Origin of the sequence: Streptomyces sp. SM10 (assembly GCF_002910915.1) — a bacterium.
Taxonomy (GTDB): Bacteria; Actinomycetota; Actinomycetes; order Streptomycetales; family Streptomycetaceae; genus Streptomyces.
The window spans coordinates 1-56,015 of record NZ_NEUF01000080.1 but is presented as its reverse complement, the minus strand read 5'-3'; the positions used below and the strand labels follow the sequence as shown (position 1 = coordinate 56,015).

Below are 56,015 nucleotides of genomic sequence, written 5' to 3'. Positions count from 1 at the left end.
CCGTGGGCGTCACTGGCCCGTACGGTCGCGGCCGGGGCGCTGATCTCGATGGCCATCGAGCTGGCACAGACCGGTGTGCCGGGGCAGGTCGTCGACGTCGACTCGCTGCTCCTGAACACCTCCGGCGTCGCGCTGGCCCATCTGCTGCTCGTCCCCCTGTCGCGGTCACGGCTGCGCCGCGGCAACCGGGCGGGGGCCGGCGACCTGTCCCGGATCGGGAACGGGATCCGCTCGTCCCGGGGCGAGGCCGCCCCTCAGGGGTCCACCCCGACGATTACCAGGGTCGGCATCGCCCCGTAGAGCGATGCTTTGTGCCCCTTCGCGGGGCCACTATGGAGGTACCGGGAGCGCAACCGGCTGCTCCCCGGACGGTTCGCGAAGGAGCCCACCATGGCCGCACTTGTCCGCCCCCGCGAGGGACGCATGATCGGTGGGGTGTGCGCGGCGCTGGCCCAGCGCTTCGGCACCTCCGCGGGGACGATGCGGGTCATCTTCCTCGTGTCGTGCCTGCTCCCCGGCCCCCAGTTCCTCGTCTACCTGGCGCTCTGGGTCCTCCTGCCGTCGGAGAAGAGCCCGGCCGCGACGGCCTGGTGACCGGCGGGGCCACGGGGAGAGGAAAGCAGTGGGGCGCACACCCGGACCGGGTGTGCGCCCCACGTGCGTGTACGGGGTGTTCAGCCGCCGATCGGCAGGACGCCGGTCAGCCCGCCGGCGGGCAGGCCGCCGAGCAGGTTGGTGCCGGGCGCCGAGAGGTCGCTGCCGCCGCGCTGCTGCTGGTCGAGGAGGCCGCCGGCCGCCTTCTGCACGGCGGGCAGCGCCTCCGCGACGGAGTCGAGCGCGACGTTGGAGGGGAGGCCTCCGGCCAGGGCGTCGACGGGCACGGCGACGGCGGAGGCGGTGCCCGCTCCGGCCGCGGCGAAAGCGGCACCGAGAGCGGCGACACCGAGGGTCCTGACAGCAGACTGCTTCATGTGAAATTCATCCTTGGGGAGAGGGATGTGAGCGGCTCTGCAAGGTAGTCAGCCGCGCGCCTCTCCCGCAAACATGCCGGGACACGGAAAACGGCCGGGAATCGATATCCCCGGCCGTTCCCTTTTCGGCGGGCTCAGCCTGCCAGTGACGAAGAACTGCTGGTCACGGAAGTCTGACGGAAGAGCCACTCGGATTTCAGTTCGGCGTATCCGGGCTTCACCACGTCGTTGATCATCGCCAGACGTTCATCGAAAGGAATGAACGCTGATTTCATCGCATTGACTGTGAACCACTGCATGTCGTCGAGCGTGTATCCGAAGGTCTCGACCAGCAGCTCGAATTCACGGCTCATGCTCGTGCCGCTCATCAGCCGGTTGTCCGTGTTCACGGTGGCGCGGAAATGGAGCTTGCGCAGCAGCCCGATGGGGTGCTCGGCGTACGAGGCGGCGGCGCCGGTCTGGAGGTTGGAGGTCGGGCACAGCTCCAGCGGGATCCGCTTGTCCCGCACGTAGGAGGCGAGGCGGCCGAGCGTCACGCTCCCGTCGTCGGCGATCTCGATGTCGTCGATGATGCGGACACCGTGGCCGAGCCGGTCCGCACCGCACCACTGCAGGGCCTGCCAGATCGACGGCAGGCCGAAGGCCTCGCCCGCGTGGATGGTGAAGTGGTTGTTCTCGCGCTTGAGGTACTCGAAGGCGTCCAGGTGGCGGGTGGGAGGGAAGCCGGCCTCGGCGCCCGCGATGTCGAAGCCCACCACACCCAGGTCGCGGTAGCGGTTGGCGAGTTCGGCGATCTCCAGCGCGCGGGCCGCGTGCCGCATCGCGGTGAGGAGGGCGCCGACACGGATGCGGTGGCCGTTCGCACGGGCCCGGCGCTCGCCCTCGCGGAAACCCTCGTTGACCGCCTCGACGACCTCTTCGAGTGACAGGCCGGCGGTGAGGTGCTGCTCGGGCGCGTACCGCACCTCGGCGTAGACGACACCGTCCTCGGCGAGGTCCTCGGCGCACTCCGCGGCCACCCGGAACAGCGCCTCGCGGGTCTGCATGACGGCGCAGGTGTGGGCGAAGGTCTCCAGGTAGCGCTCCAGCGAACCGGAGTCGGCGGCTTCGCGGAACCAGATGCCGAGCTTGTCGGGCTCGGTCTCGGGCAGGGCGTCGTAGCCCTGCGCGAGGGCCAGCTCGACGATCGTGCCGGGGCGCAGGCCGCCGTCGAGATGGTCGTGGAGCAGCACCTTGGGCGCGCGGCGGATCTGGTCGGGACCGGGGACATTCAGGGTCTGGCTCGTCATCCGGGCACTCTAGCGCCTACGCGCGTAGAGCGCGCGGGGCACCGGCCTCCGATGCGTAACAGTGACCGCGAAGCCGGGTGGAATACACCTGCCCTTCTGAGACTGTTCTGTCATGGCACAGCGCGCACTTCCCCTGCCTGCCGCCAGGCTGGGACGGGCCGTCATCACGGCCGGAGCAGCACCCGAGGTCAGCGGCGTGGTCCTGCTGCTCCCGGACGGCGAGACCGATTCCCGACGCCGTCCCTCCACCCTTTCGTACGCGGCGCAGCTGCCGTTCGCCCGGACGCTGGCCCGCGCGGGCCAGGACGACGGACTCGCGGTGCACGTCGTGCGCTACCGGACCCGGGGCTGGAACGCCGGCGCGGATCCGGCGGCCGACACCCACTGGGCGGCCGACGAGGTCGTACGCCGCTACGGAGACGTCCCCGTCTGCCTCGTCGGGCACGGGATGGGGGGCCGCGCCGCCCTGCGCGGCGCCGGGCACGACGCCGTCAACTCCGTGCTGGCCATGGCGCCCTGGCTTCCGGAGGCCACGGATCCCGAACCCGAGCCGGTCAAACATCTGGCGGGGCGCCGGGTCATGATCGTGCACGGCACGAACGACGCACGGACCAATCCGGAGCTCTCCTACCGGCTGGCGGAACGTGCCAAGAAGGCCAACCGGGACATCTGCCGCTTCGAGGTCCACTCCGACGGTCACGCGCTGCGCCAGCACCGCTCCGAAGTGCTGGCCCTGGCGTCGGACTTCATCGGGGGTTCGCTGTTCGCCCGTTCGTACGCGCGCCCGGTCGCCGACGCCTTCGCCGCTCCCCCGCCACTGGGGCTGCGGATGCCGCTGGCGGCGGGGTTCGGGCAGTCGCTCAGGCGCTGAGCCACCGGGCCCGCCCGGGTGCCTCGGGGCGTGGAAGCTCAGTCCGGCAGCAGGCTGCCCCGGCGCGACAGCAGGAAGCGCTTGAAGGCGGCCACCGGCGGAGTGTCGGGGTGGCCGTCCAGCCAGGCGACGCCGATCTCGCGGGCGGCGCGCGGCGCCGTCACCGTCAGCTCGACCACCCCGGGCCGGGCGACCGCGGGCGGCGGCAGCAGCGCCACTCCGAGCCCGGCCGCGACCAGCCCGCGCAGGGTCTCCGCCTCCTCGCCCTCGAACGCGACCCGGGGGGTGAAGCCCGCCTCGGCGCAGAGGTCGTCCGTGATCCGCCGCAGGCCGTAACCCGGTTCGAGGGTGACGAAGGTTTCGTCGGCGGCCTCGGCGAGGCGGACACGTCGGCGCCCCGCCAGCCGGTGGTCGTCGGGGACGACCAGGCGCAGCCTCTGCTCGTCCAGGCGCATGGCGACGAGATCCGGGGCGTCGGGGACGGGCGAGGTGAGACAGAGGTCGAGGCCGCCCGCCCGCAGGCGGTCGATCATGGCCTCGCCGTAGTTCTGGACGAGCTGGAAGCGGACCCGCGGGTGGTCGGCGCGGAAGGCCCTGATCAGGGCGGGCACGGTCTCGGAACCCATGGTGTGCAGAAAGCCGAAGGCGACCTTGCCCGCCGTGGCGTCGGCGTCGGCGCGCACCGAGTCGGCCGCCTTCTCCACCTCCGCCAGCGCGCGTTCGGCGGAGCCCAGGAAGGTGCGGCCGGCGGGGGTGAGCGAGACCGTGCGGCCGCGGCGGGCGAACAGGGCGACTCCCAGGTCCTGTTCCAGTCTCACCATGGCCCGCGACAGCGTCGACTGCGGGACGCCGAGCTCGTGCGCGGCACGGGTGACGTGCTCGTGGCGGGCCACCGCCTCGAAGTACGCGAGGCGGGGCGCAAGCACGGCCCGGATGTCTTCTTCGTAACTGCTCGGTGACAGCCGAGACCCTGAGCTGTGTTGATGCGCCATGGGAACGATTATGAGGGTTTCATGCATTGGACGCATGAAACCTCGCGGTCTACGTTCGCCGTATGCCTTCTGCCAGTACCGGGGCGTCCACCATCGTGCTGGGCGCCGCCGTTCCGTCCTCCCCCGCCGTCCCCTCCCCGACCGTCCCGGAGCGCCTCACGCCCGGCGGTCCCGGCTACCGCAGGATGAGCTTCGCGCTCTTCGCGGCGGGGATCGCGGCCTTCGCCCTCCTCTACTCCACCCAGGCCCTGCTGCCCTCCGTCTCCGCGTCCTTCGGCGTGACGGCCGGCCAGGCGAGCTGGACGGTCTCCGCGGCGACCGGCGCGCTGGCCCTGTGCGTGCTGCCGCTGAGCGCGCTCTCGGAGCGCTTCGGGCGGCGGCAGATGATGACGGCCTCCCTGGCGGTCGCCGTGGTGATCGGACTGCTCGTCCCCTTCGCCCCGTCGCTCGGCTGGCTGATCGCACTGCGTGCGGTCCAGGGCGCGGCACTGGCCGGGCTGCCCGCCTCCGCGATGGCGTACCTGGCGGAAGAGGTGCGGCCGAAGGCTCTGGTGGCCGCGATCGGACTCTTCGTGGCGGGCAACAGCATCGGCGGCATGAGCGGCCGTATCCTCGCCGGCTGGATCGCCCAGCTGTGGGGCTGGCGGGCGGCGCTCGGCGCGATCGGGCTGCTCGCCGTGGCCTGCGCCGTGGTCTTCCACCTCCTGATCCCCAAGGCGCGGCACTTCAGCCCCTCCTCGCTCAACCCGAAGGCCCTGGCGAAGACCGTCACCGGTCACCTCTCCGACCCGCTGCTGCGCCGGCTGTACGCGATCGGCGCCCTGTTCATGACGGTGTTCGGCGCGGTCTACACCGTGATCGGCTACCGGCTCGTCGAGGAGCCCTTCAACCTCCCGCAGGGCGTCGTCGGCTCGGTCTTCCTGGTCTACCTCGTCGGCACGGCCTCCTCCGCCGCCGCGGGCCGCCTGGTCGGCCGGCTGGGCCGCCGGGGCGCGCTCTACCTCGCCCTCTCCACGACGGCCGCGGGTCTGCTGCTCTCCCTGGCCGACCAGATCGCCGCCGTCCTGGCAGGGCTCGTCCTGATCACGGCCGGCTTCTTCGCCGGGCACGCGGTCGCCTCGTCCTCGGTGAGCCGTACGGCGACGTCGGGCCGCGCCCAGGCGTCGGCGCTCTACCAGTCCGCGTACTACCTGGGTTCGAGCGCGGGCGGCACGCTCGGCGCCGTCGCCTTCCACGCGGGCGGCTGGGGCGGCACGGTCGCGCTCGGTGTCCTGGCGGTCCTCGGCGTCCTGTCGATCACCGTCTTCGGGACCAGGGCGGCACGGACCGAGCGGCTCCGCGCCGCGACCCCGGCACCGGTGCGCAACTGAGACCTTCCCGGCACAACCGCCGCTCCCCGACGCGCGTCCAACAAGCGGAGACACCGTCCGCGGACGAACGCGAAGGGGAGCAGGCGTACATGACGATCATGGGGAACATACGCGGCGTACGGGTACGGCGTGGGGCCGTCCTGTCCGTCGCCGGACTGGTGGCCGCACCGGCCCTGGTCCTGGGCACGGGGACATCCGCCCAGGCGGCGTCCTGCACGGCGTCGAAGGGCCCGTACCAGAAGCAGGTCGAGAAGTGGCTGGGCCGGACGTCCGACGGGAAGCAGTCCGCGGCGGACTGCTCGGCGATCCGTTCGTTCCAGGTGTCGAAGGGCATCACCCCGTCCATCGGGTACGCGGGACCGGTCACCTGGCGGACGATGAAGACCATCACCGCGCAGAAGGCGGCGGGCAAGAACCCCGACGCCGCGAAGAAGTGCCCCACGAACAAGGGGCGCATCGCGTGCGTGGACCTGACCAGGCAGCTGAGCTGGATCCAGGACGGGTCCAGGCTGAAGTTCGGCCCGGTGCCGGTACGCACCGGCCGCAACGGTGACGAGACACGGACCGGGTCCAGCAAGATCTACTGGCGCAACATCGACCACTGGTCGACGCTCTACGACGTGTCCATGCCGTACGCCCAGTTCTTCGACGGCGGGCAGGCGTTCCACTCGGTCACCAAGTCCATGTACAACAACCCGGGATCGGCGGGCTGCGTCAACATGCGCCCCTCGGACGCGAAGTCGTACTGGAACCTGCTGAAGAACGGCGACGACGTCTACGTCTACGGACGCAAGCCCGGCACCTGAGCTGCGGTTTCCACTCTTCCCGCCCCTGTTGTCAGTGCCCTGCGGTAGCTTCCACACTGAGCGGTGTCACAGCGCAACAGGGGTGGAGCGATGAGTGATCTGACAGCGGCGGCGGACATCGACGGCCGTCTGGAGGGACACCGGGTCGAGCTGACCGGTTACTGCTACCGGATGCTCGGCTCGTCCTTCGAGGCGGAGGACGCGGTCCAGGACACGCTGGTGCGCGCCTGGCGCAGCTTCGACAAGTTCGAGGGCCGTTCCTCACTGCGCTCCTGGCTGTACCGGATCGCGACCAACGTCTGCCTGGACATGCTCAACGCGGGCAACAAGCGGGCCAGGCCGGTGGACCTGAGCGGTCCGACCCCGCTGGCCCAGGCCGCGCTGAACCCCCTTCCGGAGAACACCTGGCTGGAGCCGATGCCGGACGGCCGGATCCTGCCGTCGGTGGCCGACCCGGCGGAGGCGGCGGTGGCGAAGGAGTCGGTGCGTCTGGCGTTCGTCGCCGCGCTCCAGCACCTGCCGCCCAAGCAGCGCGCGGTGCTGATCCTGCGCGAGGTCCTGGCGTGGAAGGCGAGCGAGGTCGCCGAGCTGCTCGACACCTCGGTCGCCTCCGTCAACAGCGCCCTTCAGCGGGCCCGGGCGACCCTCTCCGACACGGAGAGCACCGCGTCGGACACCGCGAACCCGCTGGACGACGAGCAGCGCAAGCTGCTGGACCGCTATGTGGCGGCGTTCGAGGGATACGACATGGCGGCGCTGACGGCGCTGCTCCACGAGGACGCGGTGATGACCATGCCGCCGTTCGACCTCTGGCTCCAGGGGCACGGCGACATCACGGGCTTCATGCTCTCCATCGGCGCGAGCTGCGCCGGCTCCCGGCTGGTGGCGACCGAGGCCAACGGCACTCCGGCCTTCGCGCACTACAAGCCGAACCCGGACGGGCCGGGCTTCGTGCCGTGGGCGCTCCAGGTCATCGACATCTCGGACGGTGCCATCACCGGGATGCACTGCTTCCTGGACACCCCGCGCTGGTTCCCGCTGTTCGGGCTGCCGGACCATCTGGACGACGCCGCGTGAGGGTGGGACGTCCTGTGGTGATCGTCTGGGCACTCCTGACGGTGGGCGGCTGGGCGGCGACGCCCTGGCTGGGCGAACCGTCCGCGACGGACGGCCCGGGCCCGAGCCCCTCACCCGCCTCCAGCACGCCGGGCGGCACCCGCGAACCGGGGCCGCAGCCGGAGGGACCGTGCGCGACACCGGCACCGTCCCGTCCGTCGAGCGCCGATCCGTCGCCGCTCGCGGAGGTGCCGAACGCGTACAGGGACGAATACGCGGTGCAGGTCCTCTGCGACTACGCGGTGTTCGGCTGACCGTCGATCACTCCGGGGCCGACCGGACGTTACCCACCACATCGGTCAGCCCCACCAGATCGAGCAGCGCCCCGAGTTCGGGCGGGACGTTGCGCAGGCGCAGCTCGACGTCTCCGGCCCTGCGGGCGACGAGTCCCAGCCTCGCTATCGCCTCGACGAGCGCCAGGTCGGGGCGTACGACGCCGCCCACGTCGCAGTCCACGGCGGCTCCGGGGGTATGGGCGAGCAGCGCCTCCAGCTCGGCGCAGAGCCCCGGCACATCGGCGCGGGTGACACGGCCGGTGAGGACGAGGGCGTTCGGAGTCATGGCATCCACACCAGGGAGACCGGCGGGATGCCCGAAACTCATCGCCCGGCCCGGGACCGACAGTGAGTGCGCTCATGGCGATCTCCTCCTATCGGTGCGTCACCGGGTCCGGCATGCCGAACGGGACCGGTGGTGGTCCACCGGCCCCGTTCACCCGAAAGGGAAGACCGCAGGTCAGGCGATACGCTCCCGCACCACCGGCGTGGCGGTGAAGGGGGTTCCGGACGGAGCGATGTCGTAGGAGCCGGGGAGCGCCTTGAGCGCGTACTCGAACTTCTCCGGGGTGTCCGTGTGCAGGGTCAGCAGCGGCTGGCCCTCGGTCACCGTGTCGCCGGGCTTGGCGTGCAGCTCGATGCCGGCGCCCGCCTGCACCGGGTCCTCCTTGCGGGCGCGGCCCGCGCCGAGGCGCCAGGCGGCGACGCCGACGTCGTACGCGTCGAGCCGGGTCAGCACGCCCGATGACGGGGCGCTGATCACGTGCTGCTCACGGCTGACGGGGAGTTCGGCGTCCGGGTCGCCGCCCTGGGCGGAGATCATGCGGCGCCAGACGTCCATGGCGGAGCCGTCGGCCAGGGCCTTCTCCGGGTCGGCGTCCTTGAGCCCGGCGGCGTCGAGCATCTCCCGGGCGAGGGCCAGGGTCAGGTCGATGACGTCCTTCGGGCCGCCGCCGGCGAGGACCTCGACGGACTCACGGACCTCCAGGGCGTTGCCCGCGGTCAGGCCGAGCGGGGTCGCCATGTCGGTGAGCAGCGCCACGGTGCGTACGCCACTGTCGGTGCCCAGCGCCACCATGGTGGAGGCCAGTTCGCGGGCGTCCTCGATCGTCTTCATGAAGGCGCCGGAGCCGACCTTGACGTCCAGGACGAGCGCCCCGGTGCCTTCGGCGATCTTCTTCGACATGATCGAGCTGGCGATCAGCGGGATTGCCTCGACGGTGCCGGTGACGTCGCGCAGGGCGTACAGCTTCTTGTCGGCGGGGGCGAGCCCGTCGCCGGCGGCGCAGATCACGGCGCCGGTGGTGTCCAGGACGTCGAGCATCTCGGCGTTGGAGAGGTGGGCCCGCCAGCCGGGGATGGACTCCAGCTTGTCGAGGGTGCCGCCGGTGTGGCCGAGGCCCCGGCCGCTGAGCTGCGGCACGGCGGCGCCGCAGGCGGCGACCAGCGGGGCGAGCGGCAGGGTGATCTTGTCGCCGACACCGCCCGTGGAGTGCTTGTCGGTGGTGGGGCGGGAGAGCGCACCGAAGTCCATCCGCTCGCCGGAGGCGATCATCGCGGCGGTCCAGCGGGCGATCTCGGCACGGTTCATGCCATTCAGCAGGATCGCCATGGCCAGTGCGGACATCTGCTCGTCCGCGACGTCGCCGCGGGTGTACGCGTCGATGACCCAGTCGATCTGCTCGGGGCTGAGCTCGCCCCTGTCCCGCTTGGTACGGATGACGGAGATGGCGTCCATGGGAGGGAAGTCCTTCCGGCCGGATGGGTGGGCGAGAGAGTCCTGTTGACTCTACGCGCATAGAGAGGAAACGTTCCGCCGCGCCGTCCGGGCGGCCCGGTCGGGCCCGCCCGGAGAGCGGCACGGCGGCCGGGGGATCACCCCAGGTGCTGCGGCCCGAACGACTGCGGCAGCATCGCGTCGAGCGTGCGGAGGCCGTCCGGCGTCTCGAGCACCAGCTCGGGCCCGCCGAACTCGTACAGCAGCTGACGGCACCGGCCGCACGGCACGAGCACCGAGCCCGTGCCGTCGACGCAGGTGAAGTGGGTCAGCCGGCCGCCGCCCGTGACGGCGAGCTGCGACACCAGCCCGCACTCGGCGCAGAGACTGATGCCGTACGAGGCGTTCTCGACGTTGCACCCGGTGATCATGCGCCCGTCGTCGACGAGGGCCGCCACCCCTACCGGGTATCCCGAATACGGGGCGTACGCCCGGGACATGGCGTCCCGGGCCGCCTCGCGCAGCACCTCCCAGTCGACCGAGGGCGCCGTCACTTGCCCTCACCCTTGCGGTACGGCACACCGTCCGCCTTCGGCATGCGCAGCCGCTGCGCGGAGAGGGCGAGCACCAGCAGCGTCGTGACGTACGGCGCGGCGTCGACGAACTGGCTGGGGACCTGGTCCGTCAGGAAGTACCAGGTGAACAGCAGACCCGAGATGACCGCCGAGATCAGCGCGGCGACGTACTTCTTCCGGTAGAGCTGCCAGAACACGACGATCACCAGCAGGATCGCCAGGAGCAGCAGCATCGCGTGGACGTTGTCAGCGCCGCCGCGCAGCTTGAGGCTGTCGGTGAAGCCGAAGAGCCCGGCGCCCAGGGCCATGCCGCCCGGCATCCAGTTACCGAAGATCATGGCGGCGAGCCCGATGTAACCGCGCCCTCCGGTCTGACCCTCCTGGTAGATGCTGGTCGCGACGAGCGAGAGGAACGCGCCGCCCAGTCCGGCCAGCCCGCCCGAGATCGTCACGGCGATGTACTTGTACTTGTAGACGTTCACACCGAGCGTCTCGGCCGCCACCGGGCTCTCACCGCAGGAGCGGAGCCGCAGACCGAACGAGGTGCGCCACAGGACCCACCAGGTGACCGGGACGAGCAGCAGGGCGACGACGGTCAGCAGCGACAACCGGGTGACCAGGCCGCCGATGATTCCGGCGAGGTCGGAGACGAAGAACCAGTGGTGTTGTTGCAGGTCGTACATCCAGTCCGACAGCCCGGGAACGGTGATCTTGTCGATCCCCTCGAGCCGGGGCGACTGCTTGGACGAGCCGCCGGGCTCCTCGGCGAAGGTGAAGTTGGACAGGTAGCGGGTGACGCCGACGGCGAGGATGTTGATCGCCACACCGGAGACGATGTGGTTGACGCCGAAGGTGACGGTGATGACCGCGTGCAGCAGACCGCCGAGGCAGCCGCCGATGATGCCGAAGAGGACGCCCATCCAGGGGCCCCACTGGAAGCCGGCCCAGGCGCCGAACCAGGTGCCGAGGATCATCATGCCTTCGAGGCCGATGTTGACGACGCCGGCCCGCTCGGCCCAGAGACCGCCGAGACCGGCCAGGCCGATGGGGACCGCGAGTTCGAGGGCGCCCCTCACCTGTCCGACCGAGGTCACGTCGTTGGCACCGCTGATGATGCGCACGAGGGAGACGAGCGCCAGGGCGCCGGCGATGATCAGGAGGACGACGGGCAGGGAGAGCTTGCGTCGGCCGCCGCCCTTCGGGGCGGCGACGCGTGCGGCGCGGACTTCGGTGCTCACAGGGCCGCCTCCTTCTCGGTGGTGAGGGCGTGGCCGGCGGCGAGTTCCTCGCCGACCTTCTGCTGCTGGCGACGGGTCCCGTAGCGCCGGACGAGCTCGTAGCTGACGACGACGGAGATCACGATCAGGCCCTGCATGATCGTGGCGATCTCCTTCTCGAAGCCGAACTGGTCCAGCGGCGAGGACGCCTTGTCGAGGAAGGCGATCAGCAGCGCGCTGAGCGCGATGCCCACCGGATGGTTGCGGCCGAGCAGGGCGATGGTGATGCCGGTGAAGCCCAGGCCGACGGGGAAGTCGAGGCTGTAGGTGTGGGTGTCACCCAGCAGCGTCGGCATGCCGACGAGTCCGGCGATCGCGCCGGAGATCAGCATCGAGGTCAGGATCATCTTCTTGGCGTCCACACCGGAGGCCTGGGCGGCACTCTCGCTCGCGCCGGTGGCACGGAGGTCGAAGCCGAACCGGGTGCGGTTCAGGACCAGCCAGTAGACGAGACCGCAGCCGGCCGCGACGAAGGTGAAGCCGTAGATCTCTCCGGCCTCGGGACTCAGGGACAGGCCCGGGAACCAGCCGGCCTCGGGGATGTCGCCCGTGGTCAGGTTGTTGGAGCCCGCCGCCTGCTCACCGAAGTTCTTCGGCAGGATCAGCCAGGCGATCAGCGAGGTGGAGATGGAGTTGAGCATGATCGTCGCGACGACCTCGCTCACTCCCCGCGTGGTCTTGAGGATGCCCGCGATGCCCGCCCAGAAGGCACCGACCAGCATGGCGACGACCACGATCAGGGCGATCTGGAGCGGCCCGGGGAGGGTGACGCTGGCACCGACGAGGGCGGCGACCATCGCCGCGAGGCGGTACTGCCCGTCGACGCCGATGTTGAAGAGGTTCATGCGGAAGCCGACCGCGACCGCGAGAGCGGCGAGGTAGTACGCCCCGGCCTGGTTGATGATCAGCACCTGTACGTCGCTGTACGACACCTGCTCGAACAGCAGCCGGTACAGCTCGAACGGGTCGCGGTTCGAGATGAGCAGCACGAGGGTGCTGAGCGCGAACGCGACGACCAGGGCGAGTACCGGGCCGGCGAAGCCCAGGATCAGCCGGTCCTTGTCGAACTTCTTCATCGGGCCTCGTCCTCCGGTGCCGCTTCGAGGTGACCGGCGGCGGCACCGGTCATGGCCGAGCCCAGTTCCTCGGGTGTGATGGTGGCGGGGTCGGCGTCCGCGACCAGCTGTCCTCGGTACATGACGCGCAGGGTGTCGGAGAGCCCGATGAGCTCGTCCAGGTCCGCCGAGATGAGCAGGACGGCGAGCCCTTCATGGCGCGCCTCGCGGATCTGGTCCCAGATCTGCGCCTGTGCGCCGACGTCCACCCCGCGGGTGGGATGGGCCGCGATCAGCAGTTTGGGGTTGTGACTCATCTCGCGACCGACGATCAGCTTCTGCTGGTTGCCGCCGGACAGGGAGGCGGCCGTGACCTCGATGCCCGGGGTGCGGACGTCGTACTCGCGCACGATCCGCTCGGTGTCGGCGCGCGCGGCCTTCGGGTCCAGGAGCCAGCCCTTGCTGTTGGGCTTCTCCGTGACGTGGCCGAGGATGCGGTTCTCCCAGAGCGGGGCGTCCAGCAGGACGCCGTGCCGGTGGCGGTCCTCGGGGATGTAGCCGATGCCGCCCTCGCGCCGCTTGCGCGTGGGGGCGTTCGAGATGTCGTCGGTGTCCAGCGTGATGACGCCGCTGTCGGGGCTCCGCATGCCGACGAGCGTCTCGATCAGCTCGGTCTGGCCGTTGCCCTCGACGCCCGCGATGCCGAGGACCTCGCCCTTGTGGATCGTGAAGTCGAGGTCGGACAGGACCGCGCGCACGACGCCGTCCGGGTCCGTCACCCCGAGGGAGAGACCGTCGACGCGCAGCATCGGCACGTCCGTGACCGTCGATTCGCGGTTCTCGGGCGAAGGGAGCTCGCTGCCGACCATCAGCTCGGCGAGCTGCTTGGTCGTGGTGTTCGCGGGGTCGGCGGTGCCCACCGTCGTACCGCGCCGGATCACCGTGATCTCGTCGGCGACGGAGAGGACCTCGCCGAGCTTGTGGGAGATGAAGATGACGGTGAGGCCCTCGGCCTTGAGCTCGCGGAGGTTCGCGAAGAGCGCGTCGACCTCCTGCGGGACGAGCACGGCGGTCGGCTCGTCGAGGATCAGGATGCGGGCGCCGCGGTAGAGGACCTTGAGGATCTCCACGCGCTGGCGGTCGGCGACCCCGAGGTCCTCGACGAGCGCGTCGGGCCGGACCCCCAGGCCGTAGGCGTCGGAGATCTCCTTGATCTTCTTGCGTGCGGCGGATCCGATGCCGTGCAGCTTCTCGCCGCCGAGGACGACGTTCTCCAGGACGGTGAAGTTGTCGGCGAGCATGAAGTGCTGGTGGACCATGCCGATACCGCGCGCGATGGCCTCACCGGGGTTGCCGAACGAGACCTGCTCGCCGTCCACGGCGATGGTGCCCTCGTCCGGCTTCTGCATGCCGTAGAGGATCTTCATCAGGGTGGACTTTCCGGCGCCGTTCTCACCTACGAGGGCGTGGACCGTTCCCTTGCGTACGGTGATGCCGATGTCGTGGTTGGCCACGACGCCGGGGAAGCGCTTGGTGATGCCGTGCAGTTCTACGGCAGGGGGACTGCTGGACGCGTTGATGACGCACTCTCCTTGGCCGGACAGGAGCGGGGGCACAGAGGGCAGGGGGTGGGGTGAAGTTATCGCGCCAAAGGGCTGTCTACACGCGTAGCGCTGCCGAATCGTGAGGCGCAGGCACTCGGCACGGCCGGACTCCTGGTGCGGAGTCGGCGCGGCGGGGCACTGCGAGGGGCACAACTTCTTCGATGAGCACCCCACGGGCCCGGAGCGGCAAGGGTGCGCACTCCGGGCCCACGGGAAACCAGCGCGTGACGACCGGAGTCGTTACGGGGCGGTCTTGACGGTGATCGCGCCGTCGATGATTTCCTTCTTCGCCTTGTCCACGGCCGCGATGACCTCGGTCATCTTGGTGAAGGCCGGGTTGGACATGGCCAGGCCGACACCGTCCTTGTCGAGGCCGTAGCGGACCTCACCGGACTGCGGCTTGCCGTCCTGGACGGACTTGATCAGGTTGAAGACGGAGTCCTCGACGTCCTTGGTGACCGAGGTCAGGATCGACGCCTTGTAGGCGGCGAGCCCTTCCTGCTTGTACTGGTCGGAGTCGACGCCGATGTTCCACTTGCCGGCCTTGGAGACGGCCTCGATGGCACCGGAACCGGCCAGACCAGCCGCCGAGTAGACCACGTCGGCACCCTTGTCGAGCTGCCCCTGGGCGGCCGCCTTGCCGAGGTCGGGCTTGGAGAAGCCCGAGAAGTCCGGCGGCTGGGTCAGGTACTGCGGGAGGACGTTGACCGAGGCGTCGGTGTCCTTGACGCCCTGGATGAAGCCGGCCTCGAACTTCTTGATCAGCGGGGTCTCGACACCGCCGATGAAGCCGACCTTCTTCGTCTTGGTGACCTTGGCGGCGGCGACACCGGCGAGGTAGGAGCCCTGCTCCTCGTTGAAGACGATGTTGGCGATGTTGTCGCCGGTCACCGAGGAGTCGTCGATGATGCCGAAGGTGATCTTCGGGTACTTCGGAGCGACCTTCTTGATGGCGGGCGCGTAGGCGAAGCCGACACCGATGACCGGGTTGTTGCCGGCACGGGCCAGCGAGGTGAGGCGCTGGACCTTGTCCGCGTCCGCTTCACCCTCGGAGGGCTCGGCCTCGGTGCCCTTGACGCCGAGGTCCTTCTCGGCCTTGGCGAGACCGGCGTAGGCGGCGTCGTTGAACGACTGGTCGCCGCGGCCACCGATGTCGTAGGCGATGGCCGTCGTGTCGGCCTTGGAGTCGGACGACGTGCTGCTGTCCGACGACGAGTCGCCACACGCGCTGACGCTGAGCGCGAGCGCCGCGGACATGACGCCCACGGTGGCAATCCTGGTGATCCGGCGCAAGGGAAGGCTCCTTCAAACCTGACCGAAGCGCCTCTTCCGGCGCTGGTTTCGCGGCGATCGTAACGCGCGTAGATGTCAGATAAGAGCCTGTACGGAAGCCGTTATCGGATCGTCGCGAACAGAAGGTGTCCTGTCCGGTTACGAGCCGTTGCCGTCGAGCAACGCGGCGGCCGTGAACAGCTCCACCCCGACCGTGATCGCCTCTTCGTCCACGTCGAAGTTTCCCCGGTGCAGGTCCAGACCGCGGGTGTCGCCGGGAGCCCGGACTCCGAGCCTGGCCATGGCACCCGGGATCTTCTCCAGATACCAGGAGAAGTCCTCCCCGCCCAGGCTCTGTTCGGTGTCCTCGATCGCATACGATCCGCGGCGGATCGCCATCGCGGCGTCGAGGAGACCGATCGTCTCCGCCTCGTTCACCACGGGCGGCACGCCACGGACGTAGTCGATCACCGTCTTCGCCCGGTACATTCCGGCCACCTCGTCGATCGCCGCGTGCACCAGGTCGGGCGCCTGCCGCCAGCTCTCCAGATCGAGGCAGCGGACCGTCCCGGAGAGCTCGGCGTGCTGCGGGATGACGTTGGGCGCGTGGCCGGTCTGGAGCCGGCCCCAGGTGACGGCCATCCCCGCCCGAGCGTCGACCCGGCGTGCGAGCAGCGCCGGCACGTCGGTGGCGACGCGGGCGGCGGCGGTGACCAGGTCGGTGGTGAGGTGCGGGCGGGCGGTGTGTCCGCCGGGCCCGTCCAGCGAGACCTCCAGCCGGTCGCAGGCCGAGGTGATGGGCCCGATCCGGAGCCCGACCTTCCCCACGTCCACCTTCGGGTCGCAGTGCACCCCGATGATCCGCCCGACGCCGTCCAGCACCCCGGCCGCGACCGCGTCGGCGGCACCGCCCGGCAGCACCTCCTCCGCGGGCTGGAAGATCAGCCGCACGGGGCGGGGCAGCAGCCCCTGCCGGTCCAGCTGGCTCAGGACGAGTCCGGCGCCCAGGACGCAGCTGGTGTGGACGTCGTGCCCGCAGGCGTGCGCCCGATCGGGCACGGTGGACCGGTAGGAGACGCCCACCTTGGTGTCCGGGATCGGCAGCGCGTCGATGTCGCCCCGCAGCGCCAGCATCGGCGTGACCCCGTCCCACTCCCCCACGTCACAGACGAGTCCCGTGCCACCGGGCAGCAACCGCGGCTCCAGCCCGGCCTTCTCGAGCCTGGCCTTGATGGCGGCGGTCGTACGGAACTCCTGGTTGCCGAGCTCGGGGTGCATGTGCAGATCACGGCGGAAGGCGATGAGCTCGGCACGCAGGTCGTCGGGCAGGGTGCCGGGCAGGACGGCCTCTGCGTGGGGCGCACGGGACTTCAACTGGTTCACCCAGTCAAGGGTAGGCCCATGGCACCCGCAACTGGCCACAGATCAACAAAAGTTCAGCCGCTTAGAGGAACAAAAGATGACGCCGGAACGTGTGACGCGCGATTCCGATGGGTAAACTCACCCATTTTCCACCGCGATGCCGCGATGCCGGGATGCCGGGATGCCGGGATGCCGGGATGCCGGGATGCCGGGATGCCGGGATGCCGGGATGCCGGGAACGACCGTCCGCCGCCGTGGAAGCGGGGAAGCCGTCCGACAGGAGCGGCAGAGGCCTTCGGGGGTCGCGTCGGGGCGTCCGGGCGCGCCGGCGGGGGACGACCGGCACGGGCCCCCGGATGCCTGGGGGCGACGGGGACGGGTGCGACGGGTGCGACGAGTGCACCGGGCGCGACCGGCGGAGCTGTGGGGCCGGGCGCGGACTCCGCCATACCCCTGAACGAGTGAACGTGAGGTCCCGGCGCTCGGGGGCCGAGCTTCGGGACCCGCGGGTCGGGACGCGGCACGGACAGGCGCTCGCCGGACCTCACCGCATCAAGCAGGCCGCACCGGACCGGTGTTGCGTTCGCATACCGTACGGGCATGTCATACGCGCGCACGCACGGCGGCTATCGCACCGAAGGCCTGTGGGCCACGGCAGGAGTGTCGATCAGCGTCCTGGCCGCGGGCACGGCCGTCGCCCTCCTCGGCATGATGGAGTACGACGAGGACTGCGTGCACGGGCTGATCCAGGGGCCCGGGCAGCTCCACCGCGTGCGTGACCAGGCGTTTCCCCCGGCCACCGTCTGCGAGTTCCAGGGCGGGGACGTGGTGTCCGTCGGCGGGCACGGAGTCCTGGCGTCGCTGCTCTGGTGCAGCCTGCTGGTGTTGGCCGTCTCCCTGTTCCTGGCCCTGCTCGCGGAGTGCTTCGATCCCCGCCCCGGAGGCCGTCTGGTGACGCCTATGTCCAGGACCGAGAAGCTCCGGCGCACGGGGACGGCTCTCACCGTCGCCGGTTCCGCGTTCCTCGTCCTGTACGCACTGGCCGGGTGGAAACTGCTGGCCGGACCGTCAAGGGCCTGCTCGGCGGGCGCGGACTGGGGAGACCAGGCACCCAGGACGCTGGAGTACAGCTTCTTCCCGCCCCAGGCCACCTGTCGGTTCACCAGCGGCATCACGGATCAGCTGAACCCCGGCTGGCTTGCCTCGCTGACGGCGCAGTCGGCCGCTCCCGCCCTGGTGGCCGGGATCGGCTTCGCCCTCGCCTGGTGGCGCTGGGCCCGCGAACGGCGGGAGCAGCGGCTTCCCGCCGCCCCCGGACGCGTCAGGACACCAGGGTCTGCTCCGCCAGCTCCTCCAGCTTCACCGTGAAGAGGCCTCCCCGGTCCGCCTTGACGTCGGTCACCTTGAGCTGCGTGCCCGGGGAGAGGATGTACTCCTCCTCGCCGGTGAAGGCGGAGAAGCTCCGGATGCCCACGGCCCGCACCGGGGTCACCTCGAAGAGCGTCCGCCTGCCGCGGCCGCCGAGGAACGCCCGCGCCACGCTCCGCTCGGACGTGCAGGAGGACACGCCCCACCAGGTCACCGTCCGGCCGAGCGGGTACTGCGCGCGCAGATCGAGCGCGACCCCGCGCCACAACGGCTGCCGGTGAGCGGGAAGCCGGGACACCGCCGAGAACAGGAGCCGTAGGTAGGGCAGGTAGGGGACGACCCGCTCCCGGTCCGGGGAGCGCAGGACGGCGTTGATCTCCCGGTAGAAGGCGGATTCGCAGGTGTAGAGGTGGAGGGCGGCGATGGCGTCGGCGGACAGCTCGCCGGCCGTCTCGTCCGCCCGGCGCTTCCCGAATGCGTGCGAGCGCACGACATGCCCGTCGATACCGGCGAGCAGGGAGGCGACCGGGCCGACGGCCTCCCGGAAGTCCAGGAGCGGGGTGTCGAACACGCCGGTGATCGCGGGCAGGACCAGCCCCTCGTCCTTGACGCTCGCGAGTCGGTCCAGATAGAGCTGGTGCAGCTCCATGGTGGACGCGATGAAGGCGCCCATCCGGTCCGCCAGCGCCCCGCCCTCCCCGTCGGGCAGCCCCTCCCCGGCCGTGTTCCATCCCCTGCTCGGCAGCCAGTCGATCCCGTCGGCTCCCAGCGCGTCGAGGGCGGCGTTCACCGTCCCGAAGTGCTCGCCCTCGCAGAAGATGTCGCCCTGGGCGGCGGGGTTGGGGTGGTCGATGTGCCGGACCTCGACGTCGGGGTACCTCTCCTGGATCCGGAGGACGACGTTCTTCAGGTTGCGCGCGTGAGCCCCCCACCAGGCGAAGACGACGTAACGGTCCTCCTGAGCGGCTCCCTGCTTGGCCTTGAGGATCTCCTCGACGATCCGCTCGACGGCCGGACGCCAGAACCTGGTGTGCTGATCGGTCGCCATCGCCCCGTCGCTGCTGGCCGTGAGGGCCGCGTTCAGCAGCAGCACGCCCTGCGTGAGCATCGCCTGGAACCACTCGGGCGGCTGGACGGTGTCGTGCTCGTCGAGCAGCTTGCGCAGGTCGGCGACCAGGGTCTTCCTGGGTATGCCGTACTTCCACATCGCCGCTGCCTTGATGATGCAGCGGATGCTGACGACCCGGCCGAACTGGCTGTCCTTCCAGTCGTGGAAGGTGTTGTCGAACATGGCGATCCCGGTGGCGCTCTCCGGCCGCGGATAGGGGTTCTGGCCGAAGACGACGACCTTCCACTTGTGCGGCGGATTCGGCTTGAGCGCCTGGAAGGTCAGCTCGCGCACGGGCACGACGTCCGGCCCCCGGCCCGGGCCGATGAAGCCGGCCGCGTCCGGGCGCGCCTCGATGACCGGCTTCAGCAACGGCAGCCACGCCTCGCCGCCGCCCGCGAAGAGTTCGGCCAGGGCCAGGGGGTCGTTCGGGTCGGGCTGCGCAGGGGTGCTGGCATCGCTCATGGTGAAGGCGCTCCGCGGTGTCGGCGTGTCGAGGGCAGGGTCGTCGGTGAACCCGGCGGTGTACGTCCGGGGCCGCATGGGAGGAGTTATATCCCCGGCCACTGACATCGGACGTCGCCAACTCCCGCAGGCCGGGGCGTTGTCAGTGGGCCCCGGTAGCGTTCCGAGGAGTGGATCAGCCACCTCTCGATCGGAGTGAACGATGACCGCGAGCCACGTGCAGTCGCAGCCTGTCCGGGTGGTCCTGACCGACCTGAACACCGCCGTCGTGGAGGCCTGGCGCGCCGCCTTCGCCGATGTGCCGGAAATCGAGATCCGGAAGGGCTCCATCCTCGACGAGAAGGTGGACGCCTGGGTGAGCCCCACCAACTCCCGCGGCCGCATGGACGGCGGGACCGACGCGGCGATCAAGCGGCCCTTCGGCGCCGGTGTCCAGTTGCGGGTGCAGCGGGCCGTCCGGGACGAGTTCGGGGGGACCCTCCCGGTGGGAAGTGCCGTGTGCGTGCCGTCCGGAGCGGTCGAGCCGAAGTTCCTCATATCCACACCGACCATGGAGGCGTCCTCGCAGAACGTCAGCGCGACGCTGAACGTCGCCCTGGCCGGCGCCGCCGCGTTCCAGGCGATCCACCAGCAGAACAGGAAGGCGCCGAGGAGCATCGCGTCGGTGGCGCTCGTCGGCATGGGGGCACGTACCGGCCGGGTGCCGGCGCGCGTGTGCGCCAACCTGATGTGGACGGGCTACACCCTGTTCAACGACCACGCCTTCGCGGACTACGACGACCTGCGCTCCACGATCGTCGCCCAGCTCGACGACCTCGATGCCGCGCCCGCCACGCAGCGCGTCCGCCTCGACCCGGCCAGGCGCACCACCGGCCGCCGCTGAAGGAACCCGGGGAGGCCACCGACCGTTGCCGCACTGCCATGCCCCGGACGGAAGGCGCACACGTCGACCGAGCCACAGCCCCACGCCCCCGCGTCGCCCCTCGTCCACAGGACCGCACGCGGTTTCCGGGTCCGGCGCGCTACGGGGTCGGGCACTCGCACGGGCGACATCCGCCTCGCCTGCACGGAGGACGCCTGCGCACTGCGGGGCGAAAAGACGGTGTTCATGCAGATATTCGGCCACGGCACCACCCTCGACGGGTGCCGCCTCATGCTCAGGAGCGCCCGCAAGCACAGCTGGACGCTGGCCGCGGCCGCAGCCGGATCCGAGTTCTGCATGAAGGACGACGAGGGCAACATCGGGCTGTACGTGATCGAGACGAAGTCGACCGCCCTGCCTGAGCTCGCCTTCCTCATGGGAGACCTGACCGTCTGGCGGAACGCCGACCGGTAGCGCCCTGCCGCGCACCGTCGCCCGCCCTTCACCCCTCCGTGGCGGCCGTCACCCGCCAGGGCGCCAGCCGCTGGACGTCCTTGGCCGTCTCCGTGACGCCGCTCAGGAAGCCCTGGGCGCGCGGGGAAGCCGTGTCGCGAAGCCATTCCGGCGCTATGTCGCACACCGCGACCTTCACCCCCGTGCCGACCAGGGCGAGCGGCAGGGTGTGGACCACCGTGGACGGGAAGCTCACCACCGTGTGGCCGATGGGGCCCCGGCGTGCGATGAGCTCCAGCGGCAGGTCGGGCCGGACGATCTCCAGGCCGGTGGCGGACTCCAGGGCGTGGAGCTTCTCCGCGGACTCGCGCCGGTGGGCGAAGTAGCGGGTCGCGCCGTGGGTGCGGGCGAGCGAGGTGACCGCCTCCTGGTACGGGACGGGGTCGACCACGCCCGTCTCCACCAGGGAGGTGCCCACCAGGTCGGCGCCCTTGGTGATGAGGGGCGGGCCGAAGCGCTCCCGTGTCCAGGCGAAGGTGTTCGCCGTGACCTCCATGCCGGCGGGAGCCTCCACCGGCATCGCCGTGAACACCTCGACCGTGCGGGTCGCCGACGGGGTGAAGCTGCGGCGGGCAGCGGAGGCGACCGGGGCCAGGAGCAGCTCGCGCGGGCCCCCGTTCCCCCTGCGGTGCCAGCGCACCAGGCGTTCACCGCGCGCCAGTTGCGCGACGAACTCCATGGTGGCGGTGCCGTCGTCGACGACCGTGATCCGGCGGGTGCGGACCAGGCTGAGGAGCAGTTGCACGTACCGGGAGAACGGGTCCCCGATGACGATGCGGTCGGCCTTGCGGATCAGTCCGGTCAGCGCGCGCAGGGCCTTCAGAGGCGCGCCGCTCTCCCCGCGCGCCTCCTGCCAGCGGACGGTGATGCCCTCGTCGCGGGCCAGCTCCGCCATCCTGCGCAGCTGTCCGCGCGACATCGGGTCGACCGGGGGGAGGACGACGACCGTGGTGTCGGGTCCTCCCCGGGTGTGGGTCCACTCCAGGACGTTCAGGAGCTGGACCGGGCTCTCGACGAAGGCGAGGTTCACCGGTCGGCCCGTCAGACCGCGACCGGCTCGGCGGCCGGCGCGTTCTCGGTCTCGGCGATGACGCCCGCGACCCGGCGGAGCTTCTTCATCGGGCCGAGCTCCGACTCGTAGACCTTCTTGACACCGTCGCCGAGGGACGCCTCGATGGTGCGGATGTCGCGGACGAGGCGGGTGAGGCCCTGCGGCTCGACGGAGGCCGCCTGGTCGGAGCCCCACATGGCGCGGTCCAGGGTGATGTGACGCTCGACGAACGTGGCGCCGAGTGCGACGGCGGCGAGAGTCGTCTGCAGGCCGGTCTCGTGGCCGCTGTAGCCGATCGGGACGTTCGGGTACTCCTGCTGGAGGGTGTTGATGACCCGCAGGTTGAGCTCCTCGGCCTTCGCCGGGTACGTCGACGTGGCGTGGCAGAGCAGGATGTTGTCGCTGCCGAGGACCTCGACCGCGTGCCGGATCTGCTTGGGCGTCGACATGCCGGTGGAGAGGATGACGGTGCGGCCGGTGGCGCGCAGGGCGCGGAGCAGCTCGTCGTCGGTGAGGGAGGCGGAGGCGACCTTGTGCGCGGGGACGTCGAACTTCTCGAGGAAGGCGACGGCCTCGGTGTCCCACGGGGAGGCGAACCAGTCGATGCCGCGCTTGGCGCAGTGCTCGGCGATGGCGGTGTACTCGTCCTCGCCGAACTCGACGCGGTGACGGTAGTCGATGTACGTCATCCGGCCCCAGGGGGTGTCGCGCTCGATGTCCCACTGGTCGCGCGGGGTGCAGATCTCCGGGGTGCGCTTCTGGAACTTGACGGCGTCGCAGCCGGCGTCGGCGGCCACGTCGATCAGCGCGAGGGCGTTGTCGAGGGAGCCGTTGTGGTTGATGCCGATCTCGCCGGTGACGTAGACGGAGTGGCCGGGGCCGGCGGTGCGGGTGCCGAAGGTGCGCAGGCGGGAGGTGCTCATGGTGGTGCTTCCTTACGTGGTGGGGGCGTCGGGGGTTTCGGTGGAGACGGTGAGAGTGGGGCCGAGGAGCCAGGCCGCGATCTCGCGGATGGCACCGGAGCCGCCGGGGTTGGTGGTCACGGCGCGCGCGGCGGCGCGTACCGAGTCGTGGGCGCTCGCGACGGCGACGGGCCAGCCCGCCAGGCCGAAGCAGGCCAGGTCGTTGACGTCGTTGCCGACGTAGAGCACGCGGTCGGGAGCGATGGACTGCTCCTCGCACCACTGCTTGAGCGCAAGGTCCTTGCGGTCGATGCCGTGCAGGACGGGGACCTGGAGTTTGCGGGCGCGGGCGGCGACGACCGGGTTCTGTTCCGTGGAGAGGATCAGGACCGGCAGGCCGGACCGGCGCAGCGCGGCGACGCCGAGGCCGTCGCCGCGGTGTACGGCGACGATCTCGCGGCCGTCGGCGTCGATGAGGACGCGGTCGTCGGTCTGCGTGCCGTCGAAGTCGAGGACGACGGCGTCGACGTCCGCCCGGGTGGGGAACGGCGACGGGTCCAGGAGGGGTGCGAGTGCGCGGGCGCGGGCCAGGTCGTGAGGGTCGTCGATCTCCAGGACCCGGGCCGGGTCGGTCGGCACGAGCGCCGTGTGGCCGAAGAAGCGGTGGCGGTGGGTCCGGAAGCCCTCGACGTCCATGGCGTACGCGGCGCCGGTCTCCAGATAGTCCTGGGGCCGGTCCTGGCGGCGGGGGCGTACGGCCTTGTCGTGGTTGACGCCGTAGGTGTCGTCCTCGACCGCGCTTCCGTCGCGCCACACGAAGCCGTGGAAGGGGGCGACGGTGACAGCGGTGTCGGCACCCTCGCGGGCGACCGCGGCGGCGACGCCGTCGATGTCCTCCCGGGTGACGAAGGGGCTCGTGCACTGGACCAGGAGGACCACGTCGGCCTTCCGGCCGTGGGCCGCGGTCTCGTAGCTGTGCAGGGCGTGCAGGACGGCCGCCTCGCTCGTCGCGGTGTCACCGGAGATCGCGGCGGGGCGCTGGACGCAGTGCAGCCGGGCTTCCTCCCCCAGGGCCGCAGCGGCGGCCCTGGCCGCGTCGGAGATCGCCGGGTCGTCGGTCGTCACGACGACGTCCGTGACCTCGGGCGAGGCCAGGCAGGCGCGGACCGCGCGGGCGACGAGCGGCACGCCGCCGACCCGGGCGAGGTTCTTCGCGGGCACGCCCTTGGATCCGCCGCGGGCGGGGATCACGGCGAGCACGGTGGGGGGCGGGGTCATGGTTGCTCCTGAATCGGTGGTCACAGCTCGCCCATCCGCCGGATCACGGGGGCGACCCGCTGGACGCCGTGGCGGTAGGCGCCGCGCGCCGCGTTGCGTACGGTGTCGCGGACCGCGCCCCGGAGCCGCCCGGTCTCCTTCGGCGTGACGGCGCCGGGAAGCGGGTGGCCGTCGAGGCCCAGGTGGTGGCGGGCGAGGATGCCGGGGAGGTATCCGGGCGCGGTGACGGGCGTGTAGTAGGGGGCGAGCCGGGGCAGCGGGCCCCCGGCGAGCAGCTCCGCGACCCGGGCGCGGGCGGTGTCGTAGGCGGCGGCGTAGGTGCCGTCGGCGGCGACGCCCTGGCCCGCCAGCCACTCCTCGTCGGGCTCCGGGCGGAGGCCGCCGTCGAGGTGGTCCCAGGACGTGATCAGCCCCGAGCCGATGAAGTGGTGGTTGCCGAGCGCCTCGCGGACGCCCAGGTCGGAGAGGATCGCGGTCGGGATCCGCCGGTGCAGGGACTCCAGCGCGGCGGTCGAGGAGACCGTGACCAGCAGGTCGGTGCGGTCGAGCACCTCGCCCATGTGTCCGTACACGAGGCGGAAGTTGGGCGGGAGACCGCCCGGGATCCGCTCCGCCAGGCGCTGGTAGGGCAGTTCCTCGATGTGCGTGGTGTGCTCGCCCGGCTTGGAGCGCAGCTTCAGCAGCACCTCCCGACCAGGGTGCAGCCGGGCGTGCTCGACGAGCCGGCGCAGCACGTAGGTGCGGTCGGCGCGGGACTCCGGGACGGAGGGCTGGGCGGCGAACACGACGGTTTCGCGGCCTTCCTCGGCCCGGTGCGGCTCGCCGCCGAGGAACGGCAGAGCCGCCTCGGTGACGGACGAGGCGTCGGCGCCGACCCCTTCGTACACCGCACGGAAGCGCTCCCCGTCGTGGCGGGAGTTGGCCAGTACGATGTCGGCCCCGTGGCGCAGCAGGAGTCCGTCGGCGAGCTTCTCGTAGACGACCCCGACATAGCCCGTGACGACGACGGGCCTGCGGGGAAGGTCCAGTGCGGCCAGGCCGTGCAGCATCGCCTGGACCGCGCCGCCGACGAGGGCGAGGACCACCACGTCGGGCGCCTCGTCCCGCACCGTGTGCAGGAATTCGACGGCCGTCACCTCACGCACCCGGTCGGCGTCGACGCCGACCTCACCGACTTCGGCGAGCTGGCGGGGCGTCGGGGTGGCCCGGCCTCGCAGCAGGAGTCCGCTGATCTCCACGGGGCGCTCAGGCGCGCCGGAGTCCGGGACCCCGGCGAGGCGGCGCGCGGTGAGCGCGCCCCATTTCCACCTGGTGTCGGAGTCGGCGAGCACGACTGTGCGGAGCGCCGCACGGTCGGCTGCTGGGGTGGCGGCCGGAGCGGACGCGTCATCGGTACGAGGGGGCACGTCGTAGAAGTTAGAAAGCCATTTCGATCCGCGGCCCAACGCGATGGCAACAGATGGTTAACAGCCGGTCGACGGTTGGGGATTCGGCCCGTTCTTCTGATGAATCGGCCGCGGAATCGGGCCGGTTCACTTTCCGGTTGCGCGTCGTTCACTTCCCGTACGGGCGGTGGACAAGGCGAATGCCGGGGCCGCGTCTAGCGTGATGCGGGTGGTTAAGCTCTCCGTCATCGTGCCGTTCTACAACGTCCAGGCATACGCGCCCGACACTCTCAGAAGCCTGCGGTCCAATACCCGCGAGGACTTCGAGTTCATCCTCGTCGACGACTGCTCGACCGACGGGACCGCGGATCTCCTGCGCCGGGCCCTGGACGGCATCGAGGGGGCGGTCGTGCACCGACACGAACGCAACGCCGGTCTCGCCACGGCCCGCAACACGGGGCTGGACGCCGCGCGGGGCGAGTACATCGCCTTCCTGGACGGCGACGACTGGCTCGCGCCCGGCCACTACGCCCGTCTCCTCGCCCAGACCGAGACCCTGAGCTGCGCGTTCGTGCGTACGGACCATGTTCAGGTCACCGGCACGGCCCGTACGGTGCGCCGCGTCCCGCACGGTCCGCGCTCGGTGGTGAGCGACCCACGGGCGGCGATCCTGCCGGCCGGCCGGACCACGTCGGTGGACTACGCCTACGCCTGGGCGGGGCTCTACCACCGCAGCCTGCTGGACAGGGGGCTCCTGCACTTCACCGACGGGCTGCGCACCGCCGAGGACCGGCCGTGGATCTGGCGGCTGCACCGGGAGGCCGAATCCTTCGCGGTCCTGGGAACGCTCGGCCATTTCTACCGGCGCGGGGTCTCCTCCTCCCTCACGCAGATCGGTGACGAACGGCAGCTGGATTTCATTCGCGCGTACGACCAGGTGCTGTCCGACACCGCCGCGGACCGCGACGCGGACACACTGATGCCGAAAGCGGTGAGGACCTACTGCGCCGTCATTTCCCACCACGTCGGATCCATCGGCAGATACGAACCGGCGGTGGCCCGCACTCTGAAATCACTCGCCGCGCAGGCACTCGGAAGAATGCCGCGCGATGTGCTCGACGACGTCCTGGACTCCATGGACACCGAACGGGCGACCGTGTTGCGCAAGCTGCGCCGCCGGTCCGCCACCACTGAGGGAGCGGCTGCCGCGTGACCACCCAGATCTTGGCCGCTTCCGGCCTCCGCGGCACGGCCGTGCTGGCCGCGGCGGTCGACTCCGGCTGCTTCGGCGAGGCCGACCGCCGCGTCCTGCTGCTCTGCGACACCGCTGCGGTCCCCGAGGCGGTGGCCCCGCTCGACACGGTGCCCGGCTTCGACCGGCTGCGCGCCCGGTTCGACGAGGTGCTCTCGTGGAACGACGCCGTCTTCCCCCTGCACCCGGCCGCCTGGACGCCCCGCCCCGACGACGTGCCCCTGTGGGAACGCCACCTGCGGCGCGCGTGGGGCCTCGGGGACGAGGAGGTCGAACTGGCCCTGGAGTCCCCTCTCTCCGGCCCCTCCCAGGCGCTCGCCCAGATCTTCATGGGCGGGCCCCTGACCGTGTACGCGGACGGCCTGACCGGCTACGGCCCGACCCCCGGCAAGATTCCGCCGCTCATCGGCACCCGCGTCCGACAACTCCTCCACCCGGACCTCCTCCCCGGACTGCAGCCCCTGCTGCTCGGCGAGTTCGACGCCGCGCCCCGCCCGCTGCCCACCGCCGCCCTGCGCAAGGTCTTCGGGGAACTGGCTTACGCCACACCGGATTTCGGCGCTCCCGAGGGATCCGTGGTCCTGGTCCTCACCGAGAAGGGCGTCCTCCCCGCCGCCGAGGAGACGGAGCTCCGACTGCGGACGGTCCGGGCCACCGCCGCGCTCGGCCACACCCATCTCGTGCTCGTGCCCCACCCCCGCGGCTCCTCCCTCTGTGCCCCGGCCGTACGGTCCGAGGCCGCACGCCTCGGTGTCGGAGTGACGGCGCCGGACCCCGGCCCCGGCGTCCCCGTCCCGGCCGAGGTCCTCTTCGAGCGGCTGCGCCCCGCACTCGTCGTCGGCTGCTCCTCGACGGCCCTGCTCACCGCGGCGGCGCACTACGGCCTGCCGGTGGCCAGGACCGGGACCGGCGCGCTCCTGGAGCGCCTGACCCCGTACGAGAACCCGGCGAGGATCCCGGCCACGATCGTCGACGCCCTGCTGCCCGACCTGGCCGGCCCCGACGCCGTGCGGGACGGGGCACCGCTGACCGGCGACGGGGTGGCGAAGGCGCTCGACGGGCTGCTGCCGGCCGTCGCCTTCGCGATGCAGCCGCGTGTCCGTCCGGACCTCCGGCCGGCCGCCGAGCGCTACCTCTCCACCCGGCTGAACGCCCGGACCTGGCGCTATTTCAAGCGCCGCCGCCTGGGCTCGCTGGCCCTCCCCGGCGTGGTCCCCGCGCGCCTCGCCTTCGTCCGCCGGAATGCCACACTGCGCCGGCTGGCCCGGCGCGCCCGCGCGCTCCGGCGTCGCTGACGCCGGGACTCAGCCCAGCAGCCGGGTCAGCCCCAGGCGGGTCCAGAGCAGCGCCGCGCCGAAGGAGACGGCGGCCGTGGCGACGGTGATGCCGAGCACGAGGGCCGCCGCCGCCGGCAGCCCGAGGCCGTCGTCGACCAGGGCGTCGGTGAGGACGCCCAGGACCAGCACATGGACCATGTACGCGCCGAACGAGACCCCCGCCAGCCGGGTCAGGGCGGGGCGCAGGCGCTCGGGGACGTGCAGGCGGTGGAGAGAGAACAGCACACCGGCGCTGAGCAGGGCGACCAGGACGTTCGCGTACGGGATCGTGTAGTGCACCCCGTGCTGGTAGGCGACGACCGCGGCCAGGCAGACGCCCGCCGGGAGCAGCCACCGGAGGGACCGCCTGCCGAAGGTGCCGGCGGGCAGCGCGAGGACCAGGGCTCCCAGGACCGCGTAGATCAACTGGTACGGGCCGAAGCCCCATCCGAAGCGCGGCAGTTCCAGGTCCGTCATCTTCGACAGGTCGCCGAACAGGGTCGGGGCGGCCCCCAGCACGAGCAGGGCGATCCCGAGGCCCCAGGGGCGCTTGCCCGACCTCACCAGGGCGGCGAAGGCCAGGAGCATGATCACGGGGATGTAGGCGTAGAGGTACCAGAGGTGGTAGGCGGGGCGGACCGAGCCGAACAGCGCGTCGAGCGCCAGGTCCCCCGCCGGTGCGCTGTTGGTGGAGCGCACTCTGCCCCAGGCGATGTAGAGCGCGCTCCACACGGCGAGCGGCACCACGATCCTGACGATCCGGCCGCGGAGCTGCCGGCCGTCCCGGACCGGAGCGCCCACCAGGACGACCCATCCGGCCATCGCGAAGAACAGCGGTACGGCGAAGCGGCCCGCCGAGTCCGCCACCAGACCGGCCCAGTAGGTGCCGGGACCGTTCGCGGCCTCGCGGCCCGCGGTGTTCACGAACGCGGAACCGGTGTGGCAGAGGATCACGCCGACGGAGCAGAGCAGCCGCATCAGGTCGATGTCGTAGCGGTGTTCGCGGTGCGGGCGGGGTTCGGGGGCGGGCTGCGGCATGGGCGCGGGGGCGGCCGAGCCGGCCCGGGAGACGGAGGAAGACATGGTCATCGCAGGCTACGAACGGGTCGGGCCGGGGTGAACTCCGGTCAGGTGAACAGTCACTTCGTCCGGGTGTCGGGCAGGTGAAGACCCCGTGCCGGCTCGGCTGCACGGGGTCGCGGGACCTGCGGGGCCGGGCGCGCGGCGAAGGGGTCCGGCAGCCCGAACAGCTCCTGGAGTGCGGTGAGGTTGTCGCGGGTCACCGACCAGAGGTGCTCCTGCCGGCCGTGCACGTCGGCCACCGCCGCCGCGTGGTCGTCCAGCACGTGCGCCGCCCGTTCGGCGAGCCGGGTGCCCAGCGACCGCTCGTGGACGGACACACCCCAGTCGGGGCGGTCGATGTCCGCGAGGAAGTAGGCGAGTTTGGGGTGCGAGACGAGGCTGATGATCGGTGTGCCGCAGCCGAAGGGGATCATTCCCGCGTGCCCGCGCGCGCCGATGACCAGGCGGGTACGCCGGTAGAGCTCGCGGATCCGGTCGTTGGAGAACAGGTACAGCGGCTCCACCGGCAGGGCCGTGCCGTGTTCCCTGCGCAGGTCGTGGACGAATCTCTCGTCGGCCGGCATGTGGGCCGCGTACCGGACCTCGGCGCGCTCGCCGATGGCGCGCACGGCGGCGGCCGTCTCGGCCAGGAAGTGGCCGTAGTCGTGGCCGAAGCGCAGACCGGCCCGGTCGTAGGCGCAGTTGATCAGTACGGTGTCGTCCCGGCCCGCACCGTCGTCGGGTCCGGGGTCGAGGTGGCGGGCCACGGTGGTGGGGCACGGCTGGTAGCGCACCCGCTCCCGGAGCTCCTCGGGCAGCAGTTCCCTGACCCGCTCGACGGAGCCGTGGTTGCGCAGCCCGAAGAAGGACGACTTCGCGACGAGGGCGCGCAGGCTCTCCGCGAAGCGCTCCCGGCGGTAGCGCTGGCCGTCGAAGACGTTGTAGCCGACCGCGAAGACGGCGAGCGGGGTGGTGATCCGGTCCAGGAGGCCGTCGGGGATGTTCCACTGCCAGCCGCTGTTGCCGTTGGGGGCGGTGTCCGGGAGGAAGAGTCCGCCGCCGCCGACCACGATGCCGCGCCGGGCGTTGAGCTCCTCCAGGCCGGGCCCGTCGACCAGCCGGTGCACGGACCGCTCGTGCCAGCGCGCGGGTCCGGTGTCGGGCCCGAAGCACATCCGCACGGCTTCGGGGAGCACCTTGTCGCCCGCGTTCTCCTGGCCGTCGGCGAACAGGGCGACGTGGGCCAGCTGTTCGTGTGCGGCGACCGGGTCCGTCTTCGTCGCGGGGACGGGAGCCGGGCTCGTACGGACGTGCCAGGCATGGCAGTTGCCGTCGGCCGGGTCGGCGTCGAGGCCTTCCCGGGCGTAGGTGTGCGCGTCCTCGTCACGGCCCGTCAGCCAGGCGAGCCGGGCCAGCTGACCGTAGGCGCGGGCGGCGATGTCGGGTGAGACGGTGGCCAGGAGGAGGTGTGCCTCGGCCTCCTCGTAGCGGGACAGGGCCATCAGGCAGATGCCCAGCGTCTCGTGGCAGCGCGGCAGGTCGGGACGGTCCCTCACGGCGGGGGTGAGCAGGGCGACGGCCTCGTCGTAGCGGCCCTGCTGGCGGTGCACCTCGGCGACCCGGCGGACCAGGTCCACCGGCGTACGCCCCCCTTCGGGGAACGGCAGGGCGCAGTGCAGGAGCAGTTCGGGGTGGGTGGGGCCGGGCAGGGCGCAGTAGGCGGCGCGGAAGGCCTCGTCGTCCAGCTCGTGGCGTTCGCGTGCCTCGTGGGCGGGGGTTCCGGGTGCCGGGTCCTCACCGAGGTGGAGGACGACGGTGCTCCCGGGGACGGGGGTGTCGTCCCCCGGCCCGCCGGCCGGGACGTCGTAGCGGGAGCCGAGGGGTTCGAGGACTCCGGCCTCCGTCAGCGCTCGGTCCACCGCTCCCTCGCCGTCTGCGGCCAGGGCGTCCAGCAGCGCGTCCGTCACGTCCTGGCGCTGGATCACCAGCAGCCCGTCGTCGCGTACGGTCCGTTCGCCGCCGGGGCCGGGCTGCGGCACCGCTGCCACGCCGGTGCGGAGGGCGAGCAGCGGGCGGAGGGAGCCGAGGACGACCATGTCGGCGCCGAGGGCGACGACCGTGTCGTAGCCGGTCTCCCGGAAGACGTCGAGGCGGCTCTCCGCCCTCCGCGGGACGAGGCGCGGGTGCAGCCGGCGGGCGGCGTCGAACGTGGAGTCGGGCAGTCCCGGGTGCAGGACGAGGAAGTCCTCGCAGACGGCGGGGTCGTTCAGTGCGAGGCTGCGCAGCAGCACCAGGAGACCGGGCATCCGGTCCTCGTCGGCCCAGGCCGCGAAGGCGATGCTCCGCTTGCCGGTGACGGCGCGCCGGTCGTCGGCGCCGGACGCTGCGCCCTGGCCGCCCCCGGCGGGGCCGGTCCGTCTGTCGGCGGGGGTGTTCATCGGAGTGCGGTCCTCATCTCGGTCTCGTCCTCGTGTGTCGCGCGGGCCGTGACCCACGCGCGCTCGCGCGGCTGCAACTGCCCGGGCAGTCCGAAGCCGATGAGGTCCAGGCGGTCGGCGGCGTCGAGGAAGTCCAGGAGGCGGAGCACGGTGAAGGCGGTGCCGGCCCGGGGCCACCGCTCGCCCTCGCCGAGCAGCGCCGGATCGTCCAGGGGGTGCCGCAGCGAGGCGTCGCCGATGTGGTCCTGCGCGCCGGCGACCAGGCGGGCGCGCAGCGAACGGCGCCAGTGCGACAGCGAGTCGCCGAAGACCAGGCGGGTGCCCGCCGGCCGGTCCCATGCGGGGCCCGTCCACGGAGTGTCGCCCCGCAGCGTGACCGCGTGCAGGTCGGTGCGCCGGGCGGCGGAGGGGACGCTGTCGCAGCGCACCACCAGGTCGTACGCGTCGATCAGCTTCCCCAGCGGACTGCCCGGGGCGCGTTCCTCGTCGGCGATCCGGGGTGCGCCCGCGACCAGGCAGACCGAGCGTCCGGCGACCAGACGGCGCAGGGCGGTGGCCCCGAGCGGCTCGGCGCCGCCGAGCAGGGGGTCGGCCAGCCTGTCGCGGTCCAGCAGCCTGCGGTGGGCGGCGTACAGGGCGGCGAGGCGGCGGACCTCGGGGTCGTGCATCCCGCCGGCCGCGGCGGTCCGCCGTCGCACGGCCTCGGCGAAGTCGGTGCGGGCCTGCCCGGCCGGGGCGTTGTGGAGCGTGCGCAGCCGGGGGCCGTCCTCGCCGGGCAGCAGTCCGGCGGCCTCGTCCAGACAGGCGCGGAGGTCCTTCAGGGTGGCGATCCGGCGCGCGATGTCGTCGGCGGACCGTGGGTTCTGCTGGAGCGTCAGGTGACGCTCGTAGGACTCCACCGCCTCGTCGCGGCGGCCCAGCGCGTCCAGGGCGCCACCGCGCAGCCGCCACGCGCCCTTTGACCGGGGCCGCAGCTCCGTGGCCTCGACGGCGATGCCGAGGGCGAGACGTGTCTCCGCCTCGCCGCCGGCCTCCAGAGCACGCCTGCCGGTGAGCAGCAGGACATCGAACAGGTCGTCCCCGTCGGTACCGCAGGCCCGCGTGAGGCCGCCGATGGCGGCGACGAGCCGGGTCCGGCGGGCGTCGTCCACGGGACCGCCCGTGGCGAGGCCCGCGAGGTAGTCGCCGCAGAGGCGCAGGGCGGCCGTCGGCGCCGGCCGTGCCGTGCCGCCGCCCTGCCCGGCTCTCGCCCGTACCGACTTGAGCAGCCCCGTGAAGGTCTGGCCCATGCTCGTTCCGCCGTTCTGTCATCAGTGGCCGGCCGGGGCACGCGCCCCGGCTCCGGGTCAGAGGCCGAGGCTGCTGCGGGTGCGCCGTACGGTGCGGCGCAGCCGGATCGCCGCTCCTCGTGGGCCGCCGCCGGGCAGGGTGAGCTTCTGCAGGCGGCGCCGCTTGAAGTAGTGCTGCGTGGTGCTGTCGAGGTGGTCCCGGAGCCAGGACTCGGCCTCGGCGCGCAGCGTGGGGTGGAGTCCTGCCTGCATGCAGTAGCCGACCGTCCGGACCAGGGGCGCGAGAGTGCCGGGGGCCGTGGGCGGCAGTTCGGACACCGGTTCGCCTGCCTGCTCGTCCAGGTCGGGCACGAGGTGGTCGACGATCGTCAGCGGGATGCGGTTGCTGTTCTCGTACGGGGTGACGCGGTCCAGGACGAGACGGGTGCCGACCCGTGCCACCGGGATGCCGTAGTAGGCGGCCGCCGTGAACATCGCGGTGGAGAAGCAGCCGACGACGAGCGTCGGCGCGCACCTCTCGTAGAGGGTCTCGGCGAGCAGCGGGCCGTCCATCGTGGTCAGCCGCACCCCCAGCGCGGAGGCGGCGTCGTCGAGGGCGCGGGAGTAGCGGGCCGGTGCGGTGGGGTGGGGCTTGAAGAGGACGGAGGTGTGGCCGGCCCGCGCCGCGCCGCGCAGCATGCGCAGGTGCAGGTCCTCCTCCTCCTCGGCCGTGAGGATGTTCAGCGCGGCGAGGTACTGGCCGAGAAGCACGGCCGTGGGTGCCGCGGCCTCGGCCTCGGCGAGCCCTCGGTCGCCGTCCGCCGCCCCGGCGATCTCCCCGAGGACCTTGCGGAAGGCCTCGTTCGGGACGAGTTCGGGCTCGACACCGGACTCGGCGAGGAGGAGGGGACGGAGTCCCGGTACGAGGTCAAGGTGGAGCACCCGCTGGATCCGGCAGGCGATCGACCGCGGCACCTTGTTGCGGGTCGGGCCGTAGCTCATCAGGCCGTCCGCGTAGACGTGCACGGCGCTCTCGGAGAAGATCGCTGCCAGTGCGCGGGCGGGGTTGACCTGGATGGATTCGACGGCGAGGTCGACGGGCCCGTCGGGGTCGATGCCCCAGGCGAGGCGGAAGGCGCGCTGCCAGAGCTCGGTCTCCTCGGCGCGCGGGCCCCATCCGCTGGGGTGATGGGGGCTGATGGCGTCGTTCCAGTCGACGACGGAGTCGAAGCGGGCGGCGATGTCCCCGTAGCCCCGCATCTCCTCCAGCCGGAGGGCGGTCTCGGGGACCGCCGCGTTGTTGGAGACGAGCAGGACGCGGTGGCTGTCCTGGCCGGGCCCGAACTGGCCGGCGTCCAGCGCCGCGGCGAGTGTGGCCGCCCCGTACAGGGTCGACACCTGGAAGATCTGGGTGCGCGTGGGCATGGGTCAGGCGGCCTTCTGCTTGTCACGCAGGCGGTGGAGCAGGGTGCTGCGCCGCGTGTCCATCATCGTCAGGGTGTGGTCGAGCACCGGCTGCGGCATGCGGTGCAGCGCGGCCGCCGACTCGTGGCGCAGGCGCCGGAGGGTCGCCGGCTCGTACGCGTCCGCCTTCTCGTTGTGGAAGGCGATCATCGCGCAGTAGGTGCGGACCGCCTTGGGAAGGAGGAGCTCCGCGTCCTGGTCCTCGCGGATCTCGTCGATCAGCGTGTCGTAGGCGGGGAAGAAGTCCAGCTGGCGGGAGTCCTTGATCTGCGTCAAAGACGTGGTGACACCGCGCCGGTAGAACACTCCGTACAGGTTCAGCGCCGCGTAGCTCCGGGCCCGCAGGTGCAGCTGCCAGATCCACAGCCGGTCCTCGGCGGTGCGCAGCCGGGTGGTGAAGCGGTGGCCGCCGTCCTCGAAGAGCCGCCGGTGGTAGACGCCCGCCCAGACGAAGGGGTAGTCGACCATCGTCTCCCACTCGGGAGAGGCGATGCCTTCGCGTGGGTCCATCACCGTGTCGCGGAGCCGGGCGGGGGCGCGTCGCACGACGCGGCTGGTCCCGGTGGCCTGGACGTGGTCGGTGCGGGCGAAGTCGCAGTCCAGGTCGGCGGCGGCGTGCAGCAGCCGGGCCAGGTGTCCGGGGGCGTACCAGTCGTCGCCGTCGAGGAAGGTGACGAAGTCGCCGCGGGCCGCGTCGATGCCGCTGTTGCGGGCCGCCGCGATGCCCACGTTCTCCTCGTGCCGGATGACCTCGGCGTGCGGGAGTCTGTCGGCCCAGCGGTCGACGACGGCGGGCGTGTCGTCCGTGGAGGCGTCGTCGACCAGCAGGAACTCGATGTCGGGGCCCGCGTTACGGGCAAGGCTGCCCAGCGTCGTGTCGGCGTAGGCGCCGACATTGTGGAACGGAACGACAACGGACAGTTTCGGCACGCGGGCCCTCGCCTTCGATCATGGTCCGGTCACGCTAGTGACGCGGGTGAAGGAGCGGGTGTCGTCCGGCCCGACGAACGGTGAACTCTGGGCGTCCTCGCGGTGACCCCGGCGGCGTGGCCCGTGGCGGCGCGGGGGTCACGTCACCCCGTACCGCGCCTCGATCCCGGCGACGACGATCCACAGGCCGTCCTCGAAGCGCTCGTCGTAGTGGGTGAAGATCTCGGCTCCGGCCGCCGCGGCAAGGGGGTAGCGCTCCAGCCGCTCGGCCCGCTCGTCGACGTCGTACCCCTCCCGCCGCTCGTCGGGCATCGGCTGGACGCCCTGCTCCTCGGTGACGAAGCCCATCGTGTACGCGTTCACGGTCGTGCCGGCGCGCACGGCCTGCCACAGCTCGAACCCGGCGTCGACCATGGTGCGCAGGTGGGCCTCCAGCCCGTCGGCGTGGTCGGTGCCGGTGAACTGCGCGCCGCTGTAGACCCTGGCCCCGTCGCGGTAGCGCAGCAGCGCCGCGCGCAGCGCACCCTGGTACGCGACCATCTGCTCCTGCCAGCCGCGGGGCGTGGGCCCGGGCAGGCCCCCCTCCAGCATCCGGCGGTACATGACCGTGGCCATCTCGTCGAGCAGCGCCTGCTTGTCCTTGAAGTGCCAGTAGAGCGCGGGCGCCTTGACGTCCAGCTCCCTGGCGATGGCGCGCAGGGTCAGCCCGTCCAGGCCCACCTCGTTCAGCAGCCTGAGACCGGCGTCCGCGACGCGCGCCCGGTCGATCTTCGTCGTACCCACCTTGACAATTTAACAGCGTTAAGCGCACACTCCCAATCATGGAACTTAACGACGTTAAGGAAACCGGTGTCCTGATCGTCGGCGCGGGCCCCAGCGGCCTCGCCCTGGCCTGCGACCTGGCCCGCCGAGGCGTGCGCGCCCTCGTCGTCGAGCAGGCCCCCTCGCTCTTCCCCGGCTCCCGGGGCAAGGGCATCCAGCCGCGCACCCGGGAGGTCCTCGACGACCTCGGGGTGGGTGACGCGGTGCGGGAGCACGGCGGCCCCGCACCCGTGGGGATGACCTGGAAGGACGGTGAGCGCCAGGGCGCGTACGACATGTTCCGCCGCGCGGCGCCCACCGAGGCCGAGCCGTACGGGGAGCCCTGGACGATGCCGCAGTGGCGGACCCAGGAGATCCTGTTCGACCGCCTGCGCGAGCTGGGCGGCGACGTCCTCTTCTCGGCCGCCTTCACCGGCCTCTCCCAGGACGACGACGGGGTCACCGCCCGGCTCACCACCGGCGAGGTGCGCGCCTCCTACCTGGTCGCCGCGGACGGCGGCCGCTCCACGGTCCGGCGCACGCTCTCCATCGCGATGGAGGGCGAGACCGTCGACCCCTCCCCGACGCTGGTGGCGGACGTCCGGATCGAAGAGGCGGCCCTCGACCGGCTGAACTGGCACATCTTCCTGGACGAGGCAGGCATGCTGACGCTGTGCCCGCTGCCCGGCACCCCGGACTTCCAGCTGGTCGCCCAGGTCAAGGAGGGGTCGCCCGACACCACACCGGAGGGCGTCCGGGCACTCGTCGCCGCCCGCACGCATCTGAGCGCGGACGATGTCACCGAGGTCCGCTGGTCGTCGGACTTCCGGCCGCGCGCCGCACTGGCGGACCGTTTCCGCGAAGGCCGGGTCTTCCTGGCCGGCGACGCCGCCCACGTCCACTCCCCCGCCGGCGGTCAGGGGCTGAACACCAGCGTCCAGGACGCCTACAACCTGGGCTGGAAGCTGGGCCAGGTGCTGCTGCACGGCGCGCCCGACGCCCTGCTGGAGACCTACGACCAGGAGCGCCGCCCGGTCGCCGCCGAGATGCTGGGCCTCTCGACCCGCATCCACCGGGGCGAGCAGGAACGCGGAACCGCCACGCAGCAGCTGGGGCTCGGCTACCGCGAAGGCCCGCTGGCCTCCGGCCGCGCCGGCCTCCTGGAGGCGGGCGACCGGGCCCCCGACGGGTCCGCCGGTGGGAGCGGCCGCCTCTTCGGCGCCTTCCAGGGGCCACACTTCACCCTGCTCGCGGTCTCCACGGACGTGGCGCTCCCCACGCACGACGGTGCACTCGTCCGCATCCTGCGCACGGAGGCGGCCGAGGCCTACGGCAAGGGGCTCTTCCTCGTACGGCCCGACGGCTACATCGGCTGGGCGGGCGAGGACACGTCGGGTCTCGCGGAGTACGCCGCACGGCTGGGCCTTGACCTCGACTTTGCTTGAGGTCCTACGGTCCAGGACATGGACTACTCACACGACGACGCAGGACTCGCACGCCAGCCGATCGGTTACTGGAGCCGCGCCGCCTCGGACGCGGTCGTGACCCACATCAGGGCCGGACTGGCCGAACACGGTCTGACCCAGCCGCCCTGGTGGGTTCTCAACCAGCTCGTCGAAGCGGACGAACGGGGCCGTCCGCGCGCCGAGGTGGCCGCGATGCTCAGCGGCTACCTGACCACCGGTGGCTCGATGGAGCCCGAGATCGACTCCCTCATCACCCGGGGTCTGGTCACCGAGGACGCCACCACCCGCCTCCGGCTCACCGCCGAGGGGCACGTGTTGCGCACCGAGGCCGCCGAGCGGGTCGGCAGGGCGCTCTCCGAGATCCACGCCGGGATCCCGGACGAGGAGTACGTCGCCGCCCTCAAGGTCCTCCAGCGGATGATCCACAACGTGGGCGGCACCGCGTGGCACCACTGACCACCGTCCGGCTCACACGCTGCTGAACGACAGCTTCGCCGCGAACCCGAGGAACAGCACACCCGCCGCCGACGTCGCCCCCGCCGACAGCCGCTTGCGGCGACGGAAGGCGGCGGCCAGGCGGGTGCCGCCGAATATGAGCGCCGAGAGGTAGAGGAAGCTGCCGATCTGGAGCAGGGTGCCCAGCAGCAGGAAGGACAGTGCCGGGTAGGCGTAGCCCGGGTCGACGAACTGCACGAAGAAGGAGATGAGGAACAGGATCAGCTTGGGGTTGAAGAGACTGACCACGAGCGCCCGCCGGTAGGGACGCTCCGCCTCCGTCGCGGGCGCCCCTTCCTCCACCGTCAGCCCGGCCATGTGCTGGTGCCGCTCGCGCCACATCGACAGGGCCGTCCGCATCATCCCGATCGCCATCCAGGTCAGATAACCCGCGCCCGCGTACTTGACGACCGCGAACAGCAGCGGCGTCGTCTGCAGCAGGGAGGCGGCGCCCAGCGCGGACAGCGTCATCAGGACCGTGTCACCGGTCCAGACGCCGGCCGCGGCCACATACCCGGTGCGCACCCCGCGTCTGGCGGCGACGGAGAGCACGTACAGCGAATTCGGGCCCGGAAGGAGAATGATCAGCACCAGGCCGGCGAGATAGGTCGGAAGATCGGTGACACCCAGCATGAACGGAGTGTCGCACGCGGGTACGACACTCCGTACGGGCGGTTCACCTGGCGGAGATCCAGGAACCGCAGGTCAGAACGCGTCGGTCGGGACGTACGCGCCCCAGACCTCCCGCAGTGCGTCGCAGACCTCACCCACCGTGGCCCGCGCCCTGAGCGCTTCCTTCATCGGGTGGAGCACGTTGGCCGTGCCCTGCGCCGCCTCCATCAGCCCGACGAGCGCCGCGTCCACGGCACCCTGGTCGCGCTCCGCGCGCAGCTTCGCCAGGCGCGCCGCCTGCTGGGCCTCGATCTCCGGGTCGACGCGGAGCGGCTCGTACGGCTCCTCCTCGTCGAGACGGAAGCGGTTGACGCCGACGACGACGCGTTCCCCGCTGTCCGTCTCCTGCGCGATGCGGTACGCGCTGCGCTCGATCTCGCCCTTCTGGAAGCCGCGTTCGATCGCCTCGACCGCGCCCCCCATGTCCTCGACCTTGAGCATGAGCTCCAGAGCGGCGGCCTCGACGTCGTCCGTCATCCTCTCGACGACGTAACTCCCGGCGAACGGGTCCACCGTCGCCGTCACGTCCGTCTCGTACGCCAGGACCTGCTGGGTACGCAGCGCGAGACGGGCCGACTTGTCCGTCGGCAGGGCGATGGCCTCGTCGAAGGAGTTGGTGTGCAGCGACTGCGTGCCGCCGAGGACCGCCCCCAGCCCCTGCACGGCGACCCGGACCAGGTTGACCTCGGGCTGCTGCGCGGTGAGCTGGACACCCGCGGTCTGGGTGTGGAAACGCAGCATCAGCGACTTGGGGTTCTTCGCACCGAACTCCTCCCGCATGACCCGTGCCCAGATCCGGCGCGCGGCACGGAACTTGGCGACCTCCTCCAGGATGGTCGTGCGGGCGACGAAGAAGAAGGAGAGCCGCGGTGCGAAGTCGTCCACGTCCATGCCGGCGGCCACCGCGGTACGGACGTACTCGATGCCGTCCGCGAGGGTGAAGGCGATCTCCTGCGCGGGCGAGGCCCCCGCCTCCGCCATGTGGTAGCCGGAGATCGAGATGGTGTTCCACTTCGGGATCTCGGCCCGGCAGTACTCGAAGATGTCGGCGATCAGCCGCAGTGAGGGCTTCGGCGGGAAGATGTACGTGCCCCGGGCGATGTACTCCTTGAGCACGTCGTTCTGGATGGTGCCCGTCAGCCGGTCGGCGGGCACGCCCTGCTCCTCGGCGACCAGTTGGTAGAGAAGGAGGAGGAGCGCGGCAGGGGCGTTGATGGTCATCGAGGTCGAGACCTCGCCCAGCGGGATGCCGGCGAAGAGGACGCGCATGTCGTCGATCGAGTCGATGGCGACGCCGACCTTGCCGACCTCGCCGGAGGCGATGGGGGCGTCCGAGTCGTGGCCCATCTGGGTCGGCAGGTCGAAGGCGACGGACAGTCCGGCCGTGCCGTTGGCGATCAGCTGCTTGTAGCGGGCGTTGGACTCGGTGGCGGTGCCGAATCCCGCGTACTGCCGCATCGTCCACGGCCGGCCCGTGTACATCGAGGGGTGGACGCCACGCGTGAAGGGGTAGGCGCCCGGGTCGCCCAGCTTCTCCTCCGCCCGCCAGCCGTCGAGGGCCTCCGGCCCGTACACCGGCTCGATGGGCAGTCCCGACTCCGACTCACGCGTCATGTGCTGTGCCTCCCGCTCAAGCTGCTTATCGGTGACAAATCTCGCGACGGACTCCGGCTGCGGCGCCACGACCTGCGGGAGCCCCCTCTGGGACCTTGCTCACAGCGGCCTGCTCCCGGACCCGGACGCACGTCCCCCATCATGCGCAGGATTCGGCAACCGGGCAGGACGGGAATCCGTCTCATGAGACATCCGTGCCGGGCGACGGGCCACACGCGACCGGCGCCGGGACAGGCGAGCCAGGGGGCAGAGGATGGGACGCGTACGGCGGAAGAACCACGCGCACCGGGTGCGCACGGCGGCCGCCGCGGCCGCCGGTGTGCTCGTGCTGGCCGCACTGACGGCGGGCTGCAGGATCGAGAAGGTGGGCGCCGCGGAGCCCACCGCCACCACGACGGAGCCGGGCGCCCGCCCCACGGGTGACGCCGAACCGGGCGGTGGCCCGGCGTCACCTTCGGCCGCCCCTTCACGGACCCCGGACGCCCGGCCGTCCCCGGAGCCCAGCACCCTGATGTCCGTCGGCGACCGGAGCGGGCGCGTACGGGAGCTCCAGGCCCGGCTGCGCCAGATCGGACACTTCGACCGCAGCCCGACCGGCTACTACGGCACCGTCACGGCCGCCTCCGTGCGGTCCTTCCAGGGCAAGCGGGTCCTGCCCCCGACGGGCAGGACCGACACGGTCACCTGGGAGCGGCTGCTCGCGATGACCCGGAAGCCGACGGCGAAGGAACTCGACCCGCCGGCCCCCTCACCGGTGGTGGCGAAGCCCGACGCCCGCTGCCTGAAGGGCCGCGTCCTGTGCATCAGCAAGAGCAGCCGCACGCTGGCCTGGATGATCGACGGCAAGGTCGTCTCGTCGATGGACGTGCGGTTCGGGGCGCAGTACACGCCGACCCGGGACGGTGAGTTCTCGGTGTACTGGAAGTCCCGCCACCACGTGTCGACGCTCTACGACTCCCCCATGCCGTACGCCATGTTCTTCAGCGGCGGCCAGGCGGTGCACTACTCGTCGGACTTCGCGGCGCGCGGCTACGACGGCGCCTCGCACGGCTGCGTGAACGTCCGGGACGAGGGGAAGATCGCGTCGCTCTTCGCCCAGGTGCGCAACGGCGACAAGGTGGTCGTCCACCGGTAGCGCCCTCGAACGGACCAGGGGCGCGGACGGGACCGGGGGAACGTGTCCCGCCCGCGCCGGGTGCGCTGAGCCGAAGGTACGGGGGGAACCCCGGCTCGTCGCGCGGCCGATGACCAGTCGGCACTCACTACTGCGCCGTACCGCCGAAGAGTGTTACAGCCGGCGCGTTCGCGCAGGTCAGCGCGTTGCCGGGGAGAGCGCGGGCATGCCCGCCCCGGGTCCGGCCGACGGCTGCGGGTCCGCGCCCGGCGCACCGTCCTGCGTGCTCGTCGCCGAAGGGGTGCGGAAGGTGACGGAGGGAAGGGAGCCCTCGCCGCTCCCGTCGCCGTCCACGCCGTCCGTCCCGCCGTCGTCCTTGCCGCCGCCCCGGTCGTCACCGTCGCTCCCGCGGACGCCGACGCCCAGCAGGCGGTCGCAGAAGCGGTCCAGGTTCGCCTCTCCGTCGGCCAGTTCGAGGAGCTTGCGCTCGCCCTCGCGGCTCAGCGAGTCCTCGCGGTAGGCACGGCAGGCCTTGACCGACTTCCTGTACACCTCGCCCGGGGGCCGCTTGGGCCCCTCACGGCCGTCCGTGCCGTCCTGAGCGGTGTCGCCGCTGTCCCGGTCCGCGTCCTCGCGGTCCGTGCCGGCGCCTTCCTCCCCGGTCCGTCCGCCGCTCTCCTGCGCCCCGCCGTCCGCGCCGTCGGGCACGTCCGGGGCCGCAGGAGTGCTGGGCGCACCGGGGGTGACGGAGGGCAGGGGCGAGGACTCACCGGTGTCGGGCTCCTCCTCGCCGAGCTCCTCGGGAGACGCCGCCGCCGAGACGGACGTGGCCGGTACCGGGGTGCCGTGGCCCCCGAACGGGGCGGGAAGCATGCCCGTTCCCCCGGCGACGGCCACCCCGCCCAGCGCGCATCCGGCGAGGGAGACGGCGAGCCCGTAGCGCACCGGACGGGTCCAGCGCGGACGCCGGACCGGGGCCGTGGGCGCCGCGCCGATCCGTACCGTGTGACGGGCGTCCTGCTGTCCCGCGCGTCCGGTGGGAGCCGCCGCGTCCGCCCGTTTCCCGCCCCGGGACGCCTCGCGGAAGGCAGCCAGTACGGCCGCCTCACCCGGAAGTTCACCTTCGGGAGGGCGCGTGGTCCGCAGCGCGAGCAGCGCGGCCTCGATGCGCCGTGCCTCGCTCGCCGCGTGATCGCCGAGGGGCTCGACGGACTCGCCGCGGAACAACTTCTCCGCCGCGTCCGCGTCAAGCCACTCGTGCTGCTCGTCGGCCATCACATGTCCTTCTGCGTCCACGGACGCGAATGCGTCACACCGGCGGGCGCCGCCGCACCCTGGCGGCCCGGCCGCTGCGCGGGCACGGCGCCGAGCTCCGGACCCGCCGCCGGAATGTCGTCGTCCGTGCCGGGGTCGGCGCCGACCAGCTCCGCCAGCCGCTTCAGTCCGCGGTGGGCGGCGGTGCGCACGGCACCGGGGCGCTTGCCCAGCGTGCGGGCGGCGCTCTTGGCGTCCAGCCCGATCACCACCCGGAGCACGACCGCCTCGGCCTGGTCCTGGGGCAGCTGCGCGATGAGCGACATGGTGCGCCCGGTCGCCAGCGACTCCAGCGCCTCACCGGCCGTGTCGGACTCGGCGGGCTCACCCGCCAGTTCGCTTTCGTCGCCTCCGATCGCCGGGCGCCTGCCTCTCATCCGCAGATGATCCAGCGAGCGGTTGCGCGCTATCCGGGCCGCCCAGCCCCGGAACCGGTCGGCGTCCCCGCTGAAACGGTCCAGGTCACGCGCTATCTGCAGCCAGGACTCGGACGCCACGTCCTCCGCGTCCGGTTCACCGACCAGCGTCCGTATGTAGCCCAGCAGCCGCGGGTGCACAGCGCGGTACACAGTCCGGAAGGCGTCCTCGTCCCCGTCCTGTGCCGCGAGCACCGCGGCGGTCAGCTCCGCGTCGTCCCCCAGCACTCCCTCAACCCGCCCTGCTGATCTGAATCGTAGCTGGTCACCACTACTGCGCCACCCTGCGTGACTCAGCACGCTACGTGGTCGGACGGTGCCCCGTCCATGACTTGTACAACCCGCAACTGTCTCCTGACCCCGTGCGGTGTGACAGAAGACGCGCCCATGGCGCTGAGATGAGTACGGGGTCGCTCTGCGGACCCGTGGAAGACGGCCGGGGCCTCTCCTGTGGGGGGTGGCGGCCCTGGTCGTCGTCCCCTCCCTCCCACGACGTCGCGTCAGGGGGACGTCACGGACCGGCCGCGCGCGCGGCGGGACACCACCGCGCGCAGCACCCGCCGCCCCTCGGTCGACAGTTCGAGGGCCCGGCGCAGGCCCGATCCGCCGCCCGGCGCCCCGTCGGCCCCGTCGAGCGCCTCCAGTATCCGGGACTGGCGGCGGAGCTCACCCGTGACGAGCGGGCCCGCACCGGCGAAGTCGCCGGCGCGGCAGCGCTCGGACGTGTCCCTGCCGCCCGCCGGGAAGTCGAACTCCCCGTGGACGTCCAGGGCGAGCAGCGAACAGGCGTCCGCCCACACGCGCAGTGGCCCGGCGTCGAGGTCCCGGGGCGCCGCGCCGAGCAGCGCCCGTACGCGGGCCCCGGTGGCGTCGGCCTTGGCGGTGTCCTCCAGCGCGGCGTGCGCGCCGTCGAGCCGGGCGGCCCATTCCGCGCCGCTCTCGCAGCTCGTCCAGAGCAGGCGCAGCGGCTCCGGATCGTCGCCGTCCCCCGGCATCGGGAGGCAGCGGTCCAGGCAGGCGAGCCCGCTCGCCACCAGACCTCGCCCGTCGGCACGGGCGACCAGCTCCAGCAGACTCATCGACGCCTCCCCCATCCGTCCATCGGTTCCCGGGAGACATCACCCTCCCGTTACCGCGTACAGCGTCAGATGGCTGAAAAGCGTCACTCTTCCGACACCGAAGATCACATCGGGACTCGGCCGGACAGGCTCTCGATGCCCAGACAGTCCAGGAAAGCGAAGAAAAGCTCCTCCGCGGACCGCTCCGGCCACTCGGTGCGCAGCAGTTCGAGCAGGGGTCCTTCGAGGACGCCCCGGCCGGTTTCGGCCGCCCACGCCACGGCCCGGGCCGCCGCGTCCTCGGGCGGCAGGAAGAAGTCCTCCAGCGTCATGCCGTCCCGGACCATGTGCGCCGCCATGGGCGCCCTGCCGAGGCAGGCGTACCAGGAACCGCTGTGCGGCGCCGCCGCCTCGACGGCCACGCAGGCGCCGTCCATGACGAAGCCGAGGAGGACCGGGGCCCGTGCGGCGTCGGCGAGCGCGGTCATGCTGCCGAGCGAGGGCTCCGTGGGGTGGGACCAGACCTGCCAGCCGTCCGCCCGGTACTCCCGCAGCGTCAGCCGCTCGCGCGCGTCCCGCAGCGCGGGGTGGCCGATGAGCGGCTCACCACTGCGGCCCACCAGGTAGCAGCCCCAGAAACCCACGTCGTGCTCCCCCTGCGGTCCGGGCTGCCATTCTTCCCACCCGGGACCACGGGGAAGCGCGAAATCGGGTCAACTCAGACCGGCGCGGAGTCCGTGCGCGCCGGCGGAGGGCGGCCTTGCACGGCGCGGCCGGCCACGGAGCCGCCGGTCAGGCCGACGAGTCGACCTCGTCGGCCAGTGTCTTGAATTCGGCCCAGCTCAGCTCGGGCTTGCCCGGGTCCCACAGCTTCTGGGAGACCGCGTTGAGCGGCATCCGGATGCCGGCGGCCACCTGCGCCTGGGTCTGCGCGTTCGGGAAGTCGCCCCAGACCGCGAACCGGCCGCCCAGGATCTGCTTCGAGTAGCGCTCGGCCACCGGCTCGGTGCCGCGCAGGACCAGCGGCGTCCACTGCTCGTAGATGCGCTCACCCGTCGGGTACGTGAAGTCGTTGGGCTCGCCGAGCACGTAGTAGAGGTACTCGTCGTTGAGGTTGATCACCTTGCGGCCCTCGGCCAGGTACTCCTGGGGCGGCCGGGCGCCGATCTCCTTGCCCGTCCAGTACTCGACCTCGATGTCCTTGTGCGCGGTGACCGTCCCCCCGCTGAAGAACCCGTCGTTCCACGCCTTGGGGATCTTCTCGGCCTTGCGGACGACCGCCGCGCGGTCGTTCAGCCAGCCCTCGGCCAGGTCCTGGACCGTGGCGTCGTCGCCGTACTTCTTCCGCGCCGCAGCGGCCAGCTGCGGATACGAGGCCGCCGGATCGCTCACGGTGAGCGCCTGGTACTCGTCGGCGCCGACGTGGAACCAGTCGCCGGGGAAGAGCCCCGCGTACTCGCCGAGCAGATCGTCGACGATCTCCGCCGACTCCGCCTTCGAGATGTCGATGGCACCCTGCCGCGCGACACCCTGCGTGTCGCGCAACTGGAGGTCGGGGTGGGCGCGCAGCACGGCCCCGAGGTGTCCGGGCGAGTCGATCTCACCGACGACCGTGATGTGGAGGCTCTGGGCGAGCTTCACGATGCGGCGGACCTCGGCCTTGGTGAGGTGGTCCTCGGAGACCACCTCGGGGTGGGTGTCGGACTCGATCCGGAAGGCCTGGTCGTCGGAGAAGTGGAGGCCGAGCTGGTTGAGCTTGAGGTCGGCCATCTCGCGGATCCTGGCCTCGATCCACTCCGCGCTGTAGTGCTTGCGCGCGATGTCGAGGTTGAACCCCCGCTGCGGCCGGTCCGGGGTGTCGCGCACGACGCCCTCGGGCATGGTGTCGTCGGCGCTCAGCGACTGCTTGAGGGTGCGGGTCCCGTAGAAGACGCCCGCCTCGCCGGCACCGCTGATCGTGACCCGGTTGCCCTCGGTCTTCAGCGTGTACGACTCCGGGCCGCCCTTGCCGGAGTCGGCGAGCGCCAGCTCGACGTCGCCGGAGCGGGGGGCCTTCTCGCCCCGGTAGCCGATCTTCAGCTCCTTGGCGAGCAGCTTCGCCTCGTCGGCGAGCTCGGGATCGGCCGCGACGACCGTGCTGCCCTCGGCCGGCTTCCAGCCGGGCCCGCGTGCGGCGGTGTGGTCGCGCACCGCGGGTATGGTCCGCGGCGTCGTGGAGAGCGGATAGCTCCGGGTCGGTGACGGCGAGGCGGAGGTGCCGGAGGCCGACGCGCCGCTCCCGGCCCCCGGGCCGGAGCCCTCGGGCCAGACGACGACGGTGAGCGTGACGGCTGCGGCCACCGCGACGGCCGCGCCGGCCACCAGGGGTGCACGTGAGGACGACATCGGTCAGAAACCTCCTGCATCGACGGAGAACAGTTCAAAGAAGACGAGAAAGTCGGGCATTTCCCCCGCCCATTCGTCCATCAAGCGTTCCGAAACTCTCCCGTCCGGGTGAACTTCTCGCATCCTTCGGTTCCGCGTCGCCCGGCCTCGTTAGCGTGAAGGCACATAAGAACCAGTCCTCACTCGCTCCCCCGCGCAACCTCTTGGCTCTCCGGCCCCTCTCCAGAGTCACAGATGTCATTCATCCGAGGAGTCCCGCTGTCCAGGTCCAGCGAGTCCCACGCCGGCCTGCCGAAACCACCGCAGCAGGCCGGGCTGACGACCGTTCCCGCCCAGAACCGGGGTCCTGCCCCGGCCCTTCGGGAGGCCCCGGTGGAGGCCTACGTTCCGGAACCAGTCTCCGCGAGGACACACGGAAGTGCCCACTCGGGTGGCCTCGGCCGCTTCAACACCTGGCCCCGGGACCTGGCAGAAGCCGCCCTGCTGGAGTGCTGCGGCAGCGGTCGCTGGGCGCAGCGGATGGCCGCCCACCGGCCCTATCAGGACCTGGAGACGCTGCTCGCCGCCTCGGACGAGGCCGGGTACGACCTCGCGCCACCGGATCTCGCCGAGGCACTCGCGGCGGAGTGCGCGCCCTGCCTGCACCACGACGCGCCCCGCGCCGCCCACCTGGCACTCCGCGCCGCGCACGCCGCGTACGAGAGCAGGTTCGGCCACGCCTTCGTGATCTGCCTCGACGGCCTGCACCCCTCCCAGCACGTCGACCAGGTGCTGGCCGCCATCCGCACCAGGCTGGCGCACGAACCCGACGAGGAGCGTTCCCTCACCGCGGAGGAGATGCGACGACTCGCCCGGGGCCGCATCATCGAGCTGGTGACGGAGGCGGGCCTGACGCCCGACCCGTTCCCCCCGGTGGCATATGACCCGCGGTAGCCCGTCCGTGCCTGTTTGACTGCAGCTTTGATCACACCGGTGCCCCCGCCGCCATGGAACCGACAAAGCGTCGCTACGATGGCCGGGGCCGGTGGACCGTACCCGGCCGGGTCAGACCGACAGTCAAGCCGGCCGACCCCAATCCCCGCTCCCGGAGGGTTCTTCCGTGCCGGCTGGAACGCTGTACCGCGGCCGGGAAGGCATGTGGTCCTGGGTGGCTCATCGAGTCACCGGTGTCCTCATTTTCTTCTTCCTGTTCGTACACGTCCTGGACACCGCTCTCGTCCGCGTCTCCCCCGAGGCCTACGACGAAGTCGTGGCCACGTACAAGACGCCGATCGTCGCGCTCCTCGAATATGGCCTGGTGGCCGCCATCCTCTTCCACGCGCTGAACGGTCTCCGGATCGTCGCCGTGGACTTCTGGGCCAAGGGCGCGCGCTACCAGAAGCAGATGCTGTGGACCGTCCTCGGCGTCTGGATCGTGCTGATGGTCGGGGCCCTGTACCCCGTCCTCGGCCACGCCGTACGCGAAGTCTTCGGGAGCTGAGGCCAATGTCCACCGAGACTCCTTCGTCGTCGGCGATCGGTGACGTCGAGGCCGTGAGCCTTTACGACGTCGACAATCCGGCCCCCGTGATCGAGCCCCCGCGCAAGCGCACGGGCAAGACCCCCAAGGGCTCGCGCACCAATTTCGAGATGTACGCCTGGCTCTTCATGCGCCTGTCGGGCATCGTGCTGGTCGTCCTCGTCATCGGCCACCTGCTGATCCAGCTGGTGCTCGACGGCGGTGTGTCCAAGATCGGGTTCGCCTTCGTGGCCGGCCGCTGGGCCTCGCCGTTCTGGCAGGTCTGGGACCTGGCGATGCTGTGGCTCGCCATGCTGCACGGCGCCAACGGCCTCCGTACGGTCATCAACGACTACGCCGAACGGGACAACACCCGCTTCTGGCTGAAGATGCTCCTGTACACCGCCACGGTGTTCACCGTCCTGCTGGGCACGCTGGTGATCTTCACCTTCGACCCGAACATCCGCTAGGCGCCGGGACAGAGGGACCAGAGGAAACCATGCAGATCCACAAGTACGACACCGTCATCGTCGGCGCCGGCGGCGCCGGCATGCGCGCGGCCATCGAGTCGACCAAGCGCAGCCGCACCGCCGTGCTGACGAAGCTCTACCCCACCCGCTCCCACACGGGCGCCGCGCAGGGCGGCATGGCCGCCGCGCTGGCCAACGTGGAGGAGGACAACTGGGAGTGGCACACCTTCGACACGATCAAGGGTGGTGACTACCTGGTCGACCAGGACGCCGCCGAGATCCTCGCGAAGGAGGCCATCGACGCCGTCCTCGACCTGGAGAAGATGGGCCTGCCGTTCGGCCGTACGCCCGAGGGAAAGATCGACCAGCGCCGGTTCGGCGGTCACTCCCGCAACCACGGTGAGGCCCCCGTCCGCCGCGCCTGCTACTCGGGCGACCGCACCGGCCACATGATCCTCCAGACGCTGTACCAGAACTGCGTCAAGGAGGGCGTGGAATTCTTCAACGAGTTCTACGTCCTGGACCAGCTGGTCGTCGAGCAGGACGGCGTCAAGAAGTCCGCCGGCGTCGTCGCCTACGAGCTGGCCACCGGCGAGATCCACGTCTTCCAGGCGAAGTCGGTCATCTACGCCTCGGGCGGCACCGGCAAGTTCTTCAAGGTGACGTCGAACGCGCACACCCTGACCGGTGACGGCCAGGCCGCCTGCTACCGCCGGGGTCTGCCGCTGGAGGACATGGAGTTCTTCCAGTTCCACCCGACGGGCATCTGGCGCATGGGCATCCTGCTGACGGAGGGCGCCCGTGGTGAGGGCGGCATCCTCCGCAACAAGGACGGCGAGCGCTTCATGGAGAAGTACGCGCCGGTCATGAAGGACCTCGCGTCCCGTGACGTCGTGTCCCGCTCCATCTACACGGAGATCCGTGAGGGCCGCGGCTGCGGCCCCGAGGGCGACCACGTCTACCTCGACCTCACGCACCTCCCGCCGGAGCAGCTGGACGCCAAGCTCCCGGACATCACCGAGTTCGCGCGCACCTACCTCGGCATCGAGCCCTACACGGACCCGATCCCGATCCAGCCGACCGCGCACTACGCCATGGGCGGCATCCCGACCAACGTCGAGGGCGAGGTGCTGTCCGACAACACCACCGTCGTCCCGGGCCTGTACGCCGCCGGCGAGGTCGCCTGTGTCTCCGTGCACGGCGCCAACCGCCTCGGCACCAACTCGCTGCTCGACATCAACGTCTTCGGCCGCCGTTCGGGCATCGCCGCCGCCGAGTACTCCGCGAAGAACGACTTCGTCGAGCTTCCCGAGAACCCGGCGCAGCTGGTCCAGGAGCAGGTCGAGCGGCTGCGCAACTCGACCGGCACCGAGCGGGTCCACGCGCTCCGCACGGAGCTGCAGGAGTGCATGGACGCCAACGTGATGGTGTTCCGCACCGAGCAGACCATCAAGGCGGCGGTCGACAAGATCGCCGAGCTGCGCGCGCGCTACCTCGACGTGTCGATCCAGGACAAGGGCAAGCGGTTCAACACCGACCTGCTGGAGGCCATCGAGCTGGGCAACCTGCTCGACCTGGCCGAGGTCATGGCGACCTCCGCGCTGGCCCGCAAGGAGTCACGCGGCGGTCACTACCGCGAGGACTACCCGAACCGCGACGACGTCAACTTCATGCGCCACACCATGGCGTACCGCGAGGTCGCGGACGACGGCACCGAGTCGATCCGGCTCGACTACAAGCCGGTCGTCACGACCCGCTACCAGCCGATGGAGCGTAAGTACTGATGGCAACCCCCACCCTGGAGAAGTCGGACAAGGCCCCCGAGCCCGAGGCCGGCTTCGCCGACACCCCGTACATCACGGCCACGTTCCGGATCCGCCGCTTCAACCCCGAGGTCTCCGACGAGGTCGAGTGGCAGGACTTCCAGATCTCGATCGACCCGAAGGAGCGTGTGCTCGACGCCCTTCACAAGATCAAGTGGGAGCAGGACGGCACTCTGACGTTCCGGCGCTCCTGCGCGCACGGCATCTGCGGCTCCGACGCGATGCGGATCAACGGCAAGAACAGGCTCGCCTGCAAGACGCTGATCAAGGACATCAACCCGGAGAAGCCGATCACGGTCGAGGCCATCAAGGGCCTCACGGTCCTCAAGGACCTCGTGGTCGACATGGACCCGTTCTTCCAGGCATACCGCGATGTCATGCCCTTCCTCGTCACCAAGGGGAACGAGCCGACGCGTGAGCGCCTGCAGTCCCCCGAGGACCGCGAGCGCTTCGACGACACCACCAAGTGCATCCTCTGCGCCGCGTGCACGTCCTCGTGCCCGGTGTTCTGGAACGACGGCCAGTACTTCGGCCCGGCGGCCATCGTCAACGCGCACCGCTTCATCTTCGACTCGCGCGACGAGGCCGGTGAGCAGCGTCTGGAGATCCTCAACGACCGTGACGGCGTGTGGCGTTGCCGCACGACGTTCAACTGCACGGACGCCTGTCCGCGTGGCATCGAGGTCACCAAGGCGATCCAGGAAGTGAAGCGCGCGCTCATCACCCGCCGCTTCTGACCCACGCGTTGCCTCAGGAGGCCCCGCTTCCCGCACGGTCCGTGCGGGAAGCGGGGCCTCTTGGTGCATCGGACCGGCCGGGACGGTACGGTCGAGCGGAGCCGGTGACCGGCTCGCCTCTCCCGGTGCAGCACAGCGCGGGAGCAGATGGCTTGATGGAGAACGGGGAACGTTGTGAGCGATCCGAATCCGCACGCGGACGACTCATACAAGTGGGGCCCGCCCCAGCCGCAGGGCAACCCGCCCACGATGCCGGACGCCCAGGGATACGGCTACCCGTCGCCGGGCGCCACCCCTGCCTACGGCTACCCGCAGCCGCTGCCCGAGTCCGCCGCGCAGCAGGGCCCCGGCTACGGCTATCCCGGCGGTCAGCCCACCCAACCGGGCTTCAACCTGCCGGTGCAGCAGGGCGGCGGCGGGGTGCCGATGCTCTCGCTCGGCGACATCACGGTGATGAACGACGGCATCGTGACCCCGTCCGGCACGCTGCCGCTCAAGGGCGCGGTGTGGACGGCGACGGACATGTCGCGCACCGAGGAGAAGATCCCGACCGTGGGGATCGTGCTGGCCATCGTCTTCGCGCTGTTCTGCCTCATCGGTCTGCTCTTCCTCCTGATGAAGGAGAAGCGCACCACCGGCTTCGTGCAGATCACGGTCACCAGCGGCGGCCGGCACCACCAGACGATGATCCCGGCGACGGGTCCCGAAACCTTCCAGTGGGTCATGTCCCAGGTCAACACCGCGCGTTCGATGAGCGCCTGAGCCGACCGAGATGGCCCGCTTCCACCGCACCGTGTCGGTCACGGCCCTGGACCGCGACTGGTTCGAGGAGTGCGCCGCGCTCCTCCTGGACATCCTGGAGTCCACCCGCACGGGCCGGGGAGGGACCGTGCTGGAGGACGGGAGGCCGATCCCCCGCGTCCGGCTGGTGAAGGGGCGTCACCTGCGCGCCGGCGCGCGCTACACGGTCGCCCCGAACCCTGCCGAGCCCTCTCCCGGGAAGACGCCACAGACCCCTGCGGAGACGATGTCCGTACGCATACGGGAGTGGCGCCGGTCCACCGCGATCGTCGTGGAGCAGCGCCTGTCCTCGGCCGACACCTCGGGCCGGGTGACCCTGCGGCTCACCACACCCGACCGGCCGTCGGCCCTGGAAGCGGGCCTCGCCCTCCGTAATCCCGCCGGGGGCTTCCTCCAGCGAATCTCCGGACGGGCCAGGGCGGACCTGAACGCCTGGTGGGCCGCGGCTGACGCCCCCGCCGGCGCTCTCGCGGCCGCCCGGGCCCCGGTCACCGCCCGCGCCCGGCACCCGCTCGGCCGGGCCGCGGTGGCGCTCACCGTGCGCGCGGCCGGCGGAGGGACATGGGAGGTCGGCGTCACCCTGACCGTGAGAGGGCGGGGGCTCGTACGCCCGCCCGCCGCGCTCGCGCTCCTGCTGTTCCGGATCCCGCTGCGGCGCGCGTTCCGCTCCGGGGTGGACGAGGCGGCAGCGCGGTGGGTCGAGGCCCTCGGCAGGGAACTGCCTTCCCCCGACGCGATGCGCGCGGAGTTCGCCGAGGCCATGACCTCCCGGAATCCGCAGGACACGCCTCCCCGATAGCCTGGGCCGCGTGGCGAAGGACGAGAAGACGGCGAAGGCGCCGAAGAGCGAGCAGACCCGCACCCTGATCCTGGAGACCGCGCTCCGGCTCTTCGAGGAGCGCGGCTACGACCGGACGACGATGCGGGCGATCGCCCAGGAGGCAGGCGTCTCCGTCGGGAACGCCTACTACTACTTCTCGTCGAAGGAGCACCTGGTCCAGGGCTTCTACGACCGTCTCGCCGCCGAGCACGAGAGCGCCGTGCAGCCCGTCCTGGCCGGCGACGCGGATCTCGCCGTACGCATCCGGGGGGTGCTGCTCAGCTGGCTGGACGTCGCCGGGCCGTATCACCGCTTCGCCGCGCAGTTCTTCAAGAACGCCGCCGACCCGGACAGCCCTCTCTCGCCCTTCTCCGAGGAGTCGGTCGCGGCCAGGGAGGCGGTCATCTCCGTGCACGAGCGCTGCCTGTCGGGTTCCTCGGTCAAGGCCGACGCGGAACTGGCCGCACTGCTGCCGCAGTTGATGTGGCTGATGCAGATGGGCCTGGTGCTGTTCTGGGTCTACGACCGTTCCGAGGGCACGGAGAGGAGCCGCCGGCTCGTCGAGCGCACCGCCCCGATCGCCGCCCGGGCGATCGCGCTCTCCCGCTTCCGGGTGCTGCGACCGCTCGTGCGGCAGATCCACGACGTCCTGGTGGAGTTCCTGCCCGGTTCCGCGTCACGCGGCCCCCGGGACGTCAGATCCAGCTGAGTTCCCACAGCCGCCAGATGCCGGTGCCGTCGGAGAGGTACTGGGCCCCGGACACGGTCTGCTTGCTGACGACGTAGTCCTTCTTCTGCCACAGCGGCACCAGCGGCACGTCCTCGCCGACCAGTCGCTGCAGATCCTTGAAGTCGCCCGAGGTCCGGCCCCGGTCGCTGTACTGCTGGGTGGCGGAGATCAGCGCGTCCATCTTCGTGCTGGTGTAGCCGTTGTGGAGCGAGCTGTCGCGGCCGACCAGCGGCTGGCTGAAGGTGTCGGGGTCCGGGAAGTCGGGAAGCCAGCCCAGGGTGTAGGCGTCGTACTCGCCGGCCGCGTACCCCTTCTGGAAGGCCTGCCACTCCACGGCCTTCTCCGTCACCTCGAACAGCCCGTCCTTCTCCAGCTGCCGGACCAGCTCTGCGGACTCCTCCTTGTTCGCGTCGTCGTCGCGGTGGGCGAAGGTGATGTGCAGCGGGAGGTCCACACCGGCTTCCCGCATCAGCTCCCTGGCCCGGTCCGGATCCGACTGGGGGTAGGAGTCGAAGAAGGGGGTGCTGTGCCCGATGTAGCCCTGCGGGATCAGCGAGTAGAGCGGTTCGACGGTGTTCCGGTAGACCTTGGTGACCAGCGGCCCCCGGTCGATGATCCAGGCGATGGCCTGACGGACCTTCCGGTCCGCGAGCGGCGCGCCGTCACGGACGTTGAAGACGAGGTTGCGGATCTCCGCACTGTCGGCCTCGGTGACGCGCTGTTCATCGGCGCCCGGGTCGAGCTGGGCGAGCTTCTCCGCGGGGAGCTGACGGTGCGTGACGTCGACGTCGCCGGCCGCCCACGCGGCCTGGAGCGCCTCGGAGCCCTCGAAGTAGCGGATGTCGACCGGGCCGCCCGTCTTCTTCAGGGCGCCCCTGTACGCCGGGTTGGGCACCAGCTCGGCGCGGACGCCGGGCTCGTACGACTTCAGGGTGTACGGACCCGAGCCGTCGACCTGGTTGTCCGTGCGGAGCTTGTCCTTCGGGTACTGCGTGGGGTCGACGATGGATCCGGCGCCCGTGGCCAGCTTCTGGGGGAACGTCGCGTCCCGGGCCGAGAGGTTGAAGGTGATCGTGCGGCCCTCGGACACGATGGTGTCGAGGTTGGGGAACAGCACCGAGGGGCCGACGTCCGCCTTGATCTTCAGCATCCGCTCGAAGGAGTACTTCACGTCGGCGGCCGTGATCCTGCGCCCGTCGGAGAACGTCAGGTCGTCCCGCAGCTTGCACTGGTACGTCTGGAGCTTCTGGCCGATGAAGCCGCATCTCTCCGCCGCGTCCGGTTCGGGCACGACCGCCCCGGACCTGAAGGTCATCAGGGACTGGTAGAGGTTGCTGTAGATCGCCCAGGAGCCGGCGTCGTAGGCCCCGGCGGGGTCGAGCGAGGTCACCTCGTCGGACGTCCCCACCGTGATCGGGGACTCGTTCACCTCGTCGGAGGGGAGCAATTGCCAGGCGCCGACGCCTGCGACGACGAGTACCGTCAGAATCGCGAGAATCCGTAGACGGATGAACCGCATTGCCGTGCTCCCTTGCCGACCCCACCCCGGCTCGCGTGTACAGAGAGGCACATCACCGCCGCATGATCACCCTCACCCAATCACACGATATTCACATATGGAAGGCCGGGAAGGAGGCTCACAGGTTTCGCGGTCAGGCCTGGAGGGAAGCGAGTTCCACCACGGTGATGTCGGAGGGGGCGCCGACGCGCACGGGGGGTCCCCAGGCGCCCGCACCGCGCGAGACGTACAACTGCGTGTCGCCGTAGCGCTCGTATCCGGCCACGGTCGGGTTGGCGAGTTCGGCCACCATGTTCCCGGGCCAGAGCTGGCCCCCGTGGGTGTGGCCGGAGAGCTGGAGTCCGACGCCGTACGCGACGGCGTCGTCGATGACGACGGGCTGGTGCGCGAGGAGGACCGAGGCGCGGCTGCGGTCCCGATCACCGAGCGCGCGGGCGAAGTCCGGGCCCTGGCCCTCGCTCTCGCCCGCGACGTCGTTGACTCCGGCGAGGTCGAAGCCGGCGATCTCGACGCGGGCGTTCTCCAGGGGGTGCAGGCCCAGCTCGCGTACGTGGTCGACCCACTCGGCGGCGCCGGAGAAGTACTCGTGGTTGCCCGTGACGAAGTAGCTGCCGTGGCGGGCGTCGAGCTGCGCCAGCGGCTCCGCCGCGGGACCCAGGTCGGCGACGGATCCGTCGACGAGGTCTCCGACGACGGCGACCAGGTCGGGGCTGGTGGCGTTGATCGCGTCGACGACGCGCCGGGTGTGGGCGCGGCCCAGGATGGGCCCCAGATGGATGTCGCTGACCAGCGCGATCCGGAAGCCGTGGGCGGAGCGCGGCAGTCCGGCGAGCGGGATGGTGATCCGTTTGGTGCGGGGGCCTCGCAGCACCCCGTAGGTGCCGTAGCCCACGGTCCCGAGCCCGGCGAGGGCCGCGGCACCGCCGACCGCGCGGGCCACGAACAGCCGCCGGGAGGGGTCGGCTCCGGACGGGGCGGCCTCGGGGCGTGGGGCGACATCCGTACGGGTGCTTCCCGCCCCGGGGGCGTCGGCCGTGGCGGTGGCGGGCCCGGCGTCGGCCGTGGCGG

At 71.4% G+C, this 56,015-nt stretch carries 54 protein-coding genes (1 of these 54 running past the window's edge); 23 read left to right on the top strand and 31 right to left on the bottom strand.

What is annotated here, in order from left to right:
* Both B9S57_RS11365 and B9S57_RS11360 read left to right on the top strand, forming a co-directional pair.
* Positions 1-300, top strand: partial view of a VanZ family protein gene (locus B9S57_RS11365; RefSeq protein ID WP_103515418.1) — the 3' portion only. The gene continues 279 nt to the left of window position 1, outside the view; 300 of the gene's 579 nt are visible here — the last part of the coding sequence; the start codon falls outside the window, past its left edge; it ends in the stop codon at positions 298-300.
* 90 nt (positions 301-390) lie between these two features.
* Positions 391-594: a PspC domain-containing protein gene (locus B9S57_RS11360; RefSeq protein WP_103515417.1), complete on the top strand. Its 204-nt coding sequence runs from the start codon at positions 391-393 to the stop codon at positions 592-594.
* A gap of 80 nt (positions 595-674) precedes the next feature.
* Here the strand turns inward: B9S57_RS11360 and B9S57_RS11355 are convergent, their stop codons facing one another.
* Positions 675-971 carry a hypothetical protein gene (locus B9S57_RS11355; protein WP_103515416.1) on the bottom strand — a complete coding sequence of 99 codons (297 nt, stop codon included), beginning with the start codon at positions 969-971 and terminating at the stop codon, positions 675-677.
* A 134-nt stretch (positions 972-1,105) separates the two neighbouring features.
* The gene (locus tag B9S57_RS11350) at positions 1,106-2,260 is read right to left on the bottom strand and encodes an adenosine deaminase (protein ID WP_103515415.1); all 1,155 of its coding nucleotides are present in this window, start codon (positions 2,258-2,260) and stop codon (positions 1,106-1,108) included.
* Positions 2,261-2,372: 112 nt separating this feature from the next.
* Between B9S57_RS11350 and B9S57_RS11345 the strand changes: the two genes are divergently transcribed.
* Positions 2,373-3,131 carry an alpha/beta hydrolase gene (locus B9S57_RS11345; RefSeq protein WP_181011316.1) on the top strand — a complete coding sequence of 253 codons (759 nt, stop codon included), beginning with the start codon at positions 2,373-2,375 and terminating at the stop codon, positions 3,129-3,131.
* Between the two features lie 38 nt (positions 3,132-3,169).
* On the opposite strand, the gene B9S57_RS11340 is transcribed toward B9S57_RS11345, so the two are convergent.
* A complete protein-coding gene (locus B9S57_RS11340) occupies positions 3,170-4,123 on the bottom strand; it encodes a LysR family transcriptional regulator (protein ID WP_103515414.1) in 954 nt (317 codons plus the stop codon).
* A gap of 62 nt (positions 4,124-4,185) precedes the next feature.
* On the opposite strand from B9S57_RS11340, the gene B9S57_RS11335 reads away from it, so the two are divergent.
* From B9S57_RS11335 to B9S57_RS11320, 4 genes are all read left to right on the top strand, one after another.
* Complete coding sequence (locus B9S57_RS11335) at positions 4,186-5,493, top strand: MFS transporter (RefSeq protein WP_103515413.1); 1,308 nt, start codon at positions 4,186-4,188, stop codon at positions 5,491-5,493.
* A gap of 98 nt (positions 5,494-5,591) precedes the next feature.
* Entirely contained in the window at positions 5,592-6,299 is a 708-nt protein-coding gene (locus B9S57_RS11330; RefSeq protein ID WP_103515440.1) for a L,D-transpeptidase, read from the top strand.
* 90 nt (positions 6,300-6,389) lie between these two features.
* A complete protein-coding gene (locus B9S57_RS11325; RefSeq protein WP_103515412.1) occupies positions 6,390-7,376 on the top strand; it encodes a sigma-70 family RNA polymerase sigma factor in 987 nt (328 codons plus the stop codon).
* A 14-nt stretch (positions 7,377-7,390) separates the two neighbouring features.
* Positions 7,391-7,669, top strand: a complete 279-nt coding sequence (locus B9S57_RS11320; RefSeq protein ID WP_103515411.1) for a hypothetical protein — start codon at positions 7,391-7,393, stop codon at positions 7,667-7,669.
* Between the two features lie 7 nt (positions 7,670-7,676).
* On the opposite strand, the gene B9S57_RS11315 is transcribed toward B9S57_RS11320, so the two are convergent.
* From B9S57_RS11315 to B9S57_RS11280, 8 genes are all read right to left on the bottom strand, one after another.
* Positions 7,677-8,018 carry an STAS domain-containing protein gene (locus tag B9S57_RS11315; protein WP_103515410.1) on the bottom strand — a complete coding sequence of 114 codons (342 nt, stop codon included), beginning with the start codon at positions 8,016-8,018 and terminating at the stop codon, positions 7,677-7,679.
* A gap of 132 nt (positions 8,019-8,150) precedes the next feature.
* The gene (locus B9S57_RS11310) at positions 8,151-9,428 is read right to left on the bottom strand and encodes a thymidine phosphorylase (RefSeq protein WP_103515409.1); all 1,278 of its coding nucleotides are present in this window, start codon (positions 9,426-9,428) and stop codon (positions 8,151-8,153) included.
* Between the two features lie 137 nt (positions 9,429-9,565).
* A complete protein-coding gene (locus B9S57_RS11305) occupies positions 9,566-9,961 on the bottom strand; it encodes a cytidine deaminase (protein ID WP_103515408.1) in 396 nt (131 codons plus the stop codon).
* A complete protein-coding gene (locus B9S57_RS11300; RefSeq protein WP_103515407.1) occupies positions 9,958-11,220 on the bottom strand; it encodes an ABC transporter permease in 1,263 nt (420 codons plus the stop codon). Before B9S57_RS11300 ends, B9S57_RS11305 begins: the two co-directional genes overlap by 4 nt.
* On the bottom strand, positions 11,217-12,335 hold the full coding sequence (locus B9S57_RS11295; RefSeq protein WP_103515406.1) for an ABC transporter permease: 1,119 nt from the start codon (positions 12,333-12,335) through the stop codon (positions 11,217-11,219). Before B9S57_RS11295 ends, B9S57_RS11300 begins: the two co-directional genes overlap by 4 nt.
* Positions 12,332-13,918, bottom strand: a complete 1,587-nt coding sequence (locus B9S57_RS11290; RefSeq protein ID WP_103515439.1) for an ABC transporter ATP-binding protein — start codon at positions 13,916-13,918, stop codon at positions 12,332-12,334. Before B9S57_RS11290 ends, B9S57_RS11295 begins: the two co-directional genes overlap by 4 nt.
* A 240-nt stretch (positions 13,919-14,158) precedes the next feature.
* Positions 14,159-15,211, bottom strand: a complete 1,053-nt coding sequence (locus tag B9S57_RS11285) for a BMP family protein (protein WP_103515405.1) — start codon at positions 15,209-15,211, stop codon at positions 14,159-14,161.
* Between the two features lie 138 nt (positions 15,212-15,349).
* Entirely contained in the window at positions 15,350-16,573 is a 1,224-nt protein-coding gene (locus B9S57_RS11280; RefSeq protein ID WP_103515404.1) for an amidohydrolase, read from the bottom strand.
* A gap of 579 nt (positions 16,574-17,152) precedes the next feature.
* Here B9S57_RS11280 and B9S57_RS11275 point away from each other — a divergent pair.
* Positions 17,153-17,920 (top strand): hypothetical protein, encoded by a 768-nt coding sequence (locus B9S57_RS11275; protein ID WP_181011315.1) that lies wholly within the window; start codon positions 17,153-17,155, stop codon positions 17,918-17,920.
* Here B9S57_RS11275 and B9S57_RS11270 read toward each other — a convergent pair.
* Positions 17,874-19,571 carry an ADP-ribosyltransferase domain-containing protein gene (locus B9S57_RS11270; protein WP_258036360.1) on the bottom strand — a complete coding sequence of 566 codons (1,698 nt, stop codon included), beginning with the start codon at positions 19,569-19,571 and terminating at the stop codon, positions 17,874-17,876. The two genes, B9S57_RS11275 and B9S57_RS11270, sit on opposite strands and share 47 nt — an antisense overlap.
* A gap of 124 nt (positions 19,572-19,695) precedes the next feature.
* Between B9S57_RS11270 and B9S57_RS11265 the strand changes: the two genes are divergently transcribed.
* Together B9S57_RS11265 and B9S57_RS11260 are read left to right on the top strand one after the other, a co-directional pair.
* The gene (locus B9S57_RS11265; RefSeq protein WP_103515403.1) at positions 19,696-20,376 is read left to right on the top strand and encodes a macro domain-containing protein; all 681 of its coding nucleotides are present in this window, start codon (positions 19,696-19,698) and stop codon (positions 20,374-20,376) included.
* Between the two features lie 225 nt (positions 20,377-20,601).
* Positions 20,602-20,829: a hypothetical protein gene (locus tag B9S57_RS11260; protein WP_258036359.1), complete on the top strand. Its 228-nt coding sequence runs from the start codon at positions 20,602-20,604 to the stop codon at positions 20,827-20,829.
* Between the two features lie 28 nt (positions 20,830-20,857).
* On the opposite strand, the gene B9S57_RS11255 is transcribed toward B9S57_RS11260, so the two are convergent.
* From B9S57_RS11255 to B9S57_RS11240, 4 genes are read right to left on the bottom strand one after another with little or no spacing between them, the layout of a single operon-like run.
* Positions 20,858-21,898, bottom strand: coding sequence for a hypothetical protein (locus tag B9S57_RS11255; protein WP_103515402.1), 1,041 nt, complete (start codon positions 21,896-21,898; stop codon positions 20,858-20,860).
* Positions 21,899-21,909: 11 nt separating this feature from the next.
* Positions 21,910-22,842, bottom strand: coding sequence for an N-acetylneuraminate synthase family protein (locus tag B9S57_RS11250; protein WP_103515401.1), 933 nt, complete (start codon positions 22,840-22,842; stop codon positions 21,910-21,912).
* Positions 22,843-22,854: 12 nt separating this feature from the next.
* Positions 22,855-24,099: an acylneuraminate cytidylyltransferase gene (locus B9S57_RS11245; protein WP_103515400.1), complete on the bottom strand. Its 1,245-nt coding sequence runs from the start codon at positions 24,097-24,099 to the stop codon at positions 22,855-22,857.
* 20 nt (positions 24,100-24,119) lie between these two features.
* Positions 24,120-25,505 carry a DUF6716 putative glycosyltransferase gene (locus B9S57_RS11240; RefSeq protein WP_103515399.1) on the bottom strand — a complete coding sequence of 462 codons (1,386 nt, stop codon included), beginning with the start codon at positions 25,503-25,505 and terminating at the stop codon, positions 24,120-24,122.
* Positions 25,506-25,713: 208 nt separating this feature from the next.
* On the opposite strand from B9S57_RS11240, the gene B9S57_RS11235 reads away from it, so the two are divergent.
* Positions 25,714-26,697: a glycosyltransferase family A protein gene (locus B9S57_RS11235; RefSeq protein ID WP_103515437.1), complete on the top strand. Its 984-nt coding sequence runs from the start codon at positions 25,714-25,716 to the stop codon at positions 26,695-26,697.
* Entirely contained in the window at positions 26,694-28,031 is a 1,338-nt protein-coding gene (locus B9S57_RS11230; protein ID WP_103515398.1) for a polysialyltransferase family glycosyltransferase, read from the top strand. Before B9S57_RS11235 ends, B9S57_RS11230 begins: the two co-directional genes overlap by 4 nt.
* 9 nt (positions 28,032-28,040) lie before the next feature.
* Here B9S57_RS11230 and B9S57_RS11225 read toward each other — a convergent pair whose 3' ends face one another.
* The 6 genes from B9S57_RS11225 to B9S57_RS11200 all read right to left on the bottom strand — a co-directional run bounded on the left by B9S57_RS11225 (position 28,041) and on the right by B9S57_RS11200 (position 35,997).
* On the bottom strand, positions 28,041-29,141 hold the full coding sequence (locus B9S57_RS11225; protein WP_103515397.1) for an acyltransferase: 1,101 nt from the start codon (positions 29,139-29,141) through the stop codon (positions 28,041-28,043).
* Between the two features lie 50 nt (positions 29,142-29,191).
* The gene (locus B9S57_RS11220) at positions 29,192-31,552 is read right to left on the bottom strand and encodes a polysaccharide pyruvyl transferase family protein (protein WP_103515396.1); all 2,361 of its coding nucleotides are present in this window, start codon (positions 31,550-31,552) and stop codon (positions 29,192-29,194) included.
* Complete coding sequence (locus tag B9S57_RS11215; protein WP_103515395.1) at positions 31,549-32,841, bottom strand: hypothetical protein; 1,293 nt, start codon at positions 32,839-32,841, stop codon at positions 31,549-31,551. The genes B9S57_RS11220 and B9S57_RS11215 overlap by 4 nt, the downstream gene beginning before the upstream one ends.
* 57 nt (positions 32,842-32,898) lie before the next feature.
* Positions 32,899-34,245, bottom strand: coding sequence for a polysialyltransferase family glycosyltransferase (locus B9S57_RS11210; RefSeq protein ID WP_103515394.1), 1,347 nt, complete (start codon positions 34,243-34,245; stop codon positions 32,899-32,901).
* A gap of 3 nt (positions 34,246-34,248) precedes the next feature.
* Positions 34,249-35,214 carry a glycosyltransferase family 2 protein gene (locus B9S57_RS11205; RefSeq protein ID WP_103515393.1) on the bottom strand — a complete coding sequence of 322 codons (966 nt, stop codon included), beginning with the start codon at positions 35,212-35,214 and terminating at the stop codon, positions 34,249-34,251.
* A 138-nt stretch (positions 35,215-35,352) separates the two neighbouring features.
* Positions 35,353-35,997 (bottom strand): TetR/AcrR family transcriptional regulator C-terminal domain-containing protein, encoded by a 645-nt coding sequence (locus B9S57_RS11200; protein ID WP_103515392.1) that lies wholly within the window; start codon positions 35,995-35,997, stop codon positions 35,353-35,355.
* Positions 35,998-36,035: 38 nt separating this feature from the next.
* Here B9S57_RS11200 and B9S57_RS11195 point away from each other — a divergent pair, with 38 nt between their 5' ends.
* Positions 36,036-37,460, top strand: a complete 1,425-nt coding sequence (locus tag B9S57_RS11195) for an FAD-dependent monooxygenase (protein ID WP_103515391.1) — start codon at positions 36,036-36,038, stop codon at positions 37,458-37,460.
* A gap of 18 nt (positions 37,461-37,478) precedes the next feature.
* The gene (locus B9S57_RS11190; protein WP_103515390.1) at positions 37,479-37,937 is read left to right on the top strand and encodes a MarR family winged helix-turn-helix transcriptional regulator; all 459 of its coding nucleotides are present in this window, start codon (positions 37,479-37,481) and stop codon (positions 37,935-37,937) included.
* Positions 37,938-37,949: 12 nt separating this feature from the next.
* Here the strand turns inward: B9S57_RS11190 and leuE are convergent, their stop codons facing one another.
* Positions 37,950-38,609 (bottom strand): leucine efflux protein LeuE, encoded by a 660-nt coding sequence (gene leuE / locus B9S57_RS11185; protein ID WP_103515389.1) that lies wholly within the window; start codon positions 38,607-38,609, stop codon positions 37,950-37,952.
* 72 nt (positions 38,610-38,681) lie between these two features.
* Complete coding sequence (locus tag B9S57_RS11180; RefSeq protein ID WP_103515388.1) at positions 38,682-40,262, bottom strand: methylmalonyl-CoA mutase; 1,581 nt, start codon at positions 40,260-40,262, stop codon at positions 38,682-38,684.
* Positions 40,263-40,515: 253 nt separating this feature from the next.
* Here B9S57_RS11180 and B9S57_RS11175 point away from each other — a divergent pair, with 253 nt between their 5' ends.
* Positions 40,516-41,397 carry a L,D-transpeptidase family protein gene (locus tag B9S57_RS11175; protein ID WP_103515387.1) on the top strand — a complete coding sequence of 294 codons (882 nt, stop codon included), beginning with the start codon at positions 40,516-40,518 and terminating at the stop codon, positions 41,395-41,397.
* Positions 41,398-41,574: 177 nt separating this feature from the next.
* On the opposite strand, the gene B9S57_RS11170 is transcribed toward B9S57_RS11175, so the two are convergent.
* The 5 genes from B9S57_RS11170 to B9S57_RS11150 form a co-directional block, all read right to left on the bottom strand.
* Positions 41,575-42,651, bottom strand: coding sequence for a hypothetical protein (locus B9S57_RS11170; protein WP_103515386.1), 1,077 nt, complete (start codon positions 42,649-42,651; stop codon positions 41,575-41,577).
* Positions 42,651-43,334 carry an RNA polymerase sigma factor gene (locus B9S57_RS11165; protein ID WP_103515385.1) on the bottom strand — a complete coding sequence of 228 codons (684 nt, stop codon included), beginning with the start codon at positions 43,332-43,334 and terminating at the stop codon, positions 42,651-42,653. Before B9S57_RS11165 ends, B9S57_RS11170 begins: the two co-directional genes overlap by 1 nt.
* A gap of 272 nt (positions 43,335-43,606) precedes the next feature.
* Positions 43,607-44,185, bottom strand: a complete 579-nt coding sequence (locus B9S57_RS11160; protein ID WP_103515436.1) for a hypothetical protein — start codon at positions 44,183-44,185, stop codon at positions 43,607-43,609.
* 104 nt (positions 44,186-44,289) lie between these two features.
* Positions 44,290-44,808, bottom strand: coding sequence for a hypothetical protein (locus B9S57_RS11155; protein WP_103515384.1), 519 nt, complete (start codon positions 44,806-44,808; stop codon positions 44,290-44,292).
* A gap of 148 nt (positions 44,809-44,956) precedes the next feature.
* Entirely contained in the window at positions 44,957-46,549 is a 1,593-nt protein-coding gene (locus tag B9S57_RS11150; RefSeq protein WP_103515383.1) for a family 20 glycosylhydrolase, read from the bottom strand.
* A 372-nt stretch (positions 46,550-46,921) separates the two neighbouring features.
* Here B9S57_RS11150 and B9S57_RS11145 point away from each other — a divergent pair, with 372 nt between their 5' ends.
* From B9S57_RS11145 to B9S57_RS11110, 8 genes are all read left to right on the top strand, one after another.
* A complete protein-coding gene (locus B9S57_RS11145) occupies positions 46,922-47,482 on the top strand; it encodes a 2-oxo-4-hydroxy-4-carboxy-5-ureidoimidazoline decarboxylase (RefSeq protein ID WP_103515382.1) in 561 nt (186 codons plus the stop codon).
* 166 nt (positions 47,483-47,648) lie between these two features.
* Positions 47,649-48,029, top strand: a complete 381-nt coding sequence (gene sdhC, locus B9S57_RS11140; RefSeq protein WP_103515381.1) for a succinate dehydrogenase, cytochrome b556 subunit — start codon at positions 47,649-47,651, stop codon at positions 48,027-48,029.
* A gap of 5 nt (positions 48,030-48,034) precedes the next feature.
* On the top strand, positions 48,035-48,517 hold the full coding sequence (locus tag B9S57_RS11135) for a succinate dehydrogenase hydrophobic membrane anchor subunit (RefSeq protein ID WP_103515380.1): 483 nt from the start codon (positions 48,035-48,037) through the stop codon (positions 48,515-48,517).
* Between the two features lie 29 nt (positions 48,518-48,546).
* A complete protein-coding gene (gene sdhA / locus B9S57_RS11130; RefSeq protein WP_103515379.1) occupies positions 48,547-50,301 on the top strand; it encodes a succinate dehydrogenase flavoprotein subunit in 1,755 nt (584 codons plus the stop codon).
* Complete coding sequence (locus B9S57_RS11125) at positions 50,301-51,077, top strand: succinate dehydrogenase iron-sulfur subunit (RefSeq protein ID WP_103515378.1); 777 nt, start codon at positions 50,301-50,303, stop codon at positions 51,075-51,077. The genes sdhA and B9S57_RS11125 overlap by 1 nt, the downstream gene beginning before the upstream one ends.
* A gap of 174 nt (positions 51,078-51,251) precedes the next feature.
* Positions 51,252-51,839 carry a hypothetical protein gene (locus B9S57_RS11120; protein WP_103515377.1) on the top strand — a complete coding sequence of 196 codons (588 nt, stop codon included), beginning with the start codon at positions 51,252-51,254 and terminating at the stop codon, positions 51,837-51,839.
* A 10-nt stretch (positions 51,840-51,849) separates the two neighbouring features.
* A complete protein-coding gene (locus B9S57_RS11115; RefSeq protein WP_103515376.1) occupies positions 51,850-52,677 on the top strand; it encodes a hypothetical protein in 828 nt (275 codons plus the stop codon).
* Between the two features lie 10 nt (positions 52,678-52,687).
* Complete coding sequence (locus tag B9S57_RS11110; RefSeq protein WP_103515375.1) at positions 52,688-53,407, top strand: TetR/AcrR family transcriptional regulator; 720 nt, start codon at positions 52,688-52,690, stop codon at positions 53,405-53,407.
* Here B9S57_RS11110 and B9S57_RS11105 read toward each other — a convergent pair.
* Together B9S57_RS11105 and B9S57_RS11100 are read right to left on the bottom strand one after the other, a co-directional pair.
* On the bottom strand, positions 53,394-54,947 hold the full coding sequence (locus B9S57_RS11105; RefSeq protein WP_103515374.1) for an ABC transporter substrate-binding protein: 1,554 nt from the start codon (positions 54,945-54,947) through the stop codon (positions 53,394-53,396). The two genes, B9S57_RS11110 and B9S57_RS11105, sit on opposite strands and share 14 nt — an antisense overlap.
* A 133-nt stretch (positions 54,948-55,080) precedes the next feature.
* Positions 55,081-56,015, bottom strand: a 935-nt coding sequence (locus tag B9S57_RS11100) for a metallophosphoesterase (protein WP_258036358.1), incomplete at its 5' end; no start/stop codon positions are given.

Excerpts from the sequence above, each read along its gene's own strand:
- B9S57_RS11115 (WP_103515376.1), top strand. The coding sequence starts at position 51,850 with ATGGCCCGCTTCCACCGCACCGTGTCGGTCACGGCCCTGGACCGCGAC.
- sdhA (WP_103515379.1), top strand. The coding sequence starts at position 48,547 with ATGCAGATCCACAAGTACGACACCGTCATCGTCGGCGCCGGCGGCGCC.
- B9S57_RS11350 (WP_103515415.1), bottom strand. The coding sequence starts at position 2,260 with ATGACGAGCCAGACCCTGAATGTCCCCGGTCCCGACCAGATCCGCCGC.
- B9S57_RS11270 (WP_258036360.1), bottom strand. The coding sequence starts at position 19,571 with ATGCGGCCCCGGACGTACACCGCCGGGTTCACCGACGACCCTGCCCTC.
- B9S57_RS11175 (WP_103515387.1), top strand. The coding sequence starts at position 40,516 with ATGGGACGCGTACGGCGGAAGAACCACGCGCACCGGGTGCGCACGGCG.
- B9S57_RS11330 (WP_103515440.1), top strand. The coding sequence starts at position 5,592 with ATGGGGAACATACGCGGCGTACGGGTACGGCGTGGGGCCGTCCTGTCC.
- B9S57_RS11335 (WP_103515413.1), top strand. The coding sequence starts at position 4,186 with ATGCCTTCTGCCAGTACCGGGGCGTCCACCATCGTGCTGGGCGCCGCC.
- B9S57_RS11315 (WP_103515410.1), bottom strand. The coding sequence starts at position 8,018 with ATGAGTTTCGGGCATCCCGCCGGTCTCCCTGGTGTGGATGCCATGACT.
- B9S57_RS11340 (WP_103515414.1), bottom strand. The coding sequence starts at position 4,123 with ATGGCGCATCAACACAGCTCAGGGTCTCGGCTGTCACCGAGCAGTTAC.
- B9S57_RS11105 (WP_103515374.1), bottom strand. The coding sequence starts at position 54,947 with ATGCGGTTCATCCGTCTACGGATTCTCGCGATTCTGACGGTACTCGTC.
- B9S57_RS11135 (WP_103515380.1), top strand. The coding sequence starts at position 48,035 with ATGTCCACCGAGACTCCTTCGTCGTCGGCGATCGGTGACGTCGAGGCC.
- leuE (WP_103515389.1), bottom strand. The coding sequence starts at position 38,609 with ATGCTGGGTGTCACCGATCTTCCGACCTATCTCGCCGGCCTGGTGCTG.
- B9S57_RS11245 (WP_103515400.1), bottom strand. The coding sequence starts at position 24,099 with ATGACCCCGCCCCCCACCGTGCTCGCCGTGATCCCCGCCCGCGGCGGA.
- B9S57_RS11345 (WP_181011316.1), top strand. The coding sequence starts at position 2,373 with ATGGCACAGCGCGCACTTCCCCTGCCTGCCGCCAGGCTGGGACGGGCC.
- B9S57_RS11355 (WP_103515416.1), bottom strand. The coding sequence starts at position 971 with ATGAAGCAGTCTGCTGTCAGGACCCTCGGTGTCGCCGCTCTCGGTGCC.
- B9S57_RS11310 (WP_103515409.1), bottom strand. The coding sequence starts at position 9,428 with ATGGACGCCATCTCCGTCATCCGTACCAAGCGGGACAGGGGCGAGCTC.
- B9S57_RS11265 (WP_103515403.1), top strand. The coding sequence starts at position 19,696 with ATGACCGCGAGCCACGTGCAGTCGCAGCCTGTCCGGGTGGTCCTGACC.
- B9S57_RS11215 (WP_103515395.1), bottom strand. The coding sequence starts at position 32,841 with ATGGGCCAGACCTTCACGGGGCTGCTCAAGTCGGTACGGGCGAGAGCC.
- B9S57_RS11225 (WP_103515397.1), bottom strand. The coding sequence starts at position 29,141 with ATGACCATGTCTTCCTCCGTCTCCCGGGCCGGCTCGGCCGCCCCCGCG.
- B9S57_RS11170 (WP_103515386.1), bottom strand. The coding sequence starts at position 42,651 with ATGGCCGACGAGCAGCACGAGTGGCTTGACGCGGACGCGGCGGAGAAG.
- B9S57_RS11275 (WP_181011315.1), top strand. The coding sequence starts at position 17,153 with ATGTCATACGCGCGCACGCACGGCGGCTATCGCACCGAAGGCCTGTGG.
- B9S57_RS11260 (WP_258036359.1), top strand. The coding sequence starts at position 20,602 with ATGCAGATATTCGGCCACGGCACCACCCTCGACGGGTGCCGCCTCATG.
- B9S57_RS11295 (WP_103515406.1), bottom strand. The coding sequence starts at position 12,335 with ATGAAGAAGTTCGACAAGGACCGGCTGATCCTGGGCTTCGCCGGCCCG.
- B9S57_RS11195 (WP_103515391.1), top strand. The coding sequence starts at position 36,036 with ATGGAACTTAACGACGTTAAGGAAACCGGTGTCCTGATCGTCGGCGCG.
- B9S57_RS11360 (WP_103515417.1), top strand. The coding sequence starts at position 391 with ATGGCCGCACTTGTCCGCCCCCGCGAGGGACGCATGATCGGTGGGGTG.
- B9S57_RS11220 (WP_103515396.1), bottom strand. The coding sequence starts at position 31,552 with ATGAACACCCCCGCCGACAGACGGACCGGCCCCGCCGGGGGCGGCCAG.
- B9S57_RS11210 (WP_103515394.1), bottom strand. The coding sequence starts at position 34,245 with ATGCCCACGCGCACCCAGATCTTCCAGGTGTCGACCCTGTACGGGGCG.
- B9S57_RS11125 (WP_103515378.1), top strand. The coding sequence starts at position 50,301 with ATGGCAACCCCCACCCTGGAGAAGTCGGACAAGGCCCCCGAGCCCGAG.
- B9S57_RS11325 (WP_103515412.1), top strand. The coding sequence starts at position 6,390 with ATGAGTGATCTGACAGCGGCGGCGGACATCGACGGCCGTCTGGAGGGA.
- B9S57_RS11250 (WP_103515401.1), bottom strand. The coding sequence starts at position 22,842 with ATGAGCACCTCCCGCCTGCGCACCTTCGGCACCCGCACCGCCGGCCCC.
- B9S57_RS11160 (WP_103515436.1), bottom strand. The coding sequence starts at position 44,185 with ATGAGTCTGCTGGAGCTGGTCGCCCGTGCCGACGGGCGAGGTCTGGTG.
- B9S57_RS11180 (WP_103515388.1), bottom strand. The coding sequence starts at position 40,262 with ATGACGCGTGAGTCGGAGTCGGGACTGCCCATCGAGCCGGTGTACGGG.
- B9S57_RS11190 (WP_103515390.1), top strand. The coding sequence starts at position 37,479 with ATGGACTACTCACACGACGACGCAGGACTCGCACGCCAGCCGATCGGT.
- B9S57_RS11150 (WP_103515383.1), bottom strand. The coding sequence starts at position 46,549 with ATGTCGTCCTCACGTGCACCCCTGGTGGCCGGCGCGGCCGTCGCGGTG.